Genomic DNA, 55,898 nt, shown 5'->3' with positions numbered 1-55,898 from the left:
TACTTCTGCGTGCCGGCGGGCGAGTCCAGGTACGTCGGCTCCTGGAACTGGACCTTCCGGGCCTACGTGCGCGGCACCTGCTAGCCGCTTCCCGCAACGGGCGCGCCCCCTCCGCGCCCGCCCTCCTCCCCCGGTCCCAGGAGGGCGGGCGGCCCGCCCGCCCTCCTGGCGGCTGACTCGTTGACGTCGCCCATCGTGCTCCAGGCGGAAGTTCTGTTCCGTGCACGAGTCCACAGCGCGTACAAGTACGCGCCACAGGTCGTCAGTCGGTCCGGACGCGTGGCCGTACGACGGCCACGGGGCAGGCCGCGTAGTGGAGGACGCCGTGACTGACCGACCCGAGCACGGCCGAGCGGATCACTCCCCGGCCCCGCGAGCCCACGACGACCAGGTCGGCACGCGCGGACGCCTCGCACAACGCCGCCACGGGCTTTCCGCGGACGACCGATACGGTCACCGCGACGCCGGGCTGCCGCTTCGTCCATGGCGTCAGCACGGTGCGAACGCGTTCCTGCGTCGCCTGGGCGATGGTTTCGGTGCCCGACCTGCCGGCCGGCACGTCCCAGGCGTGCACGACCCGCACGCGCGCACCGCGTGCCCGCGCCTCCTCGAAGGCGTAGTCGAGGGCCGGGTGTACGGCGTCGCCGGGATCGACCCCGGCCACGATCTCGCCCTGGACGATGGCGGGCGCCCCGTGGACCACCACCACAGGCCCCGCGACGTGCCCGGCGAGGCCCAGTCCCACCGAGCCCAGCAGGAGCCCGGCGAATCCGTCCACGCCTCGGCTGCCCACCACGACGGCCGCCGCATCGACGGCCTGCGCGCGCAGGATCTCGGTGGTGTTGCCGTAGAGCAGTTCGGTGCTCACCCGGACGTCCTTGCGGGACTCGGCGGCCAGCGCGGCGGCCTCGGCCAGCATCCGCTCGCCTTCCTCACGCACGGCGTCGTCGAGCGCGCGCTCATACGGTTGCCCTCCGTGGACGGACGGCGCCACAACGTGGACGATCCGCAGGTCGCGTGCGCGTCGAGCCGCGTCGTCGAGCGCCCACAGCACCGCGGCCAGCGCTGCCCGTGAACCGTCCACGCCTACGATGATCGGTTCGGACATGCGGCCGCCCCTTCCCGGTCGGCGGTCTGGACGGTGTGCTCGATCCTCTGTGCTCGTGTGGGCGGCATCGTCCCTCCGGACGTGGTTGCGTATCCGCTTCGCCGTGTCAAGACACGGATCCCCTCGTCGGTGGCGAAGGACACCTCTGTCGTCACCATCAGGCAGCAAGGAGGGTCGTAGCACCCTCCCGCCGGGTGCGACGGCTAATTCGCCGGAACCGCATAATGCGTACGCTTCCATGCCAAACTGGGCACAAAGGGGATATATCGGCACTAAGAGGACGATTTCGATCGAAGGCGATCATCATGATCACTCTTAGCATCATCAAGGCCGACACCGGCGGGTTCGTCGGCCACTCGGCCGTGCACCCGGACATGATGGCCGAGGCTCGCCGCGAAGTCGGCCGGGCCGTCGCATCGGGGCTGCTCATCGACGGGCACGTGGCGAGCTGCGGTGACGACGTCTCGCTCGTCATGACCCACACCTACGGCCCGGACGCGGAGCTCATCCACTCCTTCGCCTGGGACACCTTCCAGGCCACCACGCATGTCGCCAAGGAGCTCGGCCTGTACGGCGCCGGCCAGGACATCCTGTCGGACGCCTTCTCCGGCAACCTGCGCGGCATGGGCCCCGGCTACGCCGAGCTGGACTTCGAGGAGCGGCCCTCGGAGCCGGTGATCTGCTTCCTGGCCGACAAGACCGAGCCGGGAGCGTGGAACCTGCCGCTGTACAAGATGTTCGCCGACCCGTTCAACACCGCCGGCCTGGTCATCGACCAGAAGATGCACGCCGGCTTCGCCTTCGAGGTCTACGACCTGTACGAGGAGAAGCGCATCTTCTTCGACTGCCCAGCCGAGCTGTACGAGATGCTGATGTACATCGGCGCCCCGGCCCGCTACGTGGTGCACAGCGTGCGCTCCAAGACGCTCGGCGAGACCGCGGCCGCGACCAGCACCCAGCGGCTGTCACTGATCGCCGGCAAGTACGTCGGCAAGGACGACCCGGTGATGATCGTCCGCTGCCAGTCCGGGCTGCCTGCCGTGGGTGAGGTGCTGGAGCCCTTCACCTTCGCCTACGGAGTGGCCGGCTGCATGCGCGGCTCCCACCACGCCCCGATCATGCCCGTCTCCGCCGAGGACGCGCACCCGTCCCGTTTCGACGGCCCGCCTCGCGTGGTGGCCCTGGGCTTCCAGATCCACGACGGCAAGCTGATCGGCCCGCGCGACCTGTTCGCCGATCCGGCCTTCGACAGGGCGCGCGAGCAGGCCAACGAGGCCATGGACTACCTGCGCAGGCACGGCCCGTTCGAGCCGCACCGCCTGCCCTTGGAGGACCTGGAGTACACCACGATGGCCGTCCTCACCAAACGGCTCGCCGGCCGCTGGACCCCGATGACCACCGAACTCGCCACGGCAGCGCCCACCCGGAGCTGAACGGGGAAGGAAGGGCGACGAGACACGGATGTCTCTCACACTGGCCCTGGCGGGTGACACGATGCTGGGTCGCGGCGTGGCCGACAAACTGGGACGCACCGCCGAGCCCGAAGCCTTCGTCTCCGCGGAGGTATGTCAACGTCTCGCCGGAGCGGATCTCGTCCTGCTCAACCTCGAATGCTGCCTCTCCGACCGGGGGACGCCGTGGCCGGGCAGGCGCTTCCGCTTCCGCGCGCCGCCGCAGGCCGCCGACCTGCTGGCCGGCCTCGGCGTCGGCTGTGTCACGCTGGCCAACAACCACGCCCTCGACTACGGCCCCGACGCGCTGCGCGACACCTGCCGGCACCTCACCCGAGCCGGGATCCGCCACGTGGGCGTGGGAGACCATCTCGCCGAGGCCCGCCGTCCGCTCCAGGTCGAGGTCGGGGGCCTGCGGATCGCGATCGTCGCCTTCGCCGACCACCCCACGGACTTCGCCGCCGGCGTCTCCCACATCGGCATCGCCCACGCCGACCTGGCCACCGGGACGCCCTCGTGGCTCAGGGAGACGGTCAGCAGCCTGCGCGACCGCGCCGACACGGTTCTCCTCACCCCGCACTGGGGCCCGAACATGGTCACCGAGCCGCTGCCGTACATCCGCCACTCCGCGGACGCGCTGCTCGCGGCCGGGGTCACGCTCGTGGCGGGCCATTCGGCGCACGTCTTCCACGGCGTCGCCCCGCCGGTCCTGTACGACCTGGGCGACTTCCTCGACGACTACGCGACCGACCCGCTGACGCGCAACGACCTCGGCCTGCTGTGGCTGGTCACCCTGGACGAGCACGGCCCGGTGCGACTGCGGGCCCTGCCGCTGAAGCTCGGCTACGCGCACACCCGCACAGCCACCGGCGACGACTGGCGGTGGATCCGCGACCGCTTCACCGTCGCCTGCGCCCGCCTCGACAGCTCCGTCCGCGTGACCGGCCAGGACCTGGTCGTCGAGCTCCGTGACCAGCCGGGAGGCACACCGTGACACGCCGGCACCCGCCCGTCGTCCCGCACCCCGCCCAGGCGGGCGTCGAGCCGTTCCCGCTGACGAGACGAAAGGGCCCTGCCCGATCAGCCCGGTTCCATCTGCGGGCGCCGGAACCGCCAGGGGCTGGTGGTCCACCTGGCGTGGATCGCCCTCAGCGCGCGTTCGAGCGCCTGGTCCTGACCCGCGCTGGTGTCGATCTCGATCGCGTCCGGCCAGGGAGCCGTCCCGGCCGCCATGGCCGCGGCGATCGCCTGGTCGGCGTCGGAGACCCCGCCCGCGCGCCGAGCCAGGCGCTCCATGCCGACCTGCCGCAGAGCGGTGCAGCGCAGTTCGACGAGGTCGGAGAAGGTGCGCCGGGCGACGTCGCCGGCGGCCGTCCGGTGTGCCGCGTCGGTCCAGGAGGCGTCGAGGATGACCGACTCTCCGTGGCGGAGGAGCACCTCGGCCCGAGCGAGCAGTTCGCGGTACGTGCGTTCCGTCCAGTCCTCGCTGTAGATCCCCTCGCCGAAACGGGCGGGCGCGGGCTGCTCCGGGGCGATGCCGGCGATCTCCTTGCGGACGCGGTCGCTGTTCAGGACCGCGAATCCGAAGCGGTCGGCGACGGCGGCGGCCAGTGTCGACTTGCCGGTGCCCGGCAGCCCGCCGACGACGATCAGCGTGACCGCCCCGGCCTCGAGGTGGCGTAGCGCGAGCCCGGCGAGGTCGCGGGCCTGCCACCCCGCCTCGGGATCTCCCTGCCAGTGGCGGAGGCAGGACACCTTGGCCCGGACGAAGGCCCGGTAGGCGACGTAGTGGTGCCACAGCGAGGTCGGCGAGGGATCGTCGGAGAACTCGGCGTACCAGTGCAGGAGCAGCTCCGCCAGCCGGGGCGCGCCGAGCCGCTCCAGGTCCATGGCCAGGAAGGCCACGTCGTCCAGCCCGTCCACGAATCGGAGCCGATCGTCGAACTCCAGGCAGTCCAGGATGCGCGGGCCGTCGTCCAGGCAGAAGATGTCGTCGGCGAGCAGGTCACCATGGCCGTCCACGACGCGTCGCCCGGCGATCCGGGAGGCGAAGAGGCGGTCGCGGCCGTCGAGGAAACGCAGGGCGAGGCGCTCGATCAAGTCGAGGCCGCCGAGGTCGAGAGCCGCGTCGGGCAGCGCGCGGACCTGCTCGAAGCCGGCGACCCAGCGGGAGCGCAGCGCCGGCCTCGCCCCCTGCGCGTCGACCCGCGGGTCGTGGCGGGCGCGGCCGTGCATGCTCGCGACCATTCGGGCGACCTGCCGCACGTGCGCCTCCACCGGCATGCCCGCGCGCACCATGGTGGCCAGGCGGCGCTCCTCCGGCAGCCGCCGCATCACGACCAGGTGCTCGCAGGGCTCCCCGTCAGGGCCGAGCACGTCGGCGACACCCTCGTAGACGTCGGGCGCCAGCCGCCGGTTCAACTCCACCTCGTTCCGGCAGACGGCCAGCCGCGCCTCACGGGTGGTGAAGTCGAGGAAGCCGAGATTCACCGGCTTCTTCACCTTGAAAGCATGGTCTCCGAGAAAGATCACCACGGAGGCGTGGGTCTCCCGGATCTCCGCCCACGGTCTCATCGACGCTTGTTGTCCCCCCATGCCTGGCTCTTTCCCCTGGTCACGGCCCCTGACTCAGACTGCTTCGGGTGTGCGGCAGGTGCGGGTCGAAGGCGAAGTCGTCGCCAGGTGGCGGTCCACCGCCTGTTCGGCGATGTTGACGTGCGTCACGTGCGGCCACCCGAAGTCGCGCCGCTCCCGTGGCCCCAGCCAGGCCACGATCCGCCCAGGCATGATGCGGCCGGGATGCGGCGCGTGCGCGGCGGCAGAGCAGGTTCGTCCGCCCGTCGCCGTGCCGCCACGGCCGGAAGCTCTGCGGGTGTTCACCACGCCGGAGCCTGGCCCGGACACCTAAAGAGAACAAGCCTCATTGGAGACTTGCTCTCAAGTGAGACCAAGTGTCACAATTGATCGTCGGCGCCGCCCGCCCAACTCCGCCAAGCCCCGCAAGGAGCCCGCCATGTCCCCCGCCACATCCCTGAACCCCAAGATCGTCGGCCAGGCCGAGTACGCGCACGAGGCCGTCCTGGCCCGGGCCCTGGCCACGACCGGCCTCACCAAGCAACACTGGATCGCGCTGACCCTGGCCGCCACCGCAGCGGAGCCACCCGCCGCCGGCACGCTGACCGGGCACCTCACCCGCGCCCTGCGCGGCGCCGAACCCGCGGCCGTGCACCGGATCCTGGGCGACCTGGTCACCGGCGGGCTGCTCACCACCGAGCACACCGTCACCACCGCCGGGCAGGAGCTGTTCGCGCGAGTCCGCGCCGAGACCGGGCAGGTCATCTCCCGCGCCTACGCCGGCATCCCCGCCGACGACCTCCTGACCGCCGCCCGCGTCCTCGAACTGGTCACGGACCGCCTCGACCAGGAGTCCGCCCGCGCCGGGACCTGATCCCCCGGCAGTCCCCCCGCACCCGGCCCGGCGCCTGCAGAGGCGAGGGGGCGCATCTCCACGGCGCGGCCCCCTCTCGCTGCGTCAGCAGTTCTTGTAGTCGGAGCGGGCGCTGTTGTACGAGCACGAGTGGACGAGCCGGCCTCGGGCGTCGCGGAGATATCCGGTGTCCTTGGTCTGGTTCCAGATGTAGGCGTAGGTGCCGCCGCCGCTCCGGCCCCAGAACAGGGTGGTGGAGGTGTCGCGGCCCTTACCGGTCCGCAGGGTGACCGTCTTCCCGGCCCGCAGCGTGAAGGTGCCGAACGTGTAGACGTGGTCCGCCCGGGTCGTCTGGTCGCGGACGGTCCAGCCTCTGAGGTTGACCGCGCTCCGCCCGGTGTTCTTGACCTGCACGTACTCGCCGTTGACGCTACTGTTCGCGCCGGAGTCCGGCGAGCCGGGCGAGTCGTACCAGATCCGGGAGATCTTCACCGTGGGGGCGGCGGCCTGGGCGGGAGCCGCCGGCGTGAGAGCTGTGGCGGTGACCACCAGGGCGACGAGGGGGGCGGCAAGGCGCATCTGTGGTCCTTCTGGGGTTCGGGGGTGTGGGCCGTGTGTATGACGCCCCACGAGGGGCCGGCGTTCACGCCTCCTCGGCGAGTCGCCGGATTTCACCGAAGAGGTGACGTGTCGGCAGCCGAGAGGTCCCCGCCCACGGTCACGGCTTGCCGTCCGGCGGACTGGTAGCGATCGTGACGACGGTCACCGCCGGCCTCCGCTCATGGGTGAGCCGGACGAACACCTTGGAGCGGCCCCGGGCAACCGAAGCCCCCATGGTCTTCTCCGCGACGACGCCTCAGCGGGGCGAGCGGGAGCGGGCCAGCAGCCACAGCAGCAGCGGCGCCCCCAGCACCCCGGTGACCACCCCGACCGGCAGCTCCACGTCCGGGATGAGCAGCCGGGCGATCAGGTCGGCCGCCAGCACGAGGAACGACCCGGTCAGCGCGGACACCAGCGGCGGCGCCCAGGCCGTGCGGGCCAGCCGCCGGGCGATGTGCGGCGCGGCCAGCGCGACGAAGGCGACCGGGCCAGCGGCCGAGGTGCCGAACGCGACCAGCGCGACGCCCGTCAGCAGCAACGACAGCCGGGCGAGCTGCACCGGAGTGCCGAGCACGCGGGCGACCTCGTCGCCGAGCTGCAAAGCGCGCGTCCAGCGGCCGAGGAGCAGCGTGACGGGCACGAGCACGGCCAGGGCGATCGCCAGGGGCACGGCGTGCGCGTAGGTGCGCCCGTTCAGGTTGCCGAACAGCCAGCCGAGTGCCTGCTGCGCCTGGAAGTCGCCGCTGACGACCATGAGGTACTCGGTGGCGCTCGTGCACATCCAGGCCACGCCGATGCCCACGAGCACGATGCGGTGCCCGCTCGCGCCGCGCCGCCAGGCGAGCACGTAGGTGACCAGCGCGGCGAGCACCGCACCGGCGAAGCCCAGCGCCTGCGATCCGACGGCCGCCCCCGACGCGATGCCCGCCACCACGGCGGCACCGGCCCCCTGCGTGACCCCGATCATGTCGGGGCTGGCGAGCGGGTTGCGGGTCATGGTCTGGAACAACGCCCCGGACAGTCCGAAGGCGGCGCCCGCGAGCAGCCCGGTCAGCGCCCGAGGCAGGCGCAGCTCGTGCACGACGAACAAGGTCCCCTGGTCGCCGCCGCCGGCCAGCGACCGGATCACCTCGCCGAGCCCCAGCGGGTACTCGCCGAGCGCGATGCCGAGGCAGAACGCCATGAACGCCGCCGCCGCCACGACCAGGCAGGCGCCCACGACCCGGGGCCGCAGCAGGCCGGACACGGGCGGCACGGACAGCCGGAAGGCGATCCCGCTCACCGGTTCACAGCTCCGCCAGGCGCCGGCGGCGGGCCAGCACGACGAAGAACGGTCCGCCGACGAACGCGACCAGCAGCCCCGCCTGCACCTCGATCGGCGGTGCCACCACCCGCCCCACCACGTCGGCCGTGAGCAGCAGGCACGGCCCGAGCAGCGCGGACAGGGGCAGCAGCAGGCGATGGTCGGTCGCGGCACCGCCGAGGCCGGCCACCATCCGGGCCACCTGCGGCACCACCAGGCCGACGAAGACCACGGGCCCGATGGCCGCCACCGCGGCGCCGGTCAGCAGCATCACGGCCGCCATCCCCTGCAGCCGGACCAGCCCGACCCGCCGGCCCAGCCCGGTCGCCACGTCGTCGCCCAGGGCGAGGCTGTTGAGCGCGGGCCCGGCGGCGACCGCGAGCGCCACCCCGGCCAGCACGAACGGCGCCAGTTGCGGCAGCGACTGCGCGCCGGTGCCGGACAGCGACCCCGCCGACCAGAACCGGAACCTGCTCAGCGACTCGGGGTCCACCAGCACGAACGCGCTGGTCAACGAGCTGAGCAGGAACGTCACCGCGACGCCGGCGAGAGCCAGTTTGACCGGCGTCAGCCCGTCGCGGCCCAGCCGTCCCAGGCCGTACACGGTCATGCTCGCGGCCAGCGCGCCCGCGAAGGCGAACCACACGAATCCCGCGGGCGCCGTGATCCCGAGCACGCCGATGGCCAGCACCACGGCGAACGCGGCGCCGGCGCTGACGCCCAGCACTCCGGGGTCGGCCAGCGGGTTGCGGGTGAGCGCCTGCATGAGCGCGCCCGACAGGCCGAGCGCCGCCCCGGCCAGCACGCCGACCAGCGTCCGCGGCACCCGCACGGCCCACACCACGTCGCGGACGTCCTGGTCGGTCACCGTACCGGACAGCACGCCCACCACGTCCGCGAGCGGGACCTGCCGGGCGCCCAGGGCGAGCGACAGCAGGCAGACCAGGGCGAGCGCGCCCGCCGGCAGCACGAGGAGCCTCACGACGGCAGGGACACCTTGGTCGCCGGATCGCCGTCCACCGCGTCCGCGAGCCTGGGCACCAGGGTGTCGACCACGTACGGCACGCTGAGCACGGTGAGGAAGGCGACGGCGTTGCCGTGATCGGTTTTCTCCGGCAGGTAGACCTCCCTGCCCTCCTTCACCACGTCCAGCGCCTTGTAGACGGCGTCGCCGTGCAGCGTCTTCTCGCCCTGGGCGAGGTCCGTGACGCTCCAGACGATCACGTCGGTGTCCAGCAGGTCGAGCCGCTCGCGGCTGATGTTGGCGCCGAACTTGTCGCCGATGGCGGTGTCCAGGCCCTCGGGCAGCTTGAAGCCGAGCGAGCCGAGCAGCCGGGAGCGCGGGTCCTGGCTGCCGAAGACGAAGAAGCCTTCGTAGGTGGTGGCCATCAGCCCGGTGGCGTCCGCGAACTCCGGGTGCTGCCGCCGCGCCTGCGCGATCCGGTCCTCCGCCTGCGCGACCAGCCTGTCCGCCTCGGCGGCCTTGCCGACTGCGGCGCCGACCTTCTTGGTCACCTCCTGCCACGGGATGCCGTAGTCGACGTGCTCCGCCGGCTGGGCGACCGTGGGGGCGATCTTGGACAGGGTGGCGTACTGCTCCTTGGTGAGGCCGGAGTACAGGCCCAGGATCAGGTCCGGCCGGAGTGCCGCGATCTTCTCCAGTTGGGGGCCGCTGCCGGTGTCCTTGAGCACCTGGGGCAGGGGCGCGCCGCCGACCTTGGCCCTGGCCCACGGGCCGATGGCACCGGGATAGCCGCCGAACCACTCGGTGGTCGCGACGGGGACCACGCCGAGGGCGAGCAGCGCGTCCTGCTCCAGCAGGCCGACGGTGACCACGCGAGTGGGCGCGGCGGGGATGGTGGTGCTGCCGTACTTGTGCGTCAGGGTGACGGGGAAGCCCGTGGCCGCGGGCGCCCCGCCCGCCGCGGGGGTGGGGGCGGGGGGCGACGCGCCGCAGGCGGCCACGGCCAGCAGGAGTGCGGCCACGAGGGCCAGTGCGCGGGTCAAGGGAGGTGCCTCCTGGTCGGGTGTTACTCGTTGATCTCGGCGCGGCCCAGCCGCCAGTAGCCCATGAAGGCGACGCAGCGCCGGTCCATGCCGCGTTCGGTGACGACATGCCGGCGCAGGGCCCTGATGACGCCGGCCTCACCCGCCAGCCAGGCGTACAGCGGCCCGGCGGCGTCCGGCCGCTCCTCCGGGACGTCCCACAGCTCGTCGTCGTCCGCGTCGCCGAAGCTCGCGCCGCCGAAGCCCCCGCCGCCGAAGCTCGCGCCGCCGAAGCCCGTGCCCGCCAGGTCCGCGCCGTCGCCCGGGTCCCCGCCGTCGCCCGGGTCCCCGCCGCCCGCTCCCGCGGTTGCGGGCAGCAGGAGCCGGGCGGCGTCCCGTACGGCGGGCAGGAGCAGGCCGCCCCGCTCGGCGCCGTCCCTGGGCAGCCAGCCGATCTCGACGGCGGCGGCCGGCTGGACGTCGAGGATGTCCGCCTCGCCGGGCACCTCCATCAGCGCCCGGCCGCGGAGGCCGGCGGGCAGCCGTTCGAGGATGGCGCAGATCGCGGGCACGGCGGTCTCGTCGCCGGCGAGCAACACGCAGCCGGTGTCGGCCGGCGGGTCGAACACGACGTCACCGCGCAGGTCGCCGGTGTAGCGCGCGTCGGCGCCGAAGATCAGGGTTTCGTCGCCCGGCCGGACCGTCTCGGCCCACCGGGCGGCCGGGCCGCCGTCGCGGTGCATGACCACGTCCACGTCCACCTCGCCCGTCTCGGGCCGCACCTGGCGGGCGGTGTAGGTGCGCAGCGGGTTGCGGTGCCCGTCGGGGAGCGCGCGCCAGCGGGTGAACCAGTCGGGGCCATCGGGCATGTGCGCCAGGCCGTGCTCGGGCAGCGGGAGGACGAGCTTGATCCGCTGGTCGAACCCGCGGTCAGCGAAGAGGTGTAGGTCGTCGCCGGTGAGGGTGACGCGGAGGAAGGACGGGCTCAGCCGCTTGAGCCGGTCCACGCGGACACGGAACATGCGGAAGGGCTCGACCATGCACTCGCTCCATTCGTTAGGCGAGGCTAACCTAACTCATGGGCGATCGTCGGTCCAGAGCGGACCCCGCTGAACGCTTGCCGGGCACCGGCATGACCCCACCACGATCCATGTCCTGCTCGCCCGGCTGCGCGCCGACGGCCGCGCGGCCCGGCCGGCCGGGCGTCGCTCGGCAGGCCCGCCCGGGTCAGGCGTACTGCCCGGCCTCCTGCCGGTCCGCCGCGCGCGCCGCCATCCGCCGCTCGAACCAGAGCGAGGTGAACGGCGGGACCGCGCACGCCAGGCCGAGCACCACCGCGCCCCGGCTCCAGCCCGCCTCCCGCGCCGAGAACAGCACCCCGGCCACGTACAACACGAACAGCGCCCCGTGGATCGGCCCGAACACCTTCACCCCGAGCTCCCCGGTCTCGGCCACGTACTTGAAGTACATCCCGACCAACAGCCCCGCCCACGAGCACGCCTCGGCGACGGCCACAACTCGGAACCAGCGCAGCATGCCTCACTCCTCCACCCGGGGATACCGCCGCATACTCTACAGCCTGTAGAGGACCGTGCAGGAGGCCTAGGCTTGGTCCCGTGTTGAGTAGCAACCGGCTGCGTGTCCTGCTTGAGGTGTTCAGGACGGGCAGCATCGCCGGCGCGGCAAGGGTGTTGAAGCTGTCGCCGTCCGCCGTGTCCCACCAGTTGTCCCGCCTGGAGCAGGAGGCGGGGGTCGGCCTGGTCGAGCGCAACGCGCAGAGCCTGCGACTGACCGAGGCCGGGCGCCGCCTCGCCATCCGGGCGCAGGAGGTCGTCGACATCATCGAGGCGGCGGAGAAGGACCTGCTCGCCCAGGCCAGGGTGGACGCCGGTGAGCTGCGCATCGGCTTCTTCGCCTCCGCCGGGTACCGGCTGCTGCCGCTGGCGCTGTCGCGGTTCGCCTCCCGGTACCCCAAGGTGGCGCTCGACCTGGTGGAGGGGCAGCCGTACGAGCTGCTGCCCGATCTGGAGCGCGGGGCGCTCGACGTGCTGGTGGTCTTCGAGCACGCCCTCGACCCGTGGCAGTGCCCCGAGGGGGTGGAGGTGGTCCACCTGTTCGACGAGCCGCAACTCCTGGTCCTGCCGACCGGTCACCCCGTCGCCCAGCGGCCCAGGGTACGGCTGGCGGACCTGGCCGACGAGCCGTGGATCACCACGTTCGGAGCCGAGCACCCGGTGTCGATCCTGGAGCGGGCCGGCACGCTGGAGGGCTTCTCACCGCAGATCCGCTGCCGCAGCGACCACTACGAGGTGACGATCGGCCTGGTGCGGGCCGGGCTCGGCGTCGCGCTGGTGCCGAGCCTCGGCCTGCAGGGCGCGACAGGGCTGCACACCTGCCGCCTGACCACGCCGAACCTGTTCCGCAGGATCGGCGTGGCCAGGCGGCCGACCAACCCGAACCCGGCCGCCCGGTCCTTCCTGGCCTACCTGCGCACCGCCTCGGCGCAGCTCAGGAACTCGATGGAGCCCTAGCCGCGCCGAGGCGGGCGGCGGTGTCCAGCCCTGCCCGCCGTACGGCGGGCGATGTCCAGCCCCGCCCGCCGTACGGCGGAGGCCAGCTCGTGCCCGCTGCCCGAGGGGCCGTGGGCGAGGACGGCGTAGGCCATCCGCCCGTGCATGATGCCGACGTCGGACCTGACGCCCTCGTCGGTGCCGGTCTTGTTGGCCAGCCAGTCGCCCTCGGGGTCGTGCCTGACCAGGGCGGGGACGAGGCCGTGGTCGGTGTTCTGCCGCATCCAGCCGCGCATGAGGACCTGCCAGTCGCCCGGACCCGCGACGAGGGCGGCCAGCCCGCAGAGCTCGGCGGCGGTGCCGATCGCGAACGTCGGCGGGTCCTCGGGGCCGCGGGGTTCCCTGATGCGGTCGAGCAGCCTGGTCCTCGACAGCCCGAGGGCCGCGGCCGCCGCGTTGACCCGGTCCAGGCCGACCTCGCGCAGCAGCGCGTTGGTGGCGGTGTTGTCGCTGACCGCGGCGGTCAGCAACGCCAGGTCGCCGACCGTCCAGCCGCGCCCGGACAGCGACGGCAGCAGGCCCGAACCGCCGCAGTAGTCGTCGTCGCGCAGCGTCACGGGGGTGTCGGGGTGGAGGATGCCGCCCTCGATGCTCATCGCCACCTCGGCCAGCAGGAGCAGCTTGCCGACGCTGGCCAGCGGCAGCTCGGCGTCCTCGTGGACGCCGTGGAACTCGCCCGTCACCAGGTCCCGCGTCGCGACGGCGAGCGTGATGTCGTTCACCGCCCGATCATCCTTCCCGGTCTGTCCTCGGTGAGCGTGCCGCCTTCCACGGCGACCCGTCCCGCCACGACGACGGCCCGGATGCCGGAGGGGGGCAGCAGCGGGTCGGCGTAGGTGGCGCCGTCGGCCACCGTCTCGGGGTCGAGCAGCACCAGGTCGGCGTGCGCGCCGTCGCGCACGACTCCTCTGCCGGCCAGCCCGAACCGGTCCGCCGCCATGCCGGTCATCTTGTGGACGGCCACCTCCAGCGGGAACAGGCCCTGGTCGCGGGAGTACCGGCCGAGCACCCTGGGGAAGGTGCCGGCCAGGCGGGGGTGCGGATGACCCGGCTTGGGCACGCCGTCCGATCCGATCATGGCGAAGTCGCTGGCCAGGACCCGCTGGACGTCGTCCTCACGCATCGAGTGGCTGATGATCGTCACCTCTCCCTCTTCGGCGAGGAGCAGCTCGGCGGCCGTGTCCACGGGGTCCCCGCCCAGCTCGGCGATCGTGCGGCCCTCGACCTCGGGATGGCGGACGGCGCAGGCGACCGAGATGCGGTCCCATCCGCCGTTGCCGACCGTGTTCTCCCATCCGGGCACGCCCTCCTCGATCGCCTCGCGCATCCGGTCGCGCTGGCCGGGGTCGCGCAGCCGGTCGAGCAGCGCCTCGGTGCCGCCGTCGTTGGCCCACGGGGGGAACATCGCCGCCAGCGACGTGCTGCCCTCGGTGTAGGGGTAGACGTCGCAGGTGACGTCCATGCCCCGGGCCCGCAGTTCGGCGATGCGCGGGAGCGTGCGCCGGGTCCTGCCCCAGGCGTGCCTGCCCGCGGTCTTGTGGTGGCTGACGTGCAGCGCGGCCCCGCTCCTGCGGGCGATCTCGACGGCCTCCTCCAATGCCTCCTCGACGCGGGACATCTCGTCCCTCAGGTGGGTGACGTACGGCTTGCCGTGCTTGGCGGCGACGCGGGCGAGCGCGACCACCTCGGCGGTGTCGCCGTAGGTGCCGGGGGTGTAGATGAGCCCCGTGGACAGCCCGGCCGCCCCGGCGGCCAGCGCGTCGTCCAGCAGCGCGCACATGGTGTCGAGCTCTGCGGGGGTGGCCGGGCGGTCGTCGTAGCCGAGCACGCCCGCCCTGAGGGTGCCGTGGCCGACGAGGGAGGTGAGGTGGTTCGGCCTGGGGACCCGCTCGTGCGCCTCGACAAACGCCCCATAGTCCAGAAATATCGGGATGTCGCCGCCGAAGCCGGCCCTGCTCGACCGGCGCAGCGCCGGCGCGCGTTCGGGCAGCGCGGGAAACAGGCTCGACCCGCAGTTGCCGCAGATCTCCACGGTGACGCCCATGCGCACGGGAGCGGCGGCCAGCTCCCTGCCCGCCTCGCCGAGCAGGGTGACCGCGTCGGAGTGGGTGTGGACGTCGATGAAGCCGGGGGCGACCACCAGCCCGGTGGCGTCGATCACCCGCGCTCCCCCGCCGTCGGCCGGGCCGCCCCTGGGCAGCAGGACGAGGCGGTCACCGCTGACGCCGACGTCGGCACGGCGCAGCGGCGCGCCCGTCCCGTCGGCGACGAGCCCGCCACTGATCAGCACGTCGAGGCTCACGGAGCCGAACCCTTCACGAGGAGCGAGCCGTTCACAGGACCTGCCCGAGGAAGGCGCGGGTGCGCTCGTGGCGCGGCCGGGACAGCACCTCGCGGGGCGGGCCCTCCTCCACGATCACGCCGTCGTCGATGAACACCAGGTGGTCGCCCGCCTCCCTGGCGAAGCCCATCTCGTGGGTGACCACGATCATCGTCATCCCGCTGGCCGCCAGGTCACGCATGACCTGCAGCACCTCCTGCACCAGTTCGGGGTCGAGCGCGCTGGTCGGCTCGTCGAACAGCATGAGCTTCGGGTCCATCGCCAGGCTGCGCGCGATCGCGACCCGCTGCTGCTGGCCGCCCGACAACTGCCGGGGATAGGACCCGGCCCGGTCGGCCAGACCCACCCTGTCGAGCAGCGCCATCGCCTGCGAGGCGGCCGCCGCCTTCGGCACGCGCTTCACCGTGCACGGGCCCTCCATGACGTTCTCCAGCGCGGTCATGTGCGGGAACAGGTGGAAGCGCTGGAAGACCATGCCGATCTCCTGGCGCTGACGGCACAGCTCCTCGGGACGCAGCAGGTGCAGCCGGCCGCCCTTCTCGGTGAAGCCCATGAGCGCGCCGTCCACCCACACCCGGCCCGCGTCGATCGTCTCCAGCCTGTTGACGCAGCGCAGCAGCGTCGACTTGCCCGAGCCCGAAGGACCCACCACGCAGACCACCCCGCCGGCCGGCACGTCGAGGCTGACGCCTTTCAGCACCTCGAGCTGCCCGAAGCGCTTCCTGACCGACTCGATCTTCACCATGCTAGTGGCCACGGCTGAACCTCCTCTCCAGGAAGCGCTGGCCGACGGTGGCCACGCTGGTGAGCAGCAGATACCACGCCGAGGCGACCACCAGCAGCGCGATCACCTCGAAGTTGTCCAGGTAGATGCGCTGGGAGACGGTCAGCAGCTCGGCGCCGGAGATGACCGAGACCATCGAGGTGGTCTTCAGCATCGAGATGAACTGGTTGCCGGTCGGCGGGATGATCACCCGCATCGCCTGGGGCAGCACGACCCTGCGCAGGATCTGCCGGTGCGTCATGCCGAGCGACTCGGCGGCCTCCCGTTGACCGGGATCGACCGAGCGGATGCCGGCGCGGACGATCTCGGCCATGTAGGCGCCCTCGTTGATGGTCAGTCCCAGCAGCGCCGCCGTGAACGGTGTGATCAGCTCGTTGGCCGGCCACTGCAGGAACATCGGCCCGCCGAACGGGACGCCGATCCCGATCTCCGGGAAGACCAGGCCGATGTTGAACCAGAAGATGAGCTGCACCAGCAGCGGCGTGCCGCGGAAGAACCAGGTGTACAGGCCCGCCGCGCCGCGCAGCACGGGGCTGTCCGACAGCTGCATGACGGCGGCGGCCACACCCAGGCCGACGCCGATGACCATGGACAGCACGGTCAGCGCGATCGTGACCCACAGGCCGCCGAGGATGCGGCCGTCCAGCAGGAACGCGGCGATCACGTCCCAGTGCAGGTTGGGGTTGACGACGACGGTGTAGGCCAGCCACGCCATCGTCAGCAGCGCGAGCGCCGCCACGACGAGCCGCCCTGGTCTGGGCGGCCGCGCCGCCTCGATCGGGAGCTCCATCATGCGCCGGTGTTGATCGTGACCTTGGCCACGGCGTTCGCCGTCGTGCCGTACTTCTCCAGGATCTTGCCGTACTCGCCGTTGTCGATCAGCTCCTGCAGCGCCTTGGCGACGGCGTCGCGCAGGCCGGTCTGCTTCTTGTCGATCGCGATGCCCCACGGGCCGGCGTCGTACTGCTCGGGCAGGACCTCGTACTTGCCGGTCTCCTTGGCGTACATGGCGGCCACGGGCGAGTCGACGATGGTGGCGACGGTGCGGCCGGAGTCGATGGACAGCAGGCCGGTCGGCGCGTCCTCGCTCTGCATGATCTCCATCTTCTGCGCGCACTTGTCGTTCTGACGCTTGCCGATCTCCAGGTTGGAACTGCCCTTGGCCAGGACCACCTTCCTGCCGCACAGGTCGGCGAGGGTCCTGATGCCCTCGGGGTTGCCCTTCTTGACCATGATCGAGCCGCCGGCGTTGAAGTAGTCGACGAAGTCGACGGCCTTGCGGCGCTGCTCCAGGTCGCTGAGCGCGGCCATGGCGATGTCCCACCTGCCGCCCTGCAACCCCGGGATGAGGCCGTCGAAGGAGGCGTTGATGATGCGGGTCCGCAGCCCGAGCCGCGCCCCGATGGCGGTCGCCAGGTCGGCGTCCACGCCGGTCATCTCCTGGGTGCCCGGCTTGTACATCTCCATCGGCGGGTAGCCCTCCGAGGTCGCCATCCGCAGCTCGCCGGACTCTCGAACGGCTTCGGGGACGAGGTCCTTGGCGCTCTTGCCGGTCGAGGAGGGCGGCGTGGGCGCCGCCGAACCCGAGGTGGACCTTCCGCATCCCACGCCCAACGCGCAGACCGCCGCCAGGGCGATGACCAGGTGTTTTTGCATGGCACCTCATGGTGGCCAGGCGATCAGGCGGCACCAAGCCTCGTGAAGGCATGCGAGCCTCACCCACGAATCCATCGATGCTTGGCCCTGCGAGGCGTCGCGGTTGCCTACGCTCGCGCCCCATGAGCTTGGACATCTAGCCCCGGACCGCCGCCTGGCACGGCGGGGAACTGCATCTCGGCGGCATCGGCGCGGTCGAACTGGCCCGGGTGCACGGCACGCCCGCCTACGTGCTGGACGAGGCCGACTTCACCGCTCGCGCGCGGGCGTGGCTGGACGCGCTCCCCGACGGCGACGTCCACTACGGCGGCAAGGCCTTCCTCTGTCCCGAAGTGGTGCGCTGGCTCGACCGGCTCGGCCTGTCCCTCGACGTCTGTACGGGCGGCGAGCTCGCCGTGGCCATGGCGGGCGGGATGCCGCCCGAGCGGGTCGTCTTCCACGGCAACAACAAGTCACCCGCCGAGCTGCGCCGCGCCGTGACCTGGGGCATCGGCTGCGTGGTCGTCGACTCCTTCACCGAGATCTCCAGGCTCGCCGCGATCGCCGCCTCGCTGGGCGTCCGGCAGCGGGTGATGATCAGGGTGACCCCGGGCGTCGACCCGCACACCCACGCCTCCATCGCCACCGGCGGCGAGGACTCCAAGTTCGGCTTCTCGCTCAGCGCCGGCGCCGCTGCGCTCGCGGTGCGGCGGGTGGCCGCCGAGCCCTCGCTGGAGCTGTACGGCCTGCACTCCCACATCGGCTCACAGATCTTCGAACTGGACGCCTTCGGCACCGCCGCCGCCAGGATGGCCGAGTTCGCCGCGGCCGTCGGCGTCACCCGGCTCGACCTGGGCGGCGGCCTCGGCATCGGCTACACGCCGGACGACCCGACCCCGCCGACCCCCGCCGAGCTGCTCACGGTGCTCAGGAAGGAGACGGCGGGCCTGCGCCTGGCCGTCGAACCGGGCAGGTCCATCGCGGGACCGTCCACAGTGGCGCTCTACGAGATCGGCACGATCAAGGGCCGGTTCGTGAGCGTGAACGGCGGCATGAGCGACAACCCCCGCCCCGGCATGTACGGCGCCGCCTACACCGCCGCCCTGGCCAACCGCGCCTCCGACGCCCCGCTCAGCCCGTTCACCGTGGTCGGCAAGCACTGCGAGAGCGGTGACGTGCTGGTCAGGGACCTCCCGCTGCCCGACGACGTCCGGCCCGGCGACCTGCTCGCCGTACCGGTGTCGGGCGCCTACCAGCGCTCCATGGCCGGCAACTACAACCACGTGCCCCGGCCCCCGGTCGTGGCGGTGCGGGACGGCGCGGCCCGGGCCATCGTCCGCCGCGAGAGCGAGGAGGACCTGCTGCGGCTCTACCTGTGAGGAGAACGGCGCCTCCGCTGAGCCTCCCCAGGCGACCAGTCACCCGTCAGCTGGTGAACCGCCCCTCACGGGTGTACTTGCAGGCCCCACTGAGGCAGTTGGGGCTGGACCCCCAGCCGTCGTCATAGGTGACCTTGCGGTGGAGCTTGATCTTGCCCTTGACCTCTTCCGCCTGAAGCCCGGGGCCGACCTTCTCCTCCGCGTGCTTCCACCAACTGGTGCCGTTCCAGTAGTACAGCCGGTGCCGGGCCCACAGGTGACTCGGCGAGCCCACCGGCAGGCAGTTGAAGATGAAGCTCTCCGCGCGACGCTCCTTGAAACCGCCGAAGTCGAGGGTGGTGTACGACTTGGGAGCCAGGCCGGCCTGGGCGTTGTCGTGCCAGAGGTGCCAGCCGAAGTGTTCGGCGGTGCACGAGGCGGAGAGCGCGGCGCCGGCCGGAGCGGCCAGGCCGCGTACGGTGATCGGCTCGCTGGTGATCCGCCGCCGCTGCAGCTCGGCGGGCAGGTCGGCGCCGTGGTCATCGACGAGCCGCTGGGGCACCGGCACGTCGGGCGGGGTGATCTCCAGGTAGGTCTGCAGGTAGCTGTTGCTCCGCTCCCACGCGATGAGCGGCGCGCGGCCGATGATCCCGAGCTGGGACATCCCCACCTCGTTGGAGGGCCGGCTGTCGGAGAAGCTCACGGTGAGACCGGTCGTGTATTCGAGGTGCGCCAGCGGGATCTCCCGGTCGCTCTCCTCGGGCTCGGCCGCGGCCGGGGAGGAGACGAGCACCATCGTGGCGACGATGGCTGCGATTGATCTCATGCCACTCCTTACGGTTGAGGTTGCTTACTCGAAACGTTAGGAACCGCTCCTTTCAGTGGCCTTAAACAACAGCTCAGCGCATGCTTCCAGCGCGCCGGCGCCGCATCGGGACCTAGCAGCCGGCCAACCGGGGGGCGGAGCTATCCGAGCACCGGGTAGTTCGCGCGGAACACGTTGTGCGGGTCGCGGGCCCGCTTGATCTCCCGCAGTCGTGCCAGCGTGCTGCCGGAGAAGGACTTCGCCGCCGTGTCCCCGGGGGACAGCAGGGTGTACGGCTTGCGGCCGCTGACGTAGGCCCCCAGGTCAGCGACGACCTCGGCCTGCTTGGTGCGCGTCGCGTCGGCCGCGTGCGGCAGGCCGAGACCCAGGAGGCCGAGCAGGTACGGCTCGGCCACCGCTCCGCTCGCACCGGCCCCGCCGCCCGGCTCGGCCAGCGCCCCGCCCAGGTGCCTGATCTGCACGTTGACGAGCGGCTCGACGGGCTTGGCCAGCAGGAGCTCCACCGCGTCCGCGTCCAGGCCGGTGAGCAGCTCCGCACGCGTGATCGAGGGGGCCGGATCGGTGGGCTCGGCGCTGATGTCGCCCAGGTCGGCGACCGGGACGACGCCGCGGCTGTCGGAGATCGCGCCTTCGATCTTGTCGATGCGCGCCAGCAGGTCCTCCAACGCTCGGCTGCGCGGTCACCCTCATGCCCGCCCGCCGCGCATACCGCACGAGCGCCGCCACGTCATCGGCGTCCGCGGCCTCCGCCACGGCCGCCACCGGCTGCCTGACGGTCAGGTTCCACGCGGCGGCCGCCTGTTCGAAGCCGTCGTCGCCGGCCAGGAGCACGCGTCCCTTGAGGACACCCCGTAGATCGTTGATCGTCATCGTCGTCTCCCTTGTCGAGTTCTCGGAGCATGCGGAAGGAATACCGTGCCGCGCCACGGCACGTCAGGCGGGCTGCGCGGCGGGCGCCGGGGTGGCGGGCTCGTGGGCCTCGCGCGCCTTGCCGGTCTCGCGGAGGATCAGCACCCCCGTGACGGCGATCAGCGCCGCGGTCAGGCCGTGGATGCCGAACGCGGCGGCCGTGGAGCCGTGGTGGGCCAGGACGTTGACCATGTCACCGAACGGGGCGACGGCCACCATCAGCAGGACCCAGCCCAGTGCGCGGCGGTGGCCCGTCACCAGCAGGATGCCCATGGCCAGGCCCATCGCGATCTCGCGGCTGCTCTTCACGACGGGGAAGCCGCTGTCGTCAGAGGGCCAGTTCGGCAGGCCCGGGAAGGACGCCTCGACGGGCAGGACGAAGGACAACCCGAGGTAGAGGGTGAACAGGACGACGGCGGCGGCCAGGACGGTGTTGAGCTTCTTCGGCGACATGGTCGTTCTCCTTCGATGTTGCGACCGGGCTGGGTGTTCAGGGTGCTCCCGGGTGTTTGGAGGGGGCTTGGAGCCGATTTGGAACGTCCTCGTACGATGTGCAGATCATGGTCTTCATCCGGGTGCTGGGCGCGTTCGCGGCGGAGGTGGGCGGTGCGGCCGTTCACCTCGGCGGGCCGCGGCAGCGGGGCGTGCTGGCGTTGCTGGTGGCGGCGCGTGGGCAGGTCGTGCCGGTCGACCGGATGATCGAGGATCTGTGGCGCGGGGAGCCGCCCGCGCGGGCGCTGATGTCGCTGCAGGCGTATGTGTCGAACCTGCGCCGGCTGCTGGAGCCCGGACGTCCGCCGCGCACGCCGGCCCGGCTGCTGGTGAGCGCGGCGCCGGGTTACGCGCTGCGGCTGCCGCCGGAGGCGGTGGACGCGTGGCGGTTCGAGGGCCTGCTGGGCCAGGCGCGTACGGACACCGACCCACGCGCCGCGCAGGCTCGGCTCGCCGAGGCGCTGGGGCTGTGGCAGGGATCGGCGTTCGCCGAGGTCGCCGACGAGCCGTGGGCCGCCGCCGAGACGGCCCGGCTGAACGAGCTGCGCCTGGTCGCCGCCGAGTTGCACGTCGCGGCGGGTCTGCGCATCGGCGACCCCGCCGCGGTGGTTCCCGAGGCCGAGCGGCTCACCCGCGAGGAGCCCCTGCGCGAGGAAGGCTGGCGGTTGCACGCCTTGGCCCTGTGGAGCAGCGGCCGCCAGGGCGACGCGCTGGCGACGCTCCGTCGCGCCCGCGGTGTCCTGGCCGAGGAGCTCGGGCTCGACCCCGGCCCGGACCTGACGGCGTTGGAGGAGGCGATCCTCACCGGGCGCATAGACGTCCTCCGCGCGACCGTGCCCCCGCCCCCGCCCCCGCCCCCGCCCCCGCCGACCGCCCCGCTGCCGCAGGCGGCTCCCCTCCCGGGGGCGGCTCCGATCGCCGAGGCGCCGTTCGTCGGACGCGAGGCACAGCTGTCGGCGCTGGTCACGGCCGCCGCCGGGGCCGCCGCCGACGGAGCCCGTATCGCCCTTGTCACCGGCGAGGCCGGGCTCGGCAAGTCGACGCTGCTGGAACACCTCGGCAGGCGGCTCCAACGTGACGGGTGGCTGGTCGCCGTCGGCGGCTGCCCCGAGGTCGACGGCGCGCCGCCCGCGTGGGCCTGGACCGAGGCGCTGAGCGCCGTCGCCGCGGCCACGTCCCCGGGCGAGTTCGCGGCCGACCTCGCACCGCTGCTCACCGACACCGAGCCGGTGAACGCCGACGCCACCGCCGGACGGTTCCGCCTGCGCCGAGCCGTGTGGAGATGGCTCGCGGCGGTCGCCGCGGAACGCCCGGTCGCCGTCGTGCTGGACGACCTCCACTGGGCGGACGCCACCACGCTGGAACTGCTCGGCGGCGTCCTCGGCGTGCGGGCCCCGATCCTGGTCGTCGCCGCGTACCGCGCGGACGAGAGCGGGCACCTCACCGAAACGCTGGCCTCCCTCGCGCGCGCCACGCCCCTCCGCCTGGCGCTGCCGGGGCTGACCGACGAGGCCGTCGCGGAGCTCGTCCGGGCCGAATGCGGGGCCGAATGCGGGGCCGACGAGGAGACCATCGCGGGGATCGCCGAGCGCACCGGCGGCAACCCGTTCTACGTGCGCGAAAGCGCCCGGCTGCTGAACGGCGAAGGCGCGCTGGTCGCCCTCTCCGAGGTCCCCGAAGGCGTACGGGACGTCCTGCGCCGCCGGCTCGCGCGCCTGCCCGAGGGAGGCGTGTCCGTCCTCCGGCTCGCCGCCGTCGCGGGCCGGGAAAGCTCGGTGGACGTCCTCGTCAAGGCCGCCGACACCGACGAGGACGGGGTGCTGGACGCCCTGGACGCGGGCGTCATCGCCGGGTTGCTCGACGAGCCCGGCCCAGGCCTCATCCGCTTCGTCCACGCACTCGTCAGGGACACGCTCCTCGCCGACGTCAGCAGACTGCGTGCCACCCGGATGCATGCCCGCATCGCCGCCGCCCTGGAAGGCAGCGACGACATCGCGGCGCTGGCCCATCACTACGCGCGCGCCGGCTCACCGAAGGCCGTCGGCTACTGCGTCCAGGCCGCCGAGCTTGCCGAGGCCCGCTACGCCCACGACGTGGCGGCCGGTCTCCTCACCGACGCCGTCACCAACTCGACCGGACCGGACGAACGCGTCGAACTGCTCGGCAGGCTGCTGCGCGCGCAGATCCGGGCGGGGGCCGTCGCAGCCGCCCGCGAGACACGCCGCGCAGCCGTGGAGTACGCGGAGTCCCTGGGCCGCGACGACCTGATGATCGCCGCGTTCACCGCGTGGACAGAGCCGACCCCCTGGCAGGCCCGTACGTACGGCACAGTAGACCGGCCCGTCGTCGACCGCCTGAGCCGCCTGCTGAAGCGCGAACTGCCCCCTTCGGTGCGGTCCCGGCTCCTGACGGCGTACGCGCACGAACTGGTCGGCGAGGACGACCCGACCGTTGTGGAGGCAGCGCAGGAGGCACTCCGCCTCGCCACCGAACCCCGGTCGCGGGCCGCGGCGCTTGCGATCCTGGCCGAAGTGCACGGCGACGCCGAGCTCTGCCGGGAGCTCGTGGAGATCGGCATCGAGCACGACCTGCCGGTCCACCGCGTCACCGGGCTGCTCAACCATGCCGCCGTCGCCGCCGCCGCCAACGACCCGGTGACCATGCACCAGGTGATCACCGAGGCCCTGGAACTCGCGCGCGCCTACCGGATGCGCGAGGCGATCGCCGTCGCCGAGATCACGCTGGCGAGCCGGGCGCTCATCGAAGGCCGGTTCGCCGACGCCGAACTCCTCTACACCAAGGCCGCCGAGGGCATGCGACGCATCGGATCGGTGCACGCCACGGGCTTCCTCCACCTCGCCCTGGCCACGATCCGGCTGAACGAGGGCACGCTCGGCGCGCACCTGGACGACGTGCGCGCCCTCCACGCCACGCTCGGGCCGATGACCTCCGACCTGCTCGCGCTCGCCCTCCACGCGGGCGGCCTGGACGCCGAAGCCCGCGCCGTCCGCGCGTCCTCCGGCCCGATCCGCCACGACTTCTTCTTCACCTTCCTCACCACGTTGCGCGCGATGGCCGTCCTCGCCTTGAAGGACCGCGACGCCGCCGAGGAGATCTACGCGACGCTGCTCCCGCACCGCGACGGCCCCCCGGCGGGCGCCGCCAGCCTGTCGGTGGCGCTGCGCCCGGTCGCCCACATCCTCGGTGAGCTGGCCGCCTTCCTGGGCCGCGCCGAAGCCGCCGCCCATTTCGCCCAGGCCGCCACCATCGCCGACCTGTGGAACGCACCTCACTGGGCCGCCGAGGCCCGGTCACGAACCACCACCTAGCGCGGTGAGGCGGCGATTTCACCGGAGAGTGCCGCCAAGGGTTTCCGGCGTGGGCTGCGCGTGCTGAGGGGCGCCCCCGCAGCGCGGGAGGAGGACGGCGGTGAGGACGGCGGCCAGGCCGACGGCGCCGCCGATCTGATGTGAGGTCCTCAGGAGGTGATCGCGTCGTGCACGGCGGCGGCGAGCCGGTCGTGTTCCGGGTAGGACCAGCCGAAACCGGATGCCGTTGAGCGGGTCGGTGAAGGCGTCCACCACCTGCCGGCCGTGCGCGTAGGCGGCCAGCTGCGAGCCCGTCTGGCTGTCCTGCTCGGCCACCACCTCTGCGAACGCCTCCCGCACCCGCTCGAAGCCGTCCGCCACCGTTCCGTGAATATTCGTCCCGCTCATCGTCAGCAACCTTTCGTACGTGTTGGTCGCCGGCATGACGGCTGACACGAGCGAGAGGTGACCAGCGCTGCTCGGCTCGCTGACGGAGGCCGAGGACGTGGTCCGGGAGGCGTGACTACGGCCCGGTCACCGTCCGGGACTCGTGGTCGTGAGCAGCCTGGGGCGTCGAGGAGCCCTGCCCCGTTCCGGTCAGCTCTCGCCGGGGTGGGGGCGCAGCTCGCGGGCTTGGCTGCGGCTGCGGCGCCGCACTTCGCGCCGGATGTCTCGCCACTCCGGGCCGCCGCTGAAGCAAGCGCGGCGGCCGGCCGCCCAGACCACGAGGGCGCAGGCGGCGAAGGCCGCGCCGGCGATGCTGGAGCCTGTCCATGCCGCGCCGGCGAACACGGTGGTCGTGGTGGTGGCGCCGAGAGCGGAGCCGAGCGAGTAGAAGATCATGTAGCCGCCGATGACGCTGCTGGTGCGGTGCGGATGGGCCGTGGTGAGGAGGTGCTGGTTGCTCACGTGCACGGCCTGGACGGCCAGGTCGAGCACGACGACCCCGATGACGACGAGCCAAAGCGACCACGATGCCTGCCCGACGGCCAGCCATGAGGCGGTGAGGACGACGAGCGCTCCGCCGGTGACGGCGTTCGCGTGTCCGGCGTCGGCCCAGCGTCCCGCGCGGGCGGCGCCGAGCGCGCCGGCCAGGCCGGCCAGGCCGAACAGGCCGATCTGCGCGGGGCTCAGGTGCCAGGGGGCGGCCGCGAGAGGGAGCGTCAGGCCGCTCCACAGCGTGCCGAAGGAGGCGAACAGGAAGAACGCGATCAGCCCGCGCGTCAGGAACAGGCGCTCGCCGAACAGTTCGCCCAGCGATGTCAGCACCTGCCGATACGTGGCGCGCTCGGCACGCGTGTCCGGCGGCAGGGTTCTCAGGACCAGGCACGCCAGCGTCGCCAGGAGCACGGCGAGCGCGACGTACACGCCGCGCCAGCCCCACACCGCGGCCAGCCCGCCGGCCGCGACACGTCCGCCGAGAATGCCGATGACGACGCCGGAGGTCACCACGCCGAGGTCGCGGCCGCGTTCCTCGGGCGCGGACAGGGCGGCGGCGTAGGCGACCGTCGTCTGCACGACGACCGCGAACAGGCCCGCCACCACCAGTCCGGCGAGCAGCATCCACGTCCGGGTGGCTGTCGCGGCCAGCACCACACCCCCCGTGGTCAGCAGAAGGTGTCCCGCGATGAGCTTGCGCCGGTCGATCATGTCGCCCAACGGCACGAGAGCGGCCAGCCCCGCCAGATAGCCGAGCTGCCCGGCGGCGACGATCCATCCCAGGTTGGCATCCGGCACGCCCAGATCGCTTCCGATCTGGGCGAGAACCGGCTGCGCGGCGTAGACGCTCCCGACGGCGACCGCGCAGACCGCGGCGAACACCATCCTCATGCCGACGGTCAGGCCCATCCATCCTCCCAATCAGTAGCAGAATGCAACTAATTCGAGGTTACGGCAGAATGGTTTCAATCAGCAACTCTTCAGGAGGCGTGATGGCGCAGCCCGCGATCCGTGCCGACGAGGTGACCTGGACGGACTCGACCTGCCCGGTGGCGCGGACCCTCGACCTGATCGGTGACCGGTGGAGCCTGCTCATCGTCCGCGACGCCATGGACGGCGCGCGGGCGTTCACCGACTTCCAGCAGCGCACCGGCATCGCACGCAACATCCTCACCGACCGGCTCCGCCGGCTGGTCGAGCGCGGCGTCCTCGACCGGCGGACCGCGCCCACGGGCCGGCGGCAGCTCTACACCCTCACCCCTGCCGGGCGCGACCTCTTCACCGTCATCGTGGCCCTGCGCCAGTGGGGCGAACGCCACGCCTTCGCCTCCGACGAAACCCACTCCGTCCTCGTCGACGAACTCGGTCGCCCGCTCCCGGAGCTCCGGCTGGTCGGCTCCAACGGCGAACCCGCCGACGCCGACACCACCTCCGTACGGAAGGACCGCTGACGCCGTCATGTCGAGGTTGCGTCCCACCACGGCCGACAGACTCGTCGACCTGCGACCATGACCCGTCGGACGCTCCGGGCGCCGGCACCGGGTGGCGGCACTGGGTGGCGCGACACTCGCCGGCGAATGCCAGGGTGACTCCTCCGCTCCCTGAAGGGAACGGCTTCTCGCTAAGCCGCTTCCGCAGCGTCGCGAAGGGCAAGCCCTGCCCTCAGGATGTTGATCGCCGCGTTCACGTCGGCGTGCGCGGTGTGCCCGCACGCCGTACAGCGGAACGCGGCCTGGGTGCGGCGGTTGTCCTTCGCGCAGTGCCCGCAGCGGGCGCAGGTGCGGGAGGTGTTGCGGGGATCGACTGCGATCAGCTCTCGACCGGCGCTTTCAGCCTTGTGCGCGAGGATCGTCAGGAACACCCCCCAACCCGCGTCCAAGATCGAACGGTTGAGACCGGCTTTCTGCGCGACGTTGCGGCCGGGCGCCTCGATCGTGCCGGACGCCGATCGCGTCATGTTCGCGATCCGCAGGTCCTCGTGCACGATCACGTCATAGCCACGGACCAGCGCCAACGCGGCCTTGTGCGCGCCGTCCACCCGCTGCCGCCGCACCCTGCCGTGCAGCGCGGCGACACGGGCCACCGCCTTGCGACGACGCTTGGAGCCCCGCTTCTTGCGGGCGAGATCGCGCTGCGCCGATGCCAGACGGCCGGCGCAGGCGGCCAGGTGCCGCTGGTTGTCGATATGGTGGCCGTCGCTGGTCGTGACCAGCGAGGCGACACCCAGGTCGATGCCCGCGACCGCACCCGTGGCGGGCAGGGCCTCGGCGGGCACGTCGTCGCACGACAGCACCACGTACCAGCGCGAGCCCTCCCGCTTCACGCTGATCGTCTTCACCCGGCCCTTGACCGGGCGGTGCCGGTGCACCCGGACGTGGCCGACGCCCTGAAGGCGCACGAACGTCGCGGCCGGATGCTCGGGCTGGGAGTCCCACCGGCAGCCGTCGCCGTCCCTCGGCCACTCCACCGTGTCGAACCAGCCCCGCCCCTTGAAACGCGGGAACCCCGGCGTACGCCCGGCCTTGACGCGGTCGAAGAACGCCCGGAACGCCTTGTCCAGGCGGCGCAGCGTGGCCTGCTGGGAGGAGAACGACCACCGGCCCTGACCCTCCCGATCGTCGGCGCGGATGTGCTTCAACTCCGCCGACTGATCGCCATAGCGGACACTCACCCCGGCCCTGGCGTAGGCGGTCCGCCGGTGCTCCAGAGCGGCGTTGTACAGGATTCGGTGATCCTCCAGGCAAGCTGTAAGGGCGGCGGCCTGCCTGCTGGTGGGACGCAGCAGGAACTTGAAGGACCTACGCACGAACACCCGCCCTGGGCGCCCGCTCGTCCCGCGTGTCGATGTAACGCCGCACCGTCCCGGCGGACACGGCGCCGACGGTGGCCACGAAGCAGGACCGTGACCACAGCGTGGGCAACTGGGGAGCCCGCCCGCCAAGGACCGGGCGGCGGTACTTCGGACACCACACCACGTGGTACCCGAGGTCGTACGCCGCGCCGGGGGAGGCGCGCACCTGACGAGTCACCCGATCAATATGACAGCGTCGCACATCCAGTGCGTGGTGAACGGAGGTATCCGATGCGCGGACCTGACAGGTCAGGGCACACGCGGGCCTTGGCAGCCCTCCCGCTCCCGACTCCCCCGGTGGCTAAAGCCGCCGGCCCCCTCAGGAGGTTCTGATGGGGGCCATGGGCTCGGGGCAGCTGTACGGGAGGAAGCCCGAACAGGACGCGATCGCCGAACTGCTGGCGAAAGCGAGGGCGGGCACCAGTTCGTCGCTGGTGCTGCGTGGGGAGCCGGGCATCGGCAAGACGGCGTTGCTCGATCACGCCGCCGCGACGGCCGGGGAGATGCGGCTGGTCCGTGGCACGGGGGTGGAGTCCGAGGCCGAGCTGCCGTTCTCGGGGCTGCAGTTGCTGCTGCGACCGGCGCTGGAAGCCCGCACCGCCCTGCCCGGTCCGCAACGCCGGGCTCTGGAGGCGGTGTGCGGGCTCGGGCCCGCGGCCGGTTCCGAGCCCATGCTGGTGGGCCTGGCGGTGCTGTCCCTGCTGGCGGAGCACGCGGGTGAGACGGGGCTGCTGTGTCTCGTCGACGACGCGCAGTGGCTCGACCGGGCGTCGCGGGAGGCGCTGCTGTTCGCCGCCCGGCGTCTGCACGCCGAGGGCGTGGTCATGATCTTCGCTGCCCGGGACGGTGAGGGCGCGTTCCCCGCTCCCGGCCTCGCGGAGTCGCGGCTGTCCGGGCTGGCCCCCGAGGCGTCCGCGGCCCTGCTCGACCGGCACCCGCTCGCGCCCGCCGTGCGCTACCGCGTGCTGGCCGAGGCCGGCGGCAACCCGCTGGCCCTGCTGGAGCTGCCGGTCTCCCTGGCCGCCGAAGGCGGCGGCGCGTTCTCGCCGGGGGCGCTTCCCCTCACCAGCCGCCTGCGGCTGGCCTTCCACGGCCAGGTCAGCCGGATGCCGGCCGCCTGCCAGAGCCTGCTCCTGGTGGCGGCCGCCGAGGAGACCGGTGAGCTCGACGTGATCCTGCGTGCCGCCGCCGCGCTGGGGGCGTCCGCCGAGGACCTCTCCCCGGCCGAGCGATCGGGCCTGGTGCTGCGCGGCGATGCTGACGGCACCACGCTGCGCTTTCGCCATCCGCTGATCCGTGCTGCCGTCTACCAGCGGGCGACGCTCGGGCAGCGTCTCGCCGCCCACCGGGCGCTCGCCGACGCCCTCGGCTCGCCCGAGCACGCCGACCGCCGGGCCTGGCATCTGGCGGCCGCCGCGACCGGAACCGACGAGGAGGCCGCCGCCGCGCTGGAACGCACAGCGGCCCGCGCCCGCGAACGCGGCGGCCACGAGGCGGCCGCCGCGGCGTACGAACGGGCCGCCCGGCTGACCGGCCGGCCCGCCGCCAGGGCGCACCGCGAGGCCCTGGCGGCGGAGGCGGCGCTGGAGGCGGGCGATCTGGAGCGGGCCAGAGCCTTCGGCGCCCGTGCGGCCCGGCGGCTGGAGGAGGCTCCGGCGGTGAGCGCGCGGATCGCCCAGGTGCGGGCGCTCGCGGACTTCTGGCAGGGCGCCTACCCGGCCGCCCACCGGTCGCTGCTGGACGGTGCCGGGCTCATCCGCGACACCGATCCCGGCCAGGCCGCCATGTTGCTGATCCAGGCTGTCCACACCGCCTGGTACCTGGGCGAACGGGAGCTCGCGGCGACTTTGGACCGGCTGGCCGCGCTGCCGCTGGACGGCACGCATCCTCTAGCTCCCGTGGCGGCCTACCTCGTGCACCTCGACCGGGGCCGTGCGGAGCGTCCGCCGCCGCTGGGTGACACCCTCGCGGCGGTGCGGCGGCGTGGCCGCGCCCCCGACCAGGCGTCGCTGATCGTCTGCGGGGCGGCACTCGCGATGGGGCAGGACGCCGACGCCTACGGGCTGGCGACCGCGCTCGCCGCCGACCAGCGCGCCCGGGGCGGCGCCGGGCGGCTGCCGACCGTGCTGTTCTTCATGGCCGAGGGCGAGGTGTTCACCGGGCGGCACCTGGACGCGCTCGCCACGGCGACCGAGGGTCTGGGGCTCGCCCGCGACACCGGCCAGCGGCAGTGGGTCAGCCAGTTCAGCAGTGTGCTCGCCTACCTCGACGCGGCCAAGGGCGAGGAGGCGGCGTGCCGGCGCCACACCGAGGAGGGGCTGGCGGACGCCACCGCCGGGGCCCTCTCCCCCGGCGCGCCGTGGGCGCACTGGTCGCTCGGGCTGCTGGAGCTCGGTCTCGGCCGCGCCGAAGCGGCTTTGGCCCGCTTCGAGCGCCTGACCCGCGAACCGATGCACCACCACATCTGCGCCACGCGTTCCACTCCCGACCTGGTGGAGTCGGCCGTGCGGGTGGGCGCCCCGGAACGCGCCGCCGGGCCTCTGGCGCGCTTCCAGCGGTGGGCCGCGTCGGTCCGGCAGCCGTGGGCCGACGCGCTCGTGCTGCGCTGCCGCGGGTTGCTCGCCGCCGACGACCAGGCCGAGGCGTCCTACACGGCGGCCCTCGCACTGCACGACCAGGACGGCCGGGCGGTGGAGTACGCCAGGACCGCGCTGCTGTACGGCGAGTGGCTGCGCAGGGCCCGGCGCAAGGCCGAGGCGCGCGGGCCGTTGCACGACGCCCTGGAGATCTTCGATCGGCTCGGCATGCGGCCGTGGGCCGAGCGCGCCCGGGGCGAGATCACCGCGACCGGCGCCCAGGACCTGGGCGTCAGGCCCGCGGACGGCGTGGCCGCCGGCCTCACTCCGCAGGAGCTGCAGATCGTCCGGCTCGCCGCGCGGGGCCTGTCCAACCGCGACATCGCCGCGCAGCTCTTCCTCAGCCACCGGACGGTCGGCTACCACCTCTACAAGGCCTATCCCAAGCTCGGTGTCGCCTCGCGGGGTGAGCTGAAGGATTTCGCCGATCGCCTGGGGTTGTGACAGTCTGTCCTCGATGAGCGCTCCGGAACAGGTCCTCCCTGGTCAGATACGTCCCGTGGACGTCGATGCGATCCCGCCGGCCGAGCTGGGTCCCGGCGTCCACGTACGGATGCTCCCGGGCATGCCGGGCATCAGGACGTGGGTGATCGACCTCGCCCCGGGTGCCGAATGGCCCGGCCTCGACGTCCACGAGACGTACGGCGAGGCGTACTTCGTCGTCCACGGCGAGCTCATCGAGGGCGACCGCACGCACGGCCCGGGCACCTACGTGGCCTTCGGCCCGAGGACCAGCCACCGGCCCCGCACGGAGACCGGTGTGCGTGCCTTCGGCTTCAACTACGACGTCACGTCCTGACGATGCCCAGGCAGGTGGGCGTCGAGCCGCTCGTGGCGGCTCATTGGCGGCCGGCGGCCAGCGCCTGCCGCATCGCCTGGGCGGCGGGGGCGGGGTCGTAGCCCTCGGGGACGCCCGCGACCAGGATGATGTCCCCTTCGATGTGCCGCGAGCGCAGCGGGGCGATCTCCCGGTACGCGGGTGAGTCCCACCAGGCGCGCGCCTCGGCGATCCCGGGGAAACCGATCATTACGACGGCCCCCGGCCAGCTGCCCTCCTTCACCTCGTGCGGCGTCATGTGCACGAGATAGCGGCCGCCGTACGGCGCGAAGGTGGCGGGGAGACGCTCGATGTACTCGGCGATCTCCGGGTGCGGGGCGGCGTCCCGCAGGTGGGCGATGGCGTAGGCGGTCATGGTTCCTCCTGTGTTCGTCGGGAACGGGGCGGCCCGGCTCGGCCGGTCCGCCCCGGGGTGTTCAGACTCCGGCCGGCACCCTGTCGAGGAAGCCCAGCACCTGGCTGATCCGGCCGTCACCGTCGATCACCGCGACGTCGAAGCCGATGACGAGCGGCTCGCCGCCCTCGGGTCCCAGGTGCCAGGTGAACCGCGCGATGTCGTGGTGGGCGTCCACGGCGCCGCCGAGGCTGAAGACCAGCCCGCCGAACTGCCCCTGGACCGCCGCGATGGTGGCGTCGAGCCCGTCCCTGCCCCGGACGGAGACGAGCGGGTCGGTGTACACCGCGTCCTCGGCGAAGACCTCGGCCAGGGTGGCCCGCCGCGCCGCGGCGTCGGTCTCGTTCCACGCGGCGAGGTAACGCTGGACCAGCTCGTTCGTGTCGCTCATGTCTCTCCTCAGCGGTCGTGCTCTGTTGTGTTCATCACCTTAGGAAGAGGCGGAGGACGAGGAATCTGACGCGCTTAGGTACTTCCGTCGACGTGGTCCCTGAGACGGTGAATCCTTTCGCGGTGCGCGGGTCTCTTATGGGGGTGACGGTCAGGCTGGGCAGGAGGATGGGGATTCGGATGAGTGACGTGGCCGACCGCGGCTGGGCGAGCGGGAAGCTCATCGAGGCAGCGCAGGCGGGTGACCGGGAGTCGATCACCGCGGTGGTCCATGGCGCCCATCCTCATGTGCGGCGCTTCGCCGAGCAGCTCTGCGCGTCCCCGCAGGATGCCGAGGACGCCGCGCAGGAGGCGCTGATCATCCTCTACCGGAAGATCGGTTCGCTGCGCGCCACCGGGGCGCTGGCGTCGTGGATGTTCCGCATCGTCCGGCACGAGTGCCTGCGCCGGGCTCGGCTGCTGATCGACCGCTACGACGGGGCCGGCGGGGGCGGCGGGGGGCTCGTGACGTCGGCCGAGGAGGAGGTCATCCGGCGGCTGGACGCCGAGCTCGTCGCGCAGGCGATCAGGGACCTCCCGGACGTCCAGCGCAGAGTGTTGATCATGCGGGATGTCCTGGGCTACCCGGGACGGACGGTCGCCGAGACGCTCGGCCTGAGCAACGCCGCGATGAAGTCCCAGCTGCACCGGGCCCGTGGCAGGGTCCGGCTCAGCCTGGGCGGAAAGCCCGAGCCCGCCGGCGGCCCGGCGACCCGCACACCGCCACCACCGGCCACCACCGCCTGACCTGAGCGGACCTGTACGTCCACAACCCGAGGTTGAAGAGGAGCTCTGCCATGCTGGAGACCGGATCGCCCGCGCCCGACCTGGTGTGGGAGGACAGCGACGGCAAGCCCGTCCGGCTGTCGCACTACCAGGGGGAGCATGCCGTGCTGATCTATTTCATGCGATCGACGTCGTGCCCCGTCTGCAACAGGCACGTCCGGGATCTCGTCCGGCGTCGCGACGAGTTCGCCGCCGACGACGTCCGGGTGCTGGTCGCGGTTCCCGAGGACCGCCGCGAGGCGGCGGCGTGGAAGGCGAGGCGCCAGATCCCCTTCCCCGTCCTCGTCGGCGGCCTCGTCGGCGGCCACCGCTCCCCGCATGAGACGATCGGCCTGAGCAGGAAGGTCTTCGGCTCGCTCCAGCAGTCGGGAAGCATCCTCATCGACCGTCAGGGCATCGTCCGCCACGTCCACGGAGCCACCCTGCCCACCGGCGGCTACCCGCGCCAGGACATCACCACCGCCATCCGCGCCCTCCGCACCGGTGGGTGACCCGCACGACGGTGACCCGCGCCGTGCCGGTCGGGCACGGCGCGGGTCGCCCGGCGGGCGTCGAGACCTGATCAGCGCAGGCGCGCCTCGATCGCCTCGATGATCCGCGGGCGCAGCTCCGCGGCACGGATGACGGCGTCGACGGAACCGACCGCGACCGCGCGCCGGATGTCGTGCACCCGGTCGAACTCCGCGGCCACCTCGCCGAGCTTCTCCGCGCGGACCGTCGCGCGCAGCTCGTCGAGTTCCGCGGTCAACGCCGCCCGGTCGGCGCCGGAGGCGGCCGCGACGCGGCCCTCCAGGTCGCGCACCCGCGGGTCGGCCGCGGTGCGGGCGTTGACCTCGCCGGAGAACACCACCGCGGCCGCGGGGGCGCCGCCGAGCACGGAGGCGAACGAGCCTTCCACCGCGAGGACGGTCATGTTCGGGTTCAGCGCCTTGGAGAACACCACGAACGCGCCGCCGTGGTAGCGCGAGATGACGCAGAACACGATGGGCCCGCGGAAGTTCACGATCGCCCGGCCGATCTCGGCGCCGTACTCCAGTTGCAGCTTCCGCATCGACTCCGGCGAGCCGTCGAAGCCCGACAGGTTGGCCAGCACCACCAGCGGCCGGTTGCCGCTGGCGGCGTTGATCGCCCGTGCGGCCTTCTTCGACGACCGCGGGAACAGCGTGCCCGCGGTGTAGGTGTCCGGGCCGTCGGTGGGCGGGAACCCGCGCCGCGGCACCGACCGTGACTCGATGCCGAGCAGGCACACCGGCATGCCGCCGAGATGCACGTCCTGCACCACCGCGGTCTCCGCGTCGGCCATGCCCGCCCAGCGTTCCAGCACGGGGTGGTCCTGGTCGGACAGCGCCCGCATCACGGTCCGGATGTCGAACGGCTTCTTGCGGTCCGGGTTGGCCTCGGCGGAGAAGATCTCGCCGACGGTGGTGAACTCGCTGCCCGCCAGGGCGTGCGGGAAGCCGGAGATGTCGCGGTCGACGGGGTCGGCCGTCCGCGCCCGCCGCGGCGCCTGCTCGCCCGGCGCGATGTACGTGTGGTCGTAGTACGACATCAGCACGTCCCGCGCGGCGGCCAGGTTGGGCGCCCAGTACTGGGCCTGCCCGTTCGGGCCCATCACCCGGTCGTAGCCGCCGATGCCGAAGTTGTCCTCGGCCGACACGCCGCCGGAGAAGTCGAGCGACTGTTTGCCGGTGAGCACCATCGCCGAGTCGGGCGTCATCACCAGGATGCCCTTGGTGTGCATGAGCATCGTCGCCTCGGCGTTCCAGTACGGCTGCGCGCCGACGTTGATGCCCGCGACCACGATGTTGATCTCGCCGCCGTCCTGGGTGAACTCCACGATCCGCTTGAGCGCCGCGGCCACCCAGTCCATGTTCTCCGTGCCCGACTCCATGGAGATCCGGGCGCCGGCCGACAGCGCGTACCACTCCAGCGGCACGCGCATCCGCTCGGCGAGGTCCAGCGCGGCGATCACGCGACGGCACTCCGGTTCCGACAGGGCGCCGAGCGACTTCGTCGGGTCGCCGAGCAGCACGACCCTGGTGACGCCCTGCGGGTGTCGCGGGGTCGGCGTGGTGACCACGCCCGCGACGATCGCCGCGGTGTTGCGGCCCTTCGGCCGGTCGACCGGCACCAGCGCGTGGCCGTCGTCGAGGTCGTGCTCGACGAAGTCGCCGAGCAGGCCGGTCAGCTCGTACGGGTAGACCGTGTTGCGGCTGCTCGCGCGCAGCACCTTCAGCCGGTAGTCGTCGATCGGCTCGACCGGCTCGTCCGACGGCTCGCCGATGGTCAGCTCGGCTCCCCCGGTGGCGTCGAAGGAGATCCGCACGGCCATCTTGGTCAGCTCGCCGGTCGTCCTGTCGCGCTGGCGCGCGATGAACAGGATCTCCTCCAGCCCGGCGCCCGCGGTCGTCGGCCGCACCCGCCCGGCGATCATCTCGATCTCCGCGCGGGTCAGCTCGCTCGGCGGCCAGACGTAGATCACGATCCGGTTGGTGTTGAAGCGCTTGTTCGACGGCCGCCGTGACTGCGCGCGGCGGATCGAGTCGAGGCAGGAGGCGATGGTGTCCTCGGCCGTCGGCAGCGCGACCAGTCTGCCGTCGTGCTCGCGCAGCTCGGTCAGGTCGCGCACCTGCGCGAACGCGACGAGGCGGTCGTCCGACGGGTTGTCCCGCGCCACGCACTGGAACAGGTAGACCTCCTCGTCCGACGACGGCAGCCGGGTCAGGTCGAACTTGCTCAGCCGCTCCAGTTGCATCCGCTGCGCGATGTACGGGTGCAGGCCGCGGATCAGCCGCTCCTCGCTCATCCCGGTGGCCGTCGGGCGGAAGGTGAAGTGGTGGTGCATCACCGCGCCGCCGCTGCCCGCGACGGTGGCGGTGAGCCGGCGGACCTGGCCGGGCAGCGGGTGGGCGCTGACGGCCTCGTGCAGCGCGGCCGCCATCGCGTCGGAGTCGTCGGGCTGGTTCTCCCAGGCGAGATAGATGTCGGCGTCGACGGCGTCCTCGCCGCCCGCCAGCTCGGCGAGCCCGCGCAGCGCGCCGCCCAGCGCCTCGAAGCCCACCGCGGCGGAGACCACGCACGAGCCCGCCCGTTCGGCGACCACGAACGTGCAGCCCGCGACGACCCTGGTGCGGACGCCGGTGAGAGCCTTGTTGCCGTAGTAGCGCCGGGTCAGCACTTCCAGCATGACCGCGTTGTCCAGGTCGTCGCGGTTGAGCCGCTGGCCGAGCAGCCGCACCAGCGGCTCGGTGCTGCGCACCATCTCGGCGATGCGCTCGGCGCGGTCCGGCGCGTCCGGGTGCGCGTCCAGGTGGCGCAGATGCCTGCGGACGGCGGCGTAGACGCGGGCGCGGTTGCGGCGCAGCAGCGGCTGGCCGAACCAGGCGAACACCACCCCGCGCGCCAGGTCGGAGATCACGGGGAAGCGCACCTGCGTGGCGGCCACCAGCCGCTCCAGCGCGAGACCGGCGGGCTCGCGCAGCGTCTCGTCCGGCGGCGACTCCCGCAGCCAGGCGCGCAGCAACGCCGTGACGACCGCGGCGTCGGCGGACGCGCGCTGCTGGGCGAGGAAGATGCGGAACACCGCGGCTTCCAGCTCGGGCGACGGCTCCAGCCCGGTGACGCCGTAGTGCCGCAGCGCTCTGGCGAGCTTGGCCTGGAACGCCTCCGGTAGCCCGGCCCGCTCGACGTCGAGGCTCTGCAGGTAGGTGTGGAAGTACTCGCGGGCGCTCGGCACGTGGCCGGCGCCTCCTTCGGCGCCGTCGGCGCCGTCCTCGTTCGCAGGCCGGTTGCGGCTCAGCTCGGCGAGGTCGGCGAACACGCCCACGAGTGCGAGTTCCTCGGTCAGCGGCCGGTGGCCGTCGGCGGCGGCCGCCCCGCGCGCGGTGAGGTAGTCGTCGAGCACCCGGCGTTCGTCGTGCGGGTCGACGTCGAAGCCCAGCAGCAGGCTGCGCAGATCCTCCTGGCCGCGCCTGGCGCGCTGCCGCGCCGGAAGCTCGCTCGGCGCGGCGGGCAGGTCCAGCTCGACGGCCCCGGCGGCCGAGGCGGGCTCGGCTCCGGCGTCGTCGTCGGCGAGCGGCTCCAGCCGCAGCAGCGGCGCACCGGTCTCCACCTGGCTGCCCACGGAGACGACGCATTCCTTCAGCCGTGCCTTGAACGGCGCCCGCAGCACCGTCTCCATCTTCATGCTCTCCAGCACCAGCACCGGTGCGCCGGCCTCGACCTCGGCGCCGACCGCCAACGGCGTGGCGACCACCAGCGCGGGCGCCGGCGAACGGACGACGCCGCCCTCGTCGCGGCTGACCCGATGCGTCACGCCGTCCACCTCGACCAGGTGGATCGGCCCGTGCGTGCCGGTGAGCAGACGGTAGCGGGTGCCGTTGACGGTGACCTGCCCGGTGTGCCGGTCGAAGCGGTCGAGCTCGACGTCGGCGGTGCGGACGTCGTCGCCGGCTTCGATGCCGACGCGGAACCGGTGCGCGCCGACCCGGGCGACCCGCACGCGGTAGCCGACGCCACGCAGCTTGAGGTCCAGCGGACGGCCGCTCTTGTGCTGCACCTGCGGGCGCCCGCCGAACGCCGTCGACAGCAGCCGCTGCCGCTCGGCGCGTTCCTCCTCCTCGTACGCCTCGATGGCGGCGGCCGCCAGCGCGACGGCGGAGTGCCGGTGCGAGACGAGCCTGCCCTCGCCGCGGACGCGGTCGATCCAGCCGGTGTCGGCGGTGGCGTCGATCACCTCGGGCTGGTCGAGCAGGTCGAGCACGAAGCTCTTGTTCGTCGCGCCACCCTCGATGATCACGGTGGTCTGCGCCATCGCCCGCCGCAGCCTGCCGAGCGCCTCGTCACGGTCGCGGCCGTAGGCGATGATCTTCGCGATCATCGAGTCGAAGTCGGCGGGGATGGTGTCGCCCTCGCTGACGCCGGTGTCCACGCGGATGCCCGGCCCGGCCGGCAGGTCCAGCCGCGCGATGCGGCCCGGGGCGGGCGCGAAGTCGCGGTCAGGGTCTTCGGCGTTCAGCCGGGCCTCGACGGCGTGCCCGCGTTCGGCCGGCGGCGCGCCTTCGAGCCGGCCGCCGGACGCGACCCATAGCTGCGCCTTGACCAGGTCGAACCCGGTGGTGACCTCGGTGATCGGGTGCTCGACCTGCAGGCGGGTGTTGACCTCGAGGAACGCGAACAGCTGGGCGCCGGGGTGGTAGAGGAACTCGACGGTCGCCGCCCCGCGGTAGCCGACCGCGACGGCCAGCCGTTCGGCCGACGCCTTCAGCTCGGCCGCCTGCGCGGGGCTGAGCACCGGCGACGCCGACTCCTCGATGACCTTCTGGTTGCGCCGCTGCACCGAGCAGTCGCGGACGCCGAGCGCCCACGCGGTGCCCTGACCGTCGGCGATCACCTGGACCTCGACGTGCCGGGCGCCGGTGACCAGGCGTTCCAGGAACACGACGCCGCTGCCGAACGCCCGCGCGGCCTCCTGGCTGGTGCGCTCGTAGGCGTCGGCGAGCTCGGTCTCGTTCGTGACCACGCGGATGCCGCGCCCGCCGCCGCCCGCGGTGGCCTTCAGCATCAGCGGGTAGCCGATGTCGGCCGCCGCCGCCAGGGCTGCGTCCAGGGTCTCGACCGCGCCGCGGCTCCACGGCGCGACGGGCACGCCGACCTCCTCGGCGATCAGCTTGGCGCCGATCTTGTCGCCGAGCTTGCGCATGGCCTCCGCGCTCGGCCCGACGAAGGTGACCCCGATCTCCTCGCACAGCTCCGCGAACGCCGGGTCCTCCGCGACGAAGCCCCAGCCGACCCACGCTGCGTCGGCCCCGCTCTCCACCAGCGCGCGCTTCAGCGCCTTCAGGTCGAGGTAGGGGCGTGCGGACGCGGGGCCGAGGTCGTAGGACAGGTCCGCCTCGCGGACGAAGGCGGCCGCGCGGTCGACGTCGGTGTGCAGGGCGACGGTCTCGATCCGTGTCCCGGTCTCGGCGGCGATGTCCCGTACGGCGTGGATGAGCCGCATTGCGGCCTCCCCACGGTTGACGATGGCGACACGACTGAACACCCGACCGAGCCCTCCTGTAGACCAATGATGTGCGTGCCGGGAGACGGCGGTCCCCCGGCAGTGTTCACCCTTCCGTCTTCCGGCCGACGGCGCCATGTCGCAGTCCGCGCACGCTTGGCGGCTCCAATTGTGGGAACCGATCAAAAATCGCGGGCCGCCGGCCCGTCCGGGCCGGGTCCTCCCGTGGAGGGACGCGCCACGAGGTCCGGCTGGAAGATGATCTGGCGGTGTTCGTGGTGGTCGGGCTGGTCGGCCTCCTCGATGAGGAGCTGGGCGGCGGTGCGGCCGAGTTCGCGGCGTGGCTGGCGAACGGAGGACAGCGGCACCGCGGCCGCCGCCGCGAAGTCGATGTCGTCATAGCCCAGGATCGCCACGTCGCCGGGAACGCTCAGGCCGTGCCGGGTCAGCTCCTGCAGGACGCCGAGGGCGACCAGGTCGTTGGCGCAGAAGACCGCGGTGGGCCGGTCGGCGGCGGGCAGCCGGGCGAGCTCCTCACCCGCCGTCCGCCCGGTGGCGACGGTGAGGTCGGGCAGGGGCAGGACCGTCAGCCTGTCGTCCGGCGTGAGCGCGGCGGCCAGGCCGGTGCGCCGGTCCGCCACCTGGCGTACGGTGAACGGGCCACCGGCGAAGGCGATGTGCCGGTGCCCCCGTTCGCGCAGGTGCCGGCCGGCCAGGCGCCCGCCGACGACGTCGTCGCTCGTCACCGAGCAGCCGTAGGTGTGCGCGGCGGAGCTGTCGAACAGCACGGCCGGAATGCCGCGCGAGGTGAGCCGGTCGAGCCGGTCGCGCCAGCCCTCGTCTCCGACCGGGGTGATGAGCACCCCCACCGGCCGTTGCTCTTCGATCATCTGCAACAGCCGGGCCTCGTGCGCGGGCTTCTTGTCGCTGTTGAACACCATCACGGTGAGGTCGGCGTCGTGCGCGGCGCTCTCGATGCCGCGCAGCACGTCGATGAAGAACGGGTTGGCCAGGTCGAGCGCGACCACGGCGACGGTCTGGCTGCGACCGGCCCGTAGCTGGCGCGCCGAGGCGTTGCGCACGTAGCCGAGCTCCGCGACCGCGGCCTGCACGCGCCGCCGGGTGTCGGGCGCGACCGACTCGGGCCGGTTGAGCACGTTGCTCACCGTGCCGACGGAGACGCCGGCGAGCCGGGCGACCTCTTTGATGCTCGGCATCGTTCCTCATGTCGGGTGGGTGGCCGTGGTGACCGGTCCGGGCCTCGGTTCGACCGATCTTGCCCATGGTAGAACCCGCCCGGCGTCCGACGACACGCCCGTGCCGTCGTCCGTACCACCCTGCCCGGGCAGGCCGTCCCCGTCGGCGGGTTCCTCCACCTTGTCACCCGGAGTCCGCGACGCCCGCGCGAGGGCTGACCCGCGCCCCCGGTGGTTCACTGCACCTGCCAGTCGAGCCGGCCGGCGACGACCGTGGGTTTCCAGTAGCCGAGGGAGCCGCCCGTCTCCAGGGCGTCGGCGGTGGCCTTCAACAGCGCGTGGTAGGAGCGGATCCGGGCACCGCCGGGCGTGAAGCTCATGGTGCCCTCGTGGTCGGTCTGGCCGACGTCCCGCCGTACCGAGTCGACCACGAGGTGGTCGCCCATCCCGTTGGCGCCGACGGGGAGCATGCGGCCGTCCCACCAGTCCGATCGCGGGTCGATGTCCGGCCCGTCGGTGTGGTCCCCGCCGTCGATCCCGCACAGCATCCGCCACGTGTCGCGGATCTCCCGCACGCTCGCGCTCGTGGTGCCCAGGAAGCCGAACCCCACGGTGCCCGGTACGGCGGTGTTCCCCTCGTGCCGCAGAAGTGAGGCGCGCAGGTCGTCGGGGAACCGCACCCCCATCTGCGCCTCCGCCGCCGCGATGGTCTCGGGTCTGGCGGGCGCGCCGAGCGTGCGGTGGCTGCGGGGGGCGTGGGCCCTCAGCCAGGTCTCGATGCGTCGCCACTGCCGGTCGACCGCCCGGACGATCTTCGGGTGGAGGGGCCGCACGCGCGGCTCACGCGGTTCGGGGCGGCAGTCGGCGTCGACGACGGGGACGGGGGGCGCGCTCCGCGTCGCCCTCTCGTGCGTGAGGTCGTCCTGGTGCCGGTACAGGTGCAGGGTGTAGCTCGGCTCGGCGACCGGCCCCCGGGTGTAGACCATGGTTTCGAGGACGTGCGTGCCGGCGGCGAGCAGGCACAGCGCGAGACCGGCGGCGCCCCAGCGGGTCAGGCGACGCCGGGCGGCCTCGTCCAGCGGCTGCCGCTTGGGGCCGCCTTCCAGGAACGCCCTGACGCCGGGGCGGTCGAGGACGGACGGCCTGGCCGCGTAACGGCTGAGGTCCTCCGCGGTGGGGGTGCCCAGGATCGGGGCGGGCGGCCACGGCGGCGCGACAGCGGGCCCGGGTGCGGGGGCGGGGGTAGGGGCGGAGCGGGCCGTGGCGCTGCGGGCACGGACGATCACGACGATCACCGCCGCCGTGACCGCGGCCGCGAGCAGGAGCCGGACGCCCCTGGGTGGGATCAGTCGCCGCACGCCCGGCAGCGTATCCGAACTCGATCTTCAAAGGGCGCGAACGGCGCGAAGGCGGCGCGGCTCTCGACACGGCGAGGTCGAGGCCCCAGGGCGGGCGACGGCCCGCACCCCCCCTAGGGGCGCGGGCCGCGTGTCCCGCTGTCAGCGGTCCACGTGCAGCTCGCCGAACTCGACCAGCGGGGTGCCACCGGCGAAGTTGCGGTCCACCTCGGCCCGCTCGGCCGCGCTCGGGTACGCGTTCGCGCAGCTCACCGGGGCGCTGGAGCCGGACATCAGGTCGGAGCAGCGGCCGGTGCGCCGGTCGGGCAGTCCCAGGATGTGGCCGATCTCGTGGGCGGCGATGCGCACCGGGTGGTAGCCCTGGGAGGTGGCCTGCCTGCCCATCCAGATGGTGCCCCGGCCGAGGCTGGTGGGCAGGGCGCGGGGCCAGCCGTTGTCGGCGACGACGACGAAGTGGGCGGGGGTGCCGGCGACGAGGCGGACGTTCGTGACGCTGGAGTTCCAGATCTGCGCGGCCTGGTCGACCGCGCCGCGGAACTCGGCCGACCTGCCGGCGTCGTACCGGAGGACCTGGACCAGGGACGCCGCCTGCGCCGGCGAGGTGGCCAGCAGGAAGGCGGCGGTGAGCACGAGAGACAGCGCGAAACGGAGGGGGGTGGGCATCGTGTCTCCTCGGACAGTGGGGGTGCTGTCACGGTAGGCGCTACGGCGCCGCCCGGGGACAAGTCATCTGACCCCTATCGCGGTGATATGGATCGGCCGTCGGCTCGGGCCCACGGCGTCCGGATCGCGGTCCCGGTCGCCGGGCGGGAACTTGACGATCTCTCGTGTCGGGCCGCGGAGCCGGTGCCATACTGATCCCGCCAAACCATGATCATCCCCCCGGACGAGGACAGTTCGCGGCAAAGCCGACACACGCCAGGGCACCGGCCGCCACGGTCCAGGCTCAGGGGAGGAAAGGAACACGCATGTCCGAACAAGGGCTCAACCGGCGCCGGCTGCTGACCTCGGCGGCGGCAACCGTCGGTGGCCTCTCGTTGGGGCTCTCGCTCGCCCCCTCAGCGGCGCACGCCACGCCCCCGGCCGGCAACCGCACCCGCCGCGCCGGAGCCACGTGGGAGAACCTCATCGAGAAGTCCTCCTTCAACAGCCTGTCGGCCTTCACCCAGGAGTGGAACTACCTCTATCCCTGGGAAGGCGACGCCGACACCCACAACGGCGCCGCCAGGATGCGCGCCGGCCAGGTCTCCGTCAGCCAGGGCGTGCTGACCCTGACGGCGACCCGGCTGGCCGCGCCGGACGGGAACAGCCCGCACGCGCCGAACGCTCCGCTGTGGTACCGCTCGGGCGCCGTCCACGCCAAGGAGCAGATCCTCGTCAACGACCAGTTCCCCGAGTACGACATCGAGGGCGAGTTCCGCACGCAGACCGGCCGGGGCATCTGGCCTGCCTTCTGGACCACCGGCACCTGGCCGGCCTGGCCGCCGGAGACCGACATCCTGGAGTATGTCGGGGACTCCACGAACCTCTTCAACACCTGGAGCAAGGACGCGAACGGGGGTGAGGTCGTCGAGCGGGAACGCGTCGAGGTGGCGAACCCGGACGCCTGGCACAAGTACCGCGTCTGGATGTACAAGGAGGGCGACGACGTCATGCTCGACTACTACTTCGACGGGGTGTGGAAGGCGACCCATCGGGGGGTCGGCTGGGCCGGCGTCCCGCAGCGGCTCATCATCAACCTGCAGATGGGTTCCTACGCCTCCGGCGAGCCCGGCGACGCCGACTGGGCTCAGCAGCCCGGCCCCAGCGGCAACACCTATTTCCGCGCCCGCAACGTGTGGGTCGGTCGCACCCGCGCCTGGTGACGCGCCGCCCCCGAGGCGCGTGACGCCGACGCGCTGACGCGGGCCGGCCAGGCGGTCCTCCGGCAACCGCGCTTGCCGCGGTGGGCCGCCTGGCCGGCCTGGTGCGCGACGACGGCCTCTGCCGCGCCGGGTCGCGGTGGGTCACGGGAGCCGTACCTCGGCGAAGACCGGCCGGTGGTCGGTGTGCCGCAGCTCCAGCACGCGGAAGTCACGCACCGCCATCCGCGAGTCCACCAGCACGTGGTCGATCGTCACGCCGGGCAGTCGCCACGTACGGCCCAGCGCCTGCGGCCACGTCGCCGTGAACCCGCGTCCCATCACGTCGGCCGCGTCCCGATACCCGGAGGCGAGCAGCTCACGCATCGGCAGGTGGTCGAGCGTGGCGTTGAAGTCCCCCGCCAGCAGGCGCAACTGCTCGTGGCCCCGTGGCAGCGCGTCGAGGCCGCCCTGCCAGCACGGCTGCCGGCCGGTGCGCCTGGGCGCGCACGGGTGCACCGAGACGATCTCCACCCGGTCCCCGCCGGGATGCGCCAGCCATGCCCTCGCCTGCCCGAACGCGCCTATCTTGATCGTCTCTCCGGCCGTGAGCGGATGCCTCGCGTACACGGCGGACCCGCCGACCCCCGGCAACGGCCGCGTGACGGCGTGCGGCAACCTCGCACGCACGCCCGCCCGCTCCAGCCGCCGCAGGGCGTCCGGGGTGAGTTCCTGCAGCGCCAGCACGTCCGGCCGCATCTGGCCGACCAGGGCCATGAGCCGGTCGGTGTCCGCCCGGCCCACCATCAGGTTGACCGCCAGGACCCGCAACACCGGCCCGTCCGCGGCCGGGTTGCCGTCGGCGAAGGCCCGGGGCACGACGGCGCTCGCCAATGCCAGCGCGGCGACGATCCCCACCACCCCCGCCGCCCGCCGTCTCAGCACCCACGCCAGCGCCGCGCCGGCCACCGCCCCGGCCGCCGCGTACGGCGTGTACGCCACCACCGGCACCCACGGCCAGTCCGGCTCGAAGCCGCTCAGCCGCACCAGGGCCCACCCGGCGAACGGGACGACGGCGATCCAACTCATCCATGTACGCACACCTCTGTATCGCCGCCAGGCCCGCCAGGAGTTCACGGGGAGATGGCGTTGGACTCGGTGCACGTGGGGATCGCGACCGCCGAGCGGGCCCGGCGGCTGCCCGGCGCGGGACGCGCCGGGCAGCCCGCGGCTCGCCCGGGTGAGAAGCCGGTGAGCCGCGGGCGGCCGGGCGGTCAGCGGACGGCGCGCAGGGCGTCGACGGTGCCGAAGCCGTAGAAGCCGTTGCGGAGCCGGCTGCCCTCACAGACGTGCGTGGCGGTCACGGTGGTCCCGTTGGGCAGGTGCCTGGTGTAGGTGAACGCCCGCGGGTCGGGGCAGGAGGTCCTGGTGGCGCTCGCCTTGAGCGCCGCCTCCACGACGGCGGGGGCGAGGGTCCTGCCGCCGTGCCGCCGGTCGTGCTGCCCGAACCTGCTGACGATCAGCGCGGCCACGCCCGCGGCGCGCGGGGCGGCCATCGAGGTTCCCTGCAGGTACTGGTAGTAGCCGCAGACGGAGCCGTTGCAGTCGCGGACCACGTAGTCGACGTTGGGCGTGCCGTCGGCGTTCAGCTCGCCGCGCGCCCTGGCCAGCGACTCGGGGTAGGCCGAGAGCGTCGCCTTGGTGACGTCGCGGGTGTTGTCCGGGGTGTCGTAGACGTCGCCGCCGGGGGCCGAGACGTCCACGAACCCGTTGCCGTAGCTGGAGAAGTACGACTTGCGCTTGCTGACGCCCAGCGACGAGACGCTGATCACGTTCTCGGCCTCGGCCGGCATGGACACGCAGCTCGGCGGGATGGTCCGCTCGTACGGGGCCTCGCCGGGCACGCTGGCGAAGTTCGGGCTGCCGGTGTCGGTGTAGGTCTTGGTGTAGTCGGCGGCCTGGTTGCCGGCGGCGGCCACCAGGGTCACGCCGCGCCGGTGCGCGTAGTCCAGGGCGCGCTGGGCGGCCTTGATGACGGTGGCCTGCTCGGCCCGGTCGGCGGCGGAGTCGGCCGGGTTGTCGGTGCAGTTGAACAGCCACGGGTCGATGTAGTAGCTCATGTTCACCACGTCGATGCCGTGGTCGCCGGCGTAGGTGAGGGCGTCCACGCTGGGCTGGAGGAAGAAGTAGCCCGAGTCCTGGCCGGCGCGCAGGTTCACGATGGACACCTTGGGGGCGACGCCGGCGACGCCGAGCCGGTTGACCGGGGAGGCGATGGAGGAGGCCACGTGCGTGCCGTGGTCGTTCTCGTCGACGTCGGCGGGGTCCTCGCACGAGCGGTCGGGCTCGGCCTCGCACGGCCCGTCGACCTCGGCGCCGTTGGCGTCGACCGGGATGTCGAGGGTGAAGTTGCGGCTCAGCGCGGCGTTGAAGTTCGGCGCGATGTCGGGGTGCGAGCCGTCCACCCCGGTGTCGAGGACGCCGACGAGCACGTCCTTGCGGCCCTGCTGGTAGCGGTGCGCCCCGTCCGCGGTCGCGCGGATCTGCTTCATGTCCCACTGGAGCTCGGCCAGCGGCTCGGCTCCCCTGCCTGGGGTGCCGCGCTCGCCGCTCGCTCTGGCGCCGTGGCCCTCCTTCTCCACGGCCCTGGCCTCGATCGCCTTGCGGACCGCGGCGGAGGCGCGCGCGGAGTCGGGCACGCTGCCGATGGGGCGGTTGTGCACCACTCCCTCGATGGCGGAGCTGCTCCGGGCCGCGGCGGCGAACCCGGCGTTCGTGGTGGTGACCGTGGCGACGCCGACGGCGGTGTTCTCCTTGACGATCGTTCCGCCCGCGGCCTCGACGGCCTGCCGGGCGCCGGTGGCGCCCTCCTTGTAGAGGACGACGTACTCTGCCTGGGATTCCGCGACCTTGTCCGGCTGCCGGGCCTGGGCGGGAGCGACCAGGGTGGCGACGGCCAGGGCGGTGACGGCGACGACGGCGACGCGTTTCACGCATACCTCCGTGTGACGACAGATTCGCCGTCACTGTGAAGGGGAAAACGCCTTCGGCCTAGAGCGTCGATGATTTGTGGCCAAGGCGTGATCCAGTCCGGGCGCTTACCGGTGTGGCGCGGACGGCGGCTGTTTCGGTGGAGACTGGATCGTGAGACCAAGGAGAGTGCATTGACTTCGTCGCCGCCCACGCCGTCGTGGTACGCCCGGCCCGCCTCCCCGGCCCTGCGGTGCGCCCCCGCGCCCGCCGAGGTGCGGGGCTTCCACGCCGCGCTGCCCGGCTACGCCCCGACGCCGCTGATCGAGCTGCCCACGCTCGCCGCCGAGCTGCACGCCGGGCGGGTGTTCGTCAAGGACGAGTCGTCCCGGCTCGGACTGCCCGCGTTCAAGGCGCTGGGAGCGTCGTGGGCGGTGCACCGCGTCCTCGCCGAGCGGGCGGCGGCGGACGCCGGGGCACCGGCCGGGCCGCTCACCCTGGTGACCGCCACCGACGGCAACCACGGCCGTGCGGTGGCCCGCGTGGCCCGGCTGATGGACTTGCGGGCCCACGTCTTCGTCCCGCGCGGGGTGCACCGGCGGGCCGTGGCGGCCATCGCCGCGGAGCAGGCCGAGGTGACCCGCGTCGCGGGGCCGTACGACGAGGCCGTGCGCCGCGCGGCCGAGGCGGCCGCCGCCCCCGACGCGGTCCTCGTCCAGGACACCGCCTGGCCGGGCTACGAGACGATTCCCGGCTGGATCGTCGAGGGCTACTCGACCTTGCTCGCCGAGATCGACGACCAGCTCGCCGCCGCCGGGGTCGCCGGGCCCGATCTGGTGGCCGTGCCGGTGGGCGTCGGCTCGCTCGCCCAGGCCGTGATCACCCACTACCGTAGCCGGCCGGCCGGGCCGGGGCCGGCGCTGCTGTCGGTCGAACCCCACGCCGCGCCCTGCGTGCTGCACAGCCTCACCCGGGGCGAGCCGGTGAGCGTTGCCACCGGCGAGACGACCATGGCCGGCCTGAACTGCGGCACGCCGTCCACCCTCGCGTGGCCGTACCTGCGTGACGGGCTGGACGCCGCCGTGGCGGTGACCGACGCCGACAGCGCCCGGGCGGCCGGTGACCTCGCCGCGCTGGGCGTCTCGGCGGGCCCCTGCGGCGCCGCCTCGCTCGCCGGCGCCCGGGCGGCGCTCGGCGACGACAAGCGCCGGGCGAGCCTGGACCTCGGCCCGGCTCCGGTGGTCGTCCTGCTGAGCACGGAGGGAACGGCGGCCAACCCGGGCGCCCTCACGTTGTAGATCGGCGGGCGGGCCCGGCGGGTCACCGGCCACCCTGGACGGGTACGGCGAGCCTTCCCCGGGGACATCTCCATCGCGGCTGCGCGGGCGGCGCGCGCGACGACGGGAGCGTGGACATGGTGGAGGTCATCGGGGCGGGCCTGCCGCGGACCGGGACGACGTCGATGAAGGTGGCCCTGGAGCGGCTGGGCTTCGCCCCCTGCTATCACATGGCCGAGGTCATGACCCATCCCGAGCACGTCGACCGGTGGGTGGCGGCGGCGGCCGGGCAGGTCCGGACGCGCGAGGACTGGGACCGGGTGTTCGACGGCGGCTACCGGGCCACGCAGGACTGGCCCGCCGCGCATTTCTGGCGCGAGCTGGCCGGCGCCTACCCCGAGGCGAAGGTGGTGCTCACCGTGCGCGATCCGCGCGCCTGGTACCCGAGCATGCGGATGCTGACGTCCGGCGGGCCCCGGCCGGACCCGGCCGCCGAGTTGCCCGAGCCGGTCCGGCGGGCGCTCACGGCGATGGACCGGATGCGGCCCGTCCTCGATCTCATGGGCGGCTCGCACTTCGGCCCCGGCTGGCGGTTCGGGACCGGCCTGGCGGACGAGGAGCAGGCGGTGGCGGCGTTCGAGCGGCACGTGGCGGCGGTGCGCGACAGCGTGCCGGCGGAGCGGCTGCTCGTGTTCGACGTGCGCGAGGGGTGGGGGCCGCTGTGCGCGTTCCTCGGCGTGGCGGTTCCCGCCGGTGAGCCGTTCCCGCACCTGAACGACGCCGCCTCGATGCGGCGGGCGTTCGACCGGATGAGCGCGGGCGACCCGTCGTTCTCCCTGCTCGACGAGCTGGGCCGCTGACCGGCGCCGGCGACCTCGGGCGGGGCGACGAGGCCGCGAGCCGACGTTGCATGGGCATGCATTGGTGTGTATATACTTCTACTCGTGTCCAAGGTACTCACCTCCCTGCCTGTCGGCGAACGTGTCGGCATCGCCTTCTCCGGCGGCCTCGACACCTCTGTTGCGGTCGCGTGGATGCGCGAGAAAGGTGCGGTGCCGTGCACCTACACCGCTGACATCGGCCAGTACGACGAGCCCGACATCGCCTCGGTGCCCGGCCGTGCCACCGCGTACGGCGCCGAGGTCGCCCGGCTGGTCGACTGCCGCGCCGCCCTCGTCGAGGAAGGACTCGCGGCCCTGGCCTGCGGCGCCTTCCACATCCGCTCCGGTGGCCGCACCTACTTCAACACCACCCCGCTCGGCCGCGCCGTGACGGGCACCCTGCTGGTGCGCGCCATGCTCGAGGACGACGTGCAGATCTGGGGCGACGGCTCCACCTTCAAGGGCAACGACATCGAGCGGTTCTACCGCTACGGCCTGCTCGCCAACCCGTCCCTGCGCATCTACAAGCCGTGGCTCGACGCCGATTTCGTCGCCGAGCTCGGCGGCCGGCGCGAGATGTCGGAATGGCTGCTCGCCCGCGACCTGCCCTACCGGGACAGCACCGAGAAGGCCTACTCCACCGACGCCAACATCTGGGGCGCCACCCACGAGGCCAAGTCGCTCGAACACCTCGACACCGGCATCGAGATCGTCGAGCCGATCATGGGTGTCCGCTTCTGGGACCCGTCCGTCGAGATCGCTCCCGAGGACGTCACGATCGGCTTCGAGCAGGGCCGCCCGGTGACCGTCAACGGCAAGGAGTTCGCCTCCGCCGTGGACCTGGTGCTGGAGGTCAACGCCATCGGCGGGCGCCACGGCATCGGCATGTCCGACCAGATCGAGAACCGGATCATCGAGGCCAAGAGCCGTGGCATCTACGAGGCGCCCGGCATGGCCCTGCTGCACGCCGCGTACGAGCGGCTGGTCAACGCGATCCACAACGAGGACACCCTCGCCAGCTACCACACCGAGGGACGCAAGCTGGGCCGGCTGCTGTACGAGGGCCGCTGGCTTGACCCGCAGTCGCTGATGCTGCGCGAGTCGCTGCAGCGCTGGGTCGGCACCGCGGTCACCGGCGAGGTGACGCTGCGCCTGCGGCGCGGCGAGGACTACTCCGTCCTCGACACCTCCGGACCGGCGTTCAGCTACCACCCGGACAAGCTGTCCATGGAACGGACCGAGGACTCCGCCTTCGGCCCCGTCGACCGCATCGGCCAGCTCACCATGCGCAACCTCGACATCGCCGACACGCGCGCCAAGCTGGAGCAGTACGCGGGCATCGGCATGGTCGGCAGCTCGCACCAGACCCTGATCGGCGCCGTCCCGGCGGCCCCGACCAAGCTGATCGGCGCGATGCCGGAGGGCGGCGCCGAGGCGATCGCCTCCAGTGGCGAGGCTCCGGCCGACGACGAGCTGCTCGACCACGCCGCGATGGAGTTCGGCACCGACTGACTCACCCGGTGAGGCGGACGGCCCCCGTCCCGGCAGGTTCGGGGGCCCTGGTCACCTGGTTTCGGCCAGGCCGTAGAAGCGGGCGGCGGTGCCGCCGAGCACGGCGGCGCGGTCGGCACCGGACAGCTCCGACAGCAGCGCCCCGGTCTCCCGCCACACCTGGGCGTAGTCGCCGGCGAGCAGGGCGACCGGCCAGTCGCTGCCGAACATCAGCCGGTCGGGGCCGAACACCTCCAGCGCGTGCTCCACGTACGGCCGCAGGTCGGCGGCGCTCCACGTGAGCGGGTCGGCCGCCGTGTTCAGGCCCGACACCTTGGCGTACACCTGCGGGCACTCGGCCGCCCTGGCGATCAACGACGCCCACGGCTCCCAGCCCTTGGCCGCGATCGGCGGCTTGGCCAGGTGGTCGATCACCATGCGCAGGCCGGGCACCCGCTCGGCCAGCACCGGGACGTGCTCCAGGTGCCGGGGCAGCACCGCCACCACGTCGAACGGCAGGCCGGCGTCGGCGAGCAGGCCGAGGCCCTCGATCACGGCGTCCTGGAGCAGCCAGTCGGGGTCGGGCTCGTCGTGGACGAGGTGCCGGATCCCGGCGAAAGCGGGGTGCGCGCGGTAGCGGGCGAGCGCCTCGGCGGCCTCGTCGGGGCGGTGCAGCGGCACCCAGCCGACCACCGCGCCGATGAAGTCGTACGCGTCGGCCTGCGCCAGCATCGCGTCCGTGTCGGCGTAGGAGTCCATCGACTGCACCAGGACGGTGCGGTCCACCCCGGCCGCCGCGAGCTGCGGGATCAGCTCGTCGGGCTCGAACGTGCGGTGGATGGGGCCGAGCTCCGGCGTCAGCCAGGGGTAGGAGCCCGTCTCCAGGTTCCAGAAATGCTGGTGGGCGTCGACGACGGACATCCCGCCTCCTCACATGATCGAACGATTGAGCTTCGCACAGCCGAGCACGTCAGGGGGCGGCGGGGCGGGTCGGCGCCGTGCCCTGGTCGCGCCAGCCGAGTTCGGCGCGGAAGGCCGCGCGGGCTTCGGCGAAGGCGGTGCGGTCGAGGACGGCGCCCGCGTGCGGTCCCGCCGTGACCGGCTCGTCGTGCAGGCGGTCCGGCAGCTCGTCGGGGCCGCCGCCCTCCCGCTCGGCGTACGCGCGCAGCTCGTCGAGCCGCCGCTGTCCCGCCGCCAGCAGGTCGTCCAGCGTGAACTCCTCGCCCAGGACGGCGGTCACCAGCGCGGTCAGGTGGTCGATCGTGAGCGGCCGGGTCGGCGAGGAGGCGAACACGCACAGGTTGAGCGCGTCGAGCCCGCTCCACAGCCGCAGCAGGCGGGCGCTGCGGACGCCGCGCTCCTTGTCCAGCTCGCCCGCCGGCGCCGGCTCGGCGCCGACGCGGCCGGCCTCCGGGAAGCTGTAGGCGAGCCCCGCCTCGGGGTCGAAGTCGAGATCGTGTTCCAGCGCGTCGTACCGGGGCCCGCCGGGCGCGACGGCGTACCCGAGACCGATCCCCGGCTGGACGCGCGGGTCGAAGCAGGGCAGCTCCGCGCCCTTGACCGTCATGGCGTACGGGACCGTCGCGGGCCCGAGCCACCGGGCGGCCCGCGCGGAGCCTTCGGCGAGCAGGTCGCCCAGGGTGCCGCCGCGCCGCGCGATGGCCCTGATCAGGCGCGGCAGCGAGCCGGCGTCGCCGAAGGCGGGCCCGCCGGGCAGCAGCCCGCGCTCGGCGCACTCCATGGCGAAGGCCAGCGTGCCGCCGAGGGAGACCGGGTCGAGGCCGAGGTCGTTGCAGAGGGCGTTGGCGGTCAGGACGGTGTCGAGGTCGTCGATGCCGAGGTTCCAGCCGAGCGACAGGAACGCCTCCTGCCCGAGCCCGCCGGTCCGGCGTTCGGGGGTGTCGTGCGGGGCGTACACCTTGAGGCAGTCGTTCGGGCAGCCGGGACAGCCGCCGGTGGTGGCGACCGCCCGCCCGGCGTAGTCGGCGACGGCGGGGACCCGCAGGCCGTGCTCGCCGGGCACGGAGAAGTTGCGCACGGAGGTGTAGCCGGGGGCGGGCGGCTCGCCGGTCCACCCGGCGAACCCGGGCTCGCCGTGCTGGAGCGCGGCGAGCGGGTTCGTGGCGAGGGACCGGCGGTAGTGGGCGGTCAGCGCCGCCACGGCGGCCGGGTCGGCGACCTCGGCGGGGGCGCCGCCGACGCAGACGACGGCCTTGAGGTTCTTGGCGCCGAAGACCGCGCCGAGGCCGTAGCGCGCGGCGGGGAAGGCGAGGTCGGTCACCACGCTCGCGTACCTGACGAGCCGCTCCCCCGCCGGTCCGATGGCCGCGACGTGCGCGTGCGCGCCGTGGCGGGCGCGCAGCGCGTCGGTCGCCGCGGCGACGCCGTAGCCGCGCAGGTCCTCGGCGTCGTGGACGGTCACGTCGCCGTCCTGGACGAGCAGGTACGACAGCCGTTCGGCCCGGCCCACGACGGCCAGCGCCCCGGCTCCGGCGCCGCGCATCCCCGCGGCGAACGGCCCGAGGGCGTGCGCCTCGCCCGCCACGCCGGTGAGCGGCGACTTGGCCAGGAAGACGGCCTTGGCCAGGCCGGGCGCCGCGGTGCCGCCGAGCGTCCCGGCCGCGATGTAGAGCAGCGCCCGCGCGTCGTACGGGTCCAGCCCGGCGGGGGTGCGCTCGGCCATCAGGCGCAGACCGAGGATCGACCCGCCGAAGTGCCCTCTCTCGGCTGAGCGGTACTCGCCTTCCACGGTCCCGCTGGTCAGGTCGACGATGAACGGCACGAAAACTCTCCTCGGGCAGGTGGTGCGGGGACGGTACGGCGTGCGACGCCCGGCCGTACGGTTCCGGAGCCGCACGACATCACATAACCCTCAAAGGTCGCAACTCACCTCAATCTTCTGATCAGTGACCCGCCCGTAGCCCGCGGGACCATCCCGCCCGCGAACAACGGCGGCACCTCCCTCGCCTCACAGCCCCGCCCGGCCCCGGCACGCCAGATCCGGAGGAAGTCCACGCCGGGGCGGCGACCGTAAGAAATCCTTAAGCGGGACCCGGCAGGCTGAAGCACATGACGAGGCCCTCGGGCCCCGCGATCCCTCTCACCAGAAGGAAGACATATGGCGCAACACCCGCGTCCTGGTGGGCGAGGCCGCGGGGACGGTCGCCGACCTCAAGCGCGACACCGACGGCGAGATCCTCGTCCAGGGCAGCAGCGACCTGCTGCGGACGCTGCAGGAGGCCGAGCTGGTCGACGAGTACCGCCTGCTCGTCTTCCCCGTCGTGCTCGGCCGGGGCAAGAGGCTGTTCGCCGACGGCACCGCGCCGGCCGGGCTGCGGCTCACCGGGGCCACCGCCACGGGGGCCGGCGTCCTCTACGTGACCTACGAGTGGGCGGGCAAGCCGTCCTACGGCTCCGTCGCCTGGTGACTCCTCCGCTCCCTGAAGGAAGCGGCTTCTCGCTAAGCCGCTTGGGCAGCCTGGCGAAGGGCAAGCCCTGCCCTGAGGATGTTGGTCGCCGCGTTCACGTCGGCGTGTGCGGTGTGCCCGCACGTCGTACAGGCGAACGCGGCTTGGGTGAGGCGGTTGTCCTTCGCGCAGTGCCCGCAGCGGGCGCAGGTGCGGGAGGTGTTGGCGGGGTTCACTGCGATCAGCTCTCGACCGGCGCTTTCAGCCTTGTGCGCGAGGATCGTCAGGAACACCCCCCAACCCGCGTCGAGAATCGAACGGTTCAGGCCGGCCTTGGCGGCGACGTTGCGGCCGGGCGCGTCGATCGTGCCGGACGCCGAACGGGTCATGTTCGCGATCCGCAGGTCCTCGTGCACGATCACGTCGTAGTCGCCGACCAGGGCGAGCGCGGCCTTGTGCGCGTGGTCGAGGCGCTGCCGCCGGACCTTGGCGTGCAGCGCCGCCACCCGGGCCACGGCCTTGCGACGACGCTTGGAGCCCCGCTTCTTGCGGGCGAGGTCGCGCTGCGCCGTCGCGAGACGATCGGCGGTCGCGGCGAGGTGACGCGGGTTGGCCAGATGCTCGCCGTCGCTGGTGGTGACCAGCGAGGCGACACCCAGGTCGATCCCGGCGACCGCGCCCGTGGGGAGCAGGGCCTCGGCGGGCACGTCGTCGCACGACAGCACCACGTACCAGCGCGAGCCCTCGCGCTTGACGGCGATCGTCTTGACCCGGCCCTTGACCGGGCGGTGCCGGTGCACCCGGACGTGTCCGACGCCCTGAAGGCGCACGAACGTTGCGGCCGGATGCTCGGGCTGGGAGTCCCACCGGCAGCCGTCGCCGTCCTTCGGCCACTGCACCGTGTCGAACCAGCCCCGCCCCTTGAAACGCGGGAACCCCGGCGGGCGCCCGGCCTTGACCCGGTCGAAGAACGCCCGGAACGCCCTGTCCAGGCGGCGCAGCGTGGCCTGCTGGGAGGAGAACGACCACCGGCCCTGACCCTCACGATCGTCGGCGCGGATGTGCTTCAACTCCGCCGACTGATCGCCGTAGCGGACACTCACCCCGGCCCTGGCGTAGGCGGTGCGCCGGTGCTCCAGAGCGGCGTTGTACAGGGTTCGGTGATCGTCCAGGCATGCTGTCAGGGCGGCGGCCTGCCTGCTGGTGGGGCGCATCAGAAACTTGAAGGACCTACGCACGGCCACCCGCCTCGGGCGCCCGCTCGTCCCGCGTGTCGATGTAACGCCGCACCGTCCCGGCGGACACGGCGCCGACGGCGGCCACGAAACAGGACCGCGACCACAGCGTGGGCAACAGCGCGGGCAACCGGGAGCGAAGGTGCGCGAACTCGGCACGCAGGTGGTGGGAGGTGAAGCCCTTGAACTGGTTGGCCACATGCGACGGCGAGTTCCTCGGGTGTGGCTTGCCGAACAGGTGTACGTGCAGGTGTACGTGGTCGGGCATCACCTCAAGCGCCACGATCTGCCACCCGTGCTCGTCGGCCTTGGCGTGGATCAACTCCTCCAGGCGGGCCTTCACCCGCCCGCCAAGCACCGGGCGGCGGCACTTCGGACACCACACCACGTGGCACCCGAGGTCGTACGCCGCGCCAGGGGAGGGGCGCACCCGACGAGTCACCCGATCAATATGACAGCGTCGCACAACCAGTGCGTGGTGAACGGAGGCATCTGATGCGCGGACCCGACAGGTCAGGGCACGCTCGGGCCTTGACGGCCCTCCCGCTCCCTATTCCCCCGGCGGCTGAAGCCGCCGGTCCCCTCGGGAGGTTTTGATGGTCGCGCAGGCGGGCGGCGGCCGGGTCACGAGTCCGGCTCGCCCCGCCGCCGCCCAGCACAACCTGGTCGGCGCGGTCAGCGCGGGGCACGTCTGGTCGCCGTCGCGTAGGACCGGGTCATCGCCACGAGCAGCCAGATCGTGACGATGCCGAGGACTCCGTGGTACCACTGCCAGCCCACTCCGATCCCGACGAACCCGTCGAGGACCATGATACCGGCGCCGCCCGCGCCCGCCAGCAGCATCACCGTGAGCATCGCCAGCATGAGCGTTCTCGGCACCCGGCGTCCCGCCGCCGTGACGGTGGCGAGGGCGACGCAGGCGCCCAGCACCCCGGTCGCCGTCGCCGCCCACTGCCCGAGGGCGGGGTCCAGGAAGTAGTTCTCGGTCTCGGCGGCCGACACGGGCGGCCCTCCCGGGAACCCGAGTCTGGCCTGCGCGGCGAAGACGGCCTTGCCGGCGGCGTACGCGAGGAACAGCACCGCCACCGCGTACGCCGGCCAGCGTGGTGAGTGCGCAGAGTCAGCCATGCCCCCACGGTAGGAACCGCTCCCCGGCGGGGGGGGGGGGGGGGGGGGGGGGGGGGGGGGGGGGGCGGGGCGCGGGGGGGGGGGGGGGGGGGGCGGGGGGGCGCGCCCCCCCCCCGCCCCCGCGCGCCGGGGGCGGGGGGGT

51 protein-coding genes (1 of these 51 running past the window's edge) are annotated in these 55,898 nt (G+C 73.0%); 17 read left to right on the top strand and 34 right to left on the bottom strand.

Features of this window, described 5'->3' with window-relative positions; translation table 11 throughout:
* Positions 1-84 carry the end of a DUF6355 family natural product biosynthesis protein gene (locus tag ACGF0J_RS07140; RefSeq protein WP_393142833.1) on the top strand. 243 nt of this gene lie to the left of the window's left edge, so only the last 84 of its 327 coding nucleotides appear in the window; its start codon lies beyond the left edge, outside the window; it ends in the stop codon at positions 82-84.
* Positions 85-262: 178 nt separating this feature from the next.
* Here ACGF0J_RS07140 and ACGF0J_RS07135 read toward each other — a convergent pair whose 3' ends face one another.
* Positions 263-1,108 carry a universal stress protein gene (locus tag ACGF0J_RS07135; protein ID WP_393142831.1) on the bottom strand — a complete coding sequence of 282 codons (846 nt, stop codon included), beginning with the start codon at positions 1,106-1,108 and terminating at the stop codon, positions 263-265.
* 305 nt (positions 1,109-1,413) lie between these two features.
* On the opposite strand from ACGF0J_RS07135, the gene fbp reads away from it, so the two are divergent.
* Positions 1,414-2,541, top strand: coding sequence for a fructose-1,6-bisphosphate aldolase/phosphatase (gene fbp, locus ACGF0J_RS07130; protein WP_393142829.1), 1,128 nt, complete (start codon positions 1,414-1,416; stop codon positions 2,539-2,541).
* Positions 2,542-2,569: 28 nt separating this feature from the next.
* Entirely contained in the window at positions 2,570-3,553 is a 984-nt protein-coding gene (locus ACGF0J_RS07125; RefSeq protein ID WP_393142827.1) for a CapA family protein, read from the top strand.
* Positions 3,554-3,639: 86 nt separating this feature from the next.
* On the opposite strand, the gene ACGF0J_RS07120 is transcribed toward ACGF0J_RS07125, so the two are convergent.
* Positions 3,640-5,061, bottom strand: a complete 1,422-nt coding sequence (locus ACGF0J_RS07120; protein ID WP_393142825.1) for an AAA family ATPase — start codon at positions 5,059-5,061, stop codon at positions 3,640-3,642.
* A 126-nt stretch (positions 5,062-5,187) separates the two neighbouring features.
* Positions 5,188-5,439, bottom strand: a complete 252-nt coding sequence (locus ACGF0J_RS07115; protein ID WP_393142823.1) for a hypothetical protein — start codon at positions 5,437-5,439, stop codon at positions 5,188-5,190.
* 133 nt (positions 5,440-5,572) lie between these two features.
* Here ACGF0J_RS07115 and ACGF0J_RS07110 point away from each other — a divergent pair, with 133 nt between their 5' ends.
* Entirely contained in the window at positions 5,573-6,007 is a 435-nt protein-coding gene (locus ACGF0J_RS07110) for a hypothetical protein (RefSeq protein ID WP_393142821.1), read from the top strand.
* Positions 6,008-6,091: 84 nt separating this feature from the next.
* Here ACGF0J_RS07110 and ACGF0J_RS07105 read toward each other — a convergent pair whose 3' ends face one another.
* The 6 genes from ACGF0J_RS07105 to ACGF0J_RS07080 all read right to left on the bottom strand — a co-directional run bounded on the left by ACGF0J_RS07105 (position 6,092) and on the right by ACGF0J_RS07080 (position 11,411).
* A complete protein-coding gene (locus ACGF0J_RS07105; RefSeq protein WP_393142819.1) occupies positions 6,092-6,565 on the bottom strand; it encodes a lamin tail domain-containing protein in 474 nt (157 codons plus the stop codon).
* 277 nt (positions 6,566-6,842) lie between these two features.
* Positions 6,843-7,868 carry a FecCD family ABC transporter permease gene (locus tag ACGF0J_RS07100; RefSeq protein WP_393142817.1) on the bottom strand — a complete coding sequence of 342 codons (1,026 nt, stop codon included), beginning with the start codon at positions 7,866-7,868 and terminating at the stop codon, positions 6,843-6,845.
* A gap of 4 nt (positions 7,869-7,872) precedes the next feature.
* The gene (locus ACGF0J_RS07095; RefSeq protein WP_393142815.1) at positions 7,873-8,871 is read right to left on the bottom strand and encodes a FecCD family ABC transporter permease; all 999 of its coding nucleotides are present in this window, start codon (positions 8,869-8,871) and stop codon (positions 7,873-7,875) included.
* Positions 8,868-9,896, bottom strand: coding sequence for an iron-siderophore ABC transporter substrate-binding protein (locus ACGF0J_RS07090; RefSeq protein ID WP_393142813.1), 1,029 nt, complete (start codon positions 9,894-9,896; stop codon positions 8,868-8,870). The genes ACGF0J_RS07095 and ACGF0J_RS07090 overlap by 4 nt, the downstream gene beginning before the upstream one ends.
* A 23-nt stretch (positions 9,897-9,919) precedes the next feature.
* On the bottom strand, positions 9,920-10,915 hold the full coding sequence (locus tag ACGF0J_RS07085; RefSeq protein ID WP_393142811.1) for a siderophore-interacting protein: 996 nt from the start codon (positions 10,913-10,915) through the stop codon (positions 9,920-9,922).
* Between the two features lie 187 nt (positions 10,916-11,102).
* On the bottom strand, positions 11,103-11,411 hold the full coding sequence (locus ACGF0J_RS07080) for a DUF3817 domain-containing protein (protein ID WP_393142809.1): 309 nt from the start codon (positions 11,409-11,411) through the stop codon (positions 11,103-11,105).
* Positions 11,412-11,491: 80 nt separating this feature from the next.
* On the opposite strand from ACGF0J_RS07080, the gene ACGF0J_RS07075 reads away from it, so the two are divergent.
* Complete coding sequence (locus tag ACGF0J_RS07075; RefSeq protein ID WP_393142807.1) at positions 11,492-12,406, top strand: LysR family transcriptional regulator; 915 nt, start codon at positions 11,492-11,494, stop codon at positions 12,404-12,406.
* Here ACGF0J_RS07075 and ACGF0J_RS07070 read toward each other — a convergent pair.
* Genes ACGF0J_RS07070 through ACGF0J_RS07050 form a run of 5 tightly spaced genes read right to left on the bottom strand, consistent with a single transcriptional unit; the run spans position 12,403 to position 17,226 of the window.
* Positions 12,403-13,167 carry a serine hydrolase gene (locus ACGF0J_RS07070; RefSeq protein WP_393142805.1) on the bottom strand — a complete coding sequence of 255 codons (765 nt, stop codon included), beginning with the start codon at positions 13,165-13,167 and terminating at the stop codon, positions 12,403-12,405. The genes ACGF0J_RS07075 and ACGF0J_RS07070 overlap by 4 nt on opposite strands.
* Positions 13,164-14,747: an amidohydrolase family protein gene (locus tag ACGF0J_RS07065; protein ID WP_393142803.1), complete on the bottom strand. Its 1,584-nt coding sequence runs from the start codon at positions 14,745-14,747 to the stop codon at positions 13,164-13,166. The genes ACGF0J_RS07070 and ACGF0J_RS07065 overlap by 4 nt, the downstream gene beginning before the upstream one ends.
* A 31-nt stretch (positions 14,748-14,778) precedes the next feature.
* Entirely contained in the window at positions 14,779-15,531 is a 753-nt protein-coding gene (locus tag ACGF0J_RS07060) for an amino acid ABC transporter ATP-binding protein (RefSeq protein ID WP_393143890.1), read from the bottom strand.
* 1 nt (position 15,532) lies between these two features.
* Positions 15,533-16,363 carry an amino acid ABC transporter permease gene (locus tag ACGF0J_RS07055; protein WP_393142801.1) on the bottom strand — a complete coding sequence of 277 codons (831 nt, stop codon included), beginning with the start codon at positions 16,361-16,363 and terminating at the stop codon, positions 15,533-15,535.
* Positions 16,360-17,226 carry an ABC transporter substrate-binding protein gene (locus ACGF0J_RS07050; RefSeq protein WP_393142799.1) on the bottom strand — a complete coding sequence of 289 codons (867 nt, stop codon included), beginning with the start codon at positions 17,224-17,226 and terminating at the stop codon, positions 16,360-16,362. The genes ACGF0J_RS07055 and ACGF0J_RS07050 overlap by 4 nt, the downstream gene beginning before the upstream one ends.
* A 170-nt stretch (positions 17,227-17,396) precedes the next feature.
* Between ACGF0J_RS07050 and lysA the strand changes: the two genes are divergently transcribed.
* Entirely contained in the window at positions 17,397-18,584 is a 1,188-nt protein-coding gene (gene lysA, locus ACGF0J_RS07045) for a diaminopimelate decarboxylase (protein ID WP_393143888.1), read from the top strand.
* A gap of 46 nt (positions 18,585-18,630) precedes the next feature.
* Here the strand turns inward: lysA and ACGF0J_RS07040 are convergent, their stop codons facing one another.
* The 3 genes from ACGF0J_RS07040 to ACGF0J_RS07030 all read right to left on the bottom strand — a co-directional run bounded on the left by ACGF0J_RS07040 (position 18,631) and on the right by ACGF0J_RS07030 (position 20,751).
* Entirely contained in the window at positions 18,631-19,389 is a 759-nt protein-coding gene (locus ACGF0J_RS07040; RefSeq protein ID WP_393142797.1) for a hypothetical protein, read from the bottom strand.
* A 140-nt stretch (positions 19,390-19,529) separates the two neighbouring features.
* Positions 19,530-20,054, bottom strand: a complete 525-nt coding sequence (locus ACGF0J_RS07035) for a BBE domain-containing protein (RefSeq protein ID WP_393142795.1) — start codon at positions 20,052-20,054, stop codon at positions 19,530-19,532.
* 268 nt (positions 20,055-20,322) lie between these two features.
* Entirely contained in the window at positions 20,323-20,751 is a 429-nt protein-coding gene (locus ACGF0J_RS07030; protein ID WP_393142793.1) for a DUF4267 domain-containing protein, read from the bottom strand.
* A 107-nt stretch (positions 20,752-20,858) separates the two neighbouring features.
* Here ACGF0J_RS07030 and ACGF0J_RS07025 point away from each other — a divergent pair, with 107 nt between their 5' ends.
* Positions 20,859-24,119, top strand: coding sequence for a BTAD domain-containing putative transcriptional regulator (locus ACGF0J_RS07025; RefSeq protein WP_393142791.1), 3,261 nt, complete (start codon positions 20,859-20,861; stop codon positions 24,117-24,119).
* An 18-nt stretch (positions 24,120-24,137) separates the two neighbouring features.
* On the opposite strand, the gene ACGF0J_RS07020 is transcribed toward ACGF0J_RS07025, so the two are convergent.
* Entirely contained in the window at positions 24,138-24,506 is a 369-nt protein-coding gene (locus ACGF0J_RS07020) for a hypothetical protein (protein WP_393142789.1), read from the bottom strand.
* A 189-nt stretch (positions 24,507-24,695) separates the two neighbouring features.
* The gene (locus ACGF0J_RS07015; protein ID WP_393142787.1) at positions 24,696-25,946 is read right to left on the bottom strand and encodes an MFS transporter; all 1,251 of its coding nucleotides are present in this window, start codon (positions 25,944-25,946) and stop codon (positions 24,696-24,698) included.
* An 83-nt stretch (positions 25,947-26,029) separates the two neighbouring features.
* Between ACGF0J_RS07015 and ACGF0J_RS07010 the strand changes: the two genes are divergently transcribed.
* Positions 26,030-26,488, top strand: a complete 459-nt coding sequence (locus ACGF0J_RS07010) for a winged helix-turn-helix transcriptional regulator (protein ID WP_393142784.1) — start codon at positions 26,030-26,032, stop codon at positions 26,486-26,488.
* 170 nt (positions 26,489-26,658) lie between these two features.
* On the opposite strand, the gene ACGF0J_RS07005 is transcribed toward ACGF0J_RS07010, so the two are convergent.
* Both ACGF0J_RS07005 and ACGF0J_RS07000 read right to left on the bottom strand, forming a co-directional pair.
* Entirely contained in the window at positions 26,659-27,843 is a 1,185-nt protein-coding gene (locus ACGF0J_RS07005; RefSeq protein WP_393142782.1) for an RNA-guided endonuclease InsQ/TnpB family protein, read from the bottom strand.
* Entirely contained in the window at positions 27,836-28,066 is a 231-nt protein-coding gene (locus ACGF0J_RS07000) for a hypothetical protein (RefSeq protein ID WP_393142780.1), read from the bottom strand. Before ACGF0J_RS07000 ends, ACGF0J_RS07005 begins: the two co-directional genes overlap by 8 nt.
* A gap of 154 nt (positions 28,067-28,220) precedes the next feature.
* Between ACGF0J_RS07000 and ACGF0J_RS06995 the strand changes: the two genes are divergently transcribed.
* Together ACGF0J_RS06995 and ACGF0J_RS06990 are read left to right on the top strand one after the other, a co-directional pair.
* Complete coding sequence (locus ACGF0J_RS06995) at positions 28,221-30,968, top strand: AAA family ATPase (protein WP_393142778.1); 2,748 nt, start codon at positions 28,221-28,223, stop codon at positions 30,966-30,968.
* A 55-nt stretch (positions 30,969-31,023) separates the two neighbouring features.
* Positions 31,024-31,323 carry an anti-sigma factor gene (locus ACGF0J_RS06990; RefSeq protein WP_393142776.1) on the top strand — a complete coding sequence of 100 codons (300 nt, stop codon included), beginning with the start codon at positions 31,024-31,026 and terminating at the stop codon, positions 31,321-31,323.
* 40 nt (positions 31,324-31,363) lie between these two features.
* Here the strand turns inward: ACGF0J_RS06990 and ACGF0J_RS06985 are convergent, their stop codons facing one another.
* Both ACGF0J_RS06985 and ACGF0J_RS06980 read right to left on the bottom strand, forming a co-directional pair.
* Complete coding sequence (locus ACGF0J_RS06985) at positions 31,364-31,717, bottom strand: DUF1330 domain-containing protein (RefSeq protein WP_393142774.1); 354 nt, start codon at positions 31,715-31,717, stop codon at positions 31,364-31,366.
* A gap of 61 nt (positions 31,718-31,778) precedes the next feature.
* Positions 31,779-32,147 (bottom strand): nuclear transport factor 2 family protein, encoded by a 369-nt coding sequence (locus ACGF0J_RS06980; protein ID WP_393142771.1) that lies wholly within the window; start codon positions 32,145-32,147, stop codon positions 31,779-31,781.
* Between the two features lie 179 nt (positions 32,148-32,326).
* Between ACGF0J_RS06980 and ACGF0J_RS06975 the strand changes: the two genes are divergently transcribed.
* Together ACGF0J_RS06975 and ACGF0J_RS06970 are read left to right on the top strand one after the other, a co-directional pair.
* Positions 32,327-32,932 (top strand): RNA polymerase sigma factor, encoded by a 606-nt coding sequence (locus ACGF0J_RS06975; protein ID WP_393142769.1) that lies wholly within the window; start codon positions 32,327-32,329, stop codon positions 32,930-32,932.
* Between the two features lie 50 nt (positions 32,933-32,982).
* On the top strand, positions 32,983-33,462 hold the full coding sequence (locus tag ACGF0J_RS06970; protein ID WP_393142767.1) for a peroxiredoxin family protein: 480 nt from the start codon (positions 32,983-32,985) through the stop codon (positions 33,460-33,462).
* A 71-nt stretch (positions 33,463-33,533) separates the two neighbouring features.
* Here the strand turns inward: ACGF0J_RS06970 and ACGF0J_RS06965 are convergent, their stop codons facing one another.
* From ACGF0J_RS06965 to ACGF0J_RS06950, 4 genes are all read right to left on the bottom strand, one after another.
* A complete protein-coding gene (locus ACGF0J_RS06965) occupies positions 33,534-39,014 on the bottom strand; it encodes a carboxyl transferase domain-containing protein (RefSeq protein ID WP_393142765.1) in 5,481 nt (1,826 codons plus the stop codon).
* A gap of 140 nt (positions 39,015-39,154) precedes the next feature.
* On the bottom strand, positions 39,155-40,189 hold the full coding sequence (locus tag ACGF0J_RS06960; protein WP_393142763.1) for a LacI family DNA-binding transcriptional regulator: 1,035 nt from the start codon (positions 40,187-40,189) through the stop codon (positions 39,155-39,157).
* Positions 40,190-40,404: 215 nt separating this feature from the next.
* Entirely contained in the window at positions 40,405-41,526 is a 1,122-nt protein-coding gene (locus ACGF0J_RS06955) for an SMI1/KNR4 family protein (protein ID WP_393142761.1), read from the bottom strand.
* A gap of 141 nt (positions 41,527-41,667) precedes the next feature.
* Positions 41,668-42,189: a snapalysin family zinc-dependent metalloprotease gene (locus ACGF0J_RS06950; protein WP_393142759.1), complete on the bottom strand. Its 522-nt coding sequence runs from the start codon at positions 42,187-42,189 to the stop codon at positions 41,668-41,670.
* Positions 42,190-42,494: 305 nt separating this feature from the next.
* Here ACGF0J_RS06950 and ACGF0J_RS06945 point away from each other — a divergent pair, with 305 nt between their 5' ends.
* Positions 42,495-43,391, top strand: a complete 897-nt coding sequence (locus ACGF0J_RS06945; protein WP_393142757.1) for a family 16 glycosylhydrolase — start codon at positions 42,495-42,497, stop codon at positions 43,389-43,391.
* Positions 43,392-43,532: 141 nt separating this feature from the next.
* Here ACGF0J_RS06945 and ACGF0J_RS06940 read toward each other — a convergent pair whose 3' ends face one another.
* Both ACGF0J_RS06940 and ACGF0J_RS06935 read right to left on the bottom strand, forming a co-directional pair.
* Complete coding sequence (locus tag ACGF0J_RS06940; RefSeq protein WP_393142755.1) at positions 43,533-44,456, bottom strand: endonuclease/exonuclease/phosphatase family protein; 924 nt, start codon at positions 44,454-44,456, stop codon at positions 43,533-43,535.
* 185 nt (positions 44,457-44,641) lie between these two features.
* Positions 44,642-46,360 (bottom strand): S8 family serine peptidase, encoded by a 1,719-nt coding sequence (locus tag ACGF0J_RS06935; RefSeq protein ID WP_393142753.1) that lies wholly within the window; start codon positions 46,358-46,360, stop codon positions 44,642-44,644.
* A 171-nt stretch (positions 46,361-46,531) separates the two neighbouring features.
* Between ACGF0J_RS06935 and ACGF0J_RS06930 the strand changes: the two genes are divergently transcribed.
* The 3 genes from ACGF0J_RS06930 (at position 46,532) to argG (ending at position 50,007) form a co-directional block, all read left to right on the top strand.
* Positions 46,532-47,635 carry a diaminopropionate ammonia-lyase gene (locus ACGF0J_RS06930; RefSeq protein ID WP_393142751.1) on the top strand — a complete coding sequence of 368 codons (1,104 nt, stop codon included), beginning with the start codon at positions 46,532-46,534 and terminating at the stop codon, positions 47,633-47,635.
* A 116-nt stretch (positions 47,636-47,751) separates the two neighbouring features.
* Complete coding sequence (locus ACGF0J_RS06925) at positions 47,752-48,474, top strand: sulfotransferase family protein (RefSeq protein ID WP_393142749.1); 723 nt, start codon at positions 47,752-47,754, stop codon at positions 48,472-48,474.
* A gap of 84 nt (positions 48,475-48,558) precedes the next feature.
* The gene (argG, locus tag ACGF0J_RS06920) at positions 48,559-50,007 is read left to right on the top strand and encodes an argininosuccinate synthase (protein ID WP_393142747.1); all 1,449 of its coding nucleotides are present in this window, start codon (positions 48,559-48,561) and stop codon (positions 50,005-50,007) included.
* A gap of 51 nt (positions 50,008-50,058) precedes the next feature.
* On the opposite strand, the gene ACGF0J_RS06915 is transcribed toward argG, so the two are convergent.
* Positions 50,059-50,907 (bottom strand): amidohydrolase family protein, encoded by an 849-nt coding sequence (locus ACGF0J_RS06915; RefSeq protein ID WP_393142745.1) that lies wholly within the window; start codon positions 50,905-50,907, stop codon positions 50,059-50,061.
* Positions 50,908-50,956: 49 nt separating this feature from the next.
* Positions 50,957-52,768 (bottom strand): aldehyde ferredoxin oxidoreductase C-terminal domain-containing protein, encoded by a 1,812-nt coding sequence (locus ACGF0J_RS06910; RefSeq protein ID WP_393142743.1) that lies wholly within the window; start codon positions 52,766-52,768, stop codon positions 50,957-50,959.
* Between the two features lie 358 nt (positions 52,769-53,126).
* Between ACGF0J_RS06910 and ACGF0J_RS06905 the strand changes: the two genes are divergently transcribed.
* Positions 53,127-53,414, top strand: coding sequence for a dihydrofolate reductase family protein (locus ACGF0J_RS06905; RefSeq protein WP_393142741.1), 288 nt, complete (start codon positions 53,127-53,129; stop codon positions 53,412-53,414).
* Positions 53,415-53,446: 32 nt separating this feature from the next.
* On the opposite strand, the gene ACGF0J_RS06900 is transcribed toward ACGF0J_RS06905, so the two are convergent.
* From ACGF0J_RS06900 to ACGF0J_RS06890, 3 genes are all read right to left on the bottom strand, one after another.
* Entirely contained in the window at positions 53,447-54,631 is a 1,185-nt protein-coding gene (locus ACGF0J_RS06900) for an RNA-guided endonuclease InsQ/TnpB family protein (RefSeq protein ID WP_393142739.1), read from the bottom strand.
* Entirely contained in the window at positions 54,624-55,070 is a 447-nt protein-coding gene (gene tnpA / locus ACGF0J_RS06895; RefSeq protein WP_393142737.1) for an IS200/IS605 family transposase, read from the bottom strand. The genes ACGF0J_RS06900 and tnpA overlap by 8 nt, the downstream gene beginning before the upstream one ends.
* A gap of 233 nt (positions 55,071-55,303) precedes the next feature.
* On the bottom strand, positions 55,304-55,756 hold the full coding sequence (locus tag ACGF0J_RS06890; RefSeq protein ID WP_393142735.1) for a hypothetical protein: 453 nt from the start codon (positions 55,754-55,756) through the stop codon (positions 55,304-55,306).
* Positions 55,757-55,898 lie beyond the last annotated feature (142 nt).

The sequence above is a fragment of the Nonomuraea sp. NPDC047897 genome, from assembly GCF_043204415.1.
Lineage (GTDB): Bacteria > Actinomycetota > Actinomycetes > Streptosporangiales > Streptosporangiaceae > Nonomuraea.
Note: the sequence above shows the minus strand (reverse complement) of the source record. Positions and strands in the feature narration are given on the sequence as shown.

Excerpts from the sequence above, each read along its gene's own strand:
- ACGF0J_RS07020 (WP_393142789.1), bottom strand. The coding sequence starts at position 24,506 with ATGAGCGGGACGAATATTCACGGAACGGTGGCGGACGGCTTCGAGCGG.
- ACGF0J_RS06960 (WP_393142763.1), bottom strand. The coding sequence starts at position 40,189 with ATGCCGAGCATCAAAGAGGTCGCCCGGCTCGCCGGCGTCTCCGTCGGC.
- ACGF0J_RS07135 (WP_393142831.1), bottom strand. The coding sequence starts at position 1,108 with ATGTCCGAACCGATCATCGTAGGCGTGGACGGTTCACGGGCAGCGCTG.
- ACGF0J_RS06995 (WP_393142778.1), top strand. The coding sequence starts at position 28,221 with ATGGGGGCCATGGGCTCGGGGCAGCTGTACGGGAGGAAGCCCGAACAG.
- fbp (WP_393142829.1), top strand. The coding sequence starts at position 1,414 with ATGATCACTCTTAGCATCATCAAGGCCGACACCGGCGGGTTCGTCGGC.
- ACGF0J_RS06915 (WP_393142745.1), bottom strand. The coding sequence starts at position 50,907 with ATGTCCGTCGTCGACGCCCACCAGCATTTCTGGAACCTGGAGACGGGC.
- ACGF0J_RS06925 (WP_393142749.1), top strand. The coding sequence starts at position 47,752 with ATGGTGGAGGTCATCGGGGCGGGCCTGCCGCGGACCGGGACGACGTCG.
- ACGF0J_RS07030 (WP_393142793.1), bottom strand. The coding sequence starts at position 20,751 with ATGTCGCCGAAGAAGCTCAACACCGTCCTGGCCGCCGCCGTCGTCCTG.
- ACGF0J_RS07105 (WP_393142819.1), bottom strand. The coding sequence starts at position 6,565 with ATGCGCCTTGCCGCCCCCCTCGTCGCCCTGGTGGTCACCGCCACAGCT.
- ACGF0J_RS07125 (WP_393142827.1), top strand. The coding sequence starts at position 2,570 with ATGTCTCTCACACTGGCCCTGGCGGGTGACACGATGCTGGGTCGCGGC.
- ACGF0J_RS07050 (WP_393142799.1), bottom strand. The coding sequence starts at position 17,226 with ATGCAAAAACACCTGGTCATCGCCCTGGCGGCGGTCTGCGCGTTGGGC.
- ACGF0J_RS07025 (WP_393142791.1), top strand. The coding sequence starts at position 20,859 with ATGGTCTTCATCCGGGTGCTGGGCGCGTTCGCGGCGGAGGTGGGCGGT.
- ACGF0J_RS06890 (WP_393142735.1), bottom strand. The coding sequence starts at position 55,756 with ATGGCTGACTCTGCGCACTCACCACGCTGGCCGGCGTACGCGGTGGCG.
- ACGF0J_RS06940 (WP_393142755.1), bottom strand. The coding sequence starts at position 44,456 with ATGAGTTGGATCGCCGTCGTCCCGTTCGCCGGGTGGGCCCTGGTGCGG.
- ACGF0J_RS07085 (WP_393142811.1), bottom strand. The coding sequence starts at position 10,915 with ATGGTCGAGCCCTTCCGCATGTTCCGTGTCCGCGTGGACCGGCTCAAG.
- ACGF0J_RS06970 (WP_393142767.1), top strand. The coding sequence starts at position 32,983 with ATGCTGGAGACCGGATCGCCCGCGCCCGACCTGGTGTGGGAGGACAGC.
- ACGF0J_RS07015 (WP_393142787.1), bottom strand. The coding sequence starts at position 25,946 with ATGGGCCTGACCGTCGGCATGAGGATGGTGTTCGCCGCGGTCTGCGCG.
- ACGF0J_RS06950 (WP_393142759.1), bottom strand. The coding sequence starts at position 42,189 with ATGCCCACCCCCCTCCGTTTCGCGCTGTCTCTCGTGCTCACCGCCGCC.
- ACGF0J_RS07040 (WP_393142797.1), bottom strand. The coding sequence starts at position 19,389 with ATGAGATCAATCGCAGCCATCGTCGCCACGATGGTGCTCGTCTCCTCC.
- ACGF0J_RS06980 (WP_393142771.1), bottom strand. The coding sequence starts at position 32,147 with ATGAGCGACACGAACGAGCTGGTCCAGCGTTACCTCGCCGCGTGGAAC.
- ACGF0J_RS07010 (WP_393142784.1), top strand. The coding sequence starts at position 26,030 with ATGGCGCAGCCCGCGATCCGTGCCGACGAGGTGACCTGGACGGACTCG.
- ACGF0J_RS07080 (WP_393142809.1), bottom strand. The coding sequence starts at position 11,411 with ATGCTGCGCTGGTTCCGAGTTGTGGCCGTCGCCGAGGCGTGCTCGTGG.
- ACGF0J_RS06945 (WP_393142757.1), top strand. The coding sequence starts at position 42,495 with ATGTCCGAACAAGGGCTCAACCGGCGCCGGCTGCTGACCTCGGCGGCG.
- ACGF0J_RS06975 (WP_393142769.1), top strand. The coding sequence starts at position 32,327 with ATGAGTGACGTGGCCGACCGCGGCTGGGCGAGCGGGAAGCTCATCGAG.
- ACGF0J_RS06985 (WP_393142774.1), bottom strand. The coding sequence starts at position 31,717 with ATGACCGCCTACGCCATCGCCCACCTGCGGGACGCCGCCCCGCACCCG.
- ACGF0J_RS07060 (WP_393143890.1), bottom strand. The coding sequence starts at position 15,531 with ATGGTGAAGATCGAGTCGGTCAGGAAGCGCTTCGGGCAGCTCGAGGTG.
- ACGF0J_RS07110 (WP_393142821.1), top strand. The coding sequence starts at position 5,573 with ATGTCCCCCGCCACATCCCTGAACCCCAAGATCGTCGGCCAGGCCGAG.
- ACGF0J_RS07055 (WP_393142801.1), bottom strand. The coding sequence starts at position 16,363 with ATGATGGAGCTCCCGATCGAGGCGGCGCGGCCGCCCAGACCAGGGCGG.